Source organism: Spirillospora sp. NPDC048823 (assembly GCF_043198445.1).
In the GTDB taxonomy this organism is placed as follows: Bacteria; Actinomycetota; Actinomycetes; order Streptosporangiales; family Streptosporangiaceae; genus Spirillospora.
Genome location: NZ_JBICUT010000002.1, coordinates 1 through 57,288, shown reverse-complemented (window position 1 = coordinate 57,288; position 57,288 = coordinate 1). Strand labels below are relative to the sequence as shown.

Below are 57,288 nucleotides of genomic sequence, written 5' to 3'. Positions count from 1 at the left end.
GGGAGGTTCCCGGGTGGATCGCCGCGGGCCGGAGCCCGGTGGACGTGCCGCCGCGGAGCGGTGACCGGGAGGGCCCGTGACGGCCGGGCGAGCGTCGCTCGCGCCGTACCGGATCCCCCCGGACCACCGCGTCCGCGGATCGGCCGGTAAGCCTTTTCAGATCATTACATGGTTCGGGTTGTGACGTGGTGCGAGTGCCGCATCACTCTTCGACGAGCCGGATGACTCCGTAGTCCCAGCCTCTCCTCCGGTATACGACCGAGGGGTGCCCGCTGGCCTTGTCTCGATACAGGAAGAAGTCGTGGCCGACGAGTTCCATCTCGAAGAGAGCCTGCTCGATGCCCATCGGCTCGGCCTTGTGGAACTTCTCGCGGACGACGAGGGGGCCGTCGCCGTCCATGGGGATCGGGACGAGGTTCTCGTCCGGCGAGACCTTCACCGGCTCTTCCTCGTCTACGGCGGGCTCCGGGACGGCCGCCGCGGGTTCGGGGACCGGTTCCGGGAGGGTGTCGGGGAGCGGTTCCATCGTCGCGAGTTTGGCGCGGCCCTTGCCGCTGTGGCCCTTGCGCCGTTCCGAGTCGCGGCGCAGGCGCGACTCGAGCTTGTCCAGCGCCAGGTCCAGGGCTCCGTAGCGGTCGTCGGCGGCGGCCTCGGCCCGGATCACCGGGCCTCGGGAGCGGATCGTGAGCTCGACCCTTTCGCGCTGATCGGCGAGCCGCGGGTTATGTTCCTCGGACACCTCCACGTCCACGCGGATGACCTTCTGGTCGAGCCGCTCGATCTTGGCCAGTTTGTTGTCGACGTGCCGACGGAACCTGTCGTTGACCTCGGTGTGCCGGCCCCTCACGGTGATGTTCACGCGGGACCCCCCTTCTCCCGGTTGCGGGTAGGCCCTGTCCGGGATCCCTGACTGCCCCGGACGGGCACCACAGGACGGTGGGTCGCACCCGCCCGGCCGACCTGGTCTTCGTCCCCACATCCGCCTGCTGAGGGGCTCGCGGCGCTCTCGCCACTACTGCCCTTCTCCCTGTTCGGGGGATGTCGGATCCCCCGGCGGGGCAGGACTTACCTCTAAGGCGCACCGTGATCGGTCGACGAGAAGTCGCCTTACGTGGGCCGTTTCGCCTGCGCCTGGCATCGGCTAGCCGGATCACTTGTCGTGCTCCTGACGAGCACTGCGATCCAACGCAACCACGGACCCGGGCGGGTGCCATGTCAGGAACGCTAACCCCTTACGCCACGAATGTCAGGAGGGTGGACGGAGGAAAAACTCACTGACCGTCATCGGAGCCTGCCGCAGCGGGTACCCCCGCCGCCTCACGGACGTCCCATCACATGCCGTGAACCCCCGTGTGCGCGGCAGTTGCGCCCCCGATACCCGCGCAGGTCAGATGGAACTGGCCATCCGGTGAGTTTGATGAATCTCTACTCCCCAGATGGCCCGGTGTGACCGGAATAACCCATCAAGCCGTGACAAAGCAGACCACCTTCCAACTACTCCATGTAACTACCTTGCACCTCCTCCCCCGAACGTGAAGAAAGTCACCCATCCCCGGCCGCGGATCAGCGTCCGCGAGGGTCCGCGGCCGTGGGGGTCAGCGGCGGCGAGGGGTCGCCGCGATGGTGGCGGCGGCCAGCGGTTCGGCTCCGGCCGCGCGCAGCGCCCTGGCCGCCTCGGTGAGCGAGGCGCCGGTCGTGACCACGTCGTCCACCAGCACGGCCCTGCGGCCCGCGACCTCGGTGCGGGGTCCGGCTTCGAGGGCGCCTCGCAGGTTGGCGGTGCGCTGTGCCGCCGTCAGCGCGGCCTGATCGGCGACCCGGCCGCGCTGCCTCAAGGCGTCCACGCCGATCACGGGCACGCCCGCGGTGTGCAGCCGCCGCACCGCGACCTCCACCACCCCTCGCAGGGCGTCGTGGCCGCGCCGCCGGACGGCACCGCGCCTCGACGGCACCCAGACCACCATCGGCGGGTCGTGACCCACGCGGAACTCGCGGTCGCCGCGCACGGCCGCTCGCCGGGACGGCCTCACACCCTGGTCTCCGTCGCGGGGACCAGGGGCGAAATGCGGTGCCAGGGCCGCATGGACGGCTGCGGCCAGGGCCTCGCCGAGTGGGACGCTGAGGGCCGTGCGGCCGTGTTCCTTGTAGGCCGCCAGGATTGGCCGCACAGGGCCCTCGTAGGCGGCGACCGTCCACGGGGGCGGCAGCCCGTCCAGCGTCGTCCTCACGGGCCTTGCAGGCGCTCGCAGCGGCATCGCGCAGGCGTCGCACAGCAGGACGGGAGCCCCGCCGCAGCCGGCGCAGCTTTCGGGGAGGACCAAGTCGATCAGGTCGGTGAGGAAGTTCATGACCCCGACGATGCGGCCGCGGGACGGCGGGCGTCCCGCTTTCGCGCACCTGTGGACAACCGCTTCACGACGCCGGCTCGCCTGCCCCCGGACGGGCCGGGACGACCCGCCGGGCCGGCCATCGGTGTCAGCGTGGGTAGCCGGGGTCCTTCGCGGGGGTCGGGCAGATCCAGGGGCTGTAGGAGTTGCTGGGGGAACGCTGGCGGCAGACCTGGTCCTTGCCGGACGAGCGGGTGCCGATGAGGATCGGGGCGCCGGGGGCGGCGGCGATCGTGCGGGGTTCGCCCAGGGAGCCGACGCCCAGGGACGTGATGGCACTGCCGCTGATCGGCATCAGGAACGGGAGGGTCTGCGAGTCGCGTTTGGCGCGGCCGAGGACGGCGAGGGTGTTGTAGTCGCGCCAGGCGAGGTCGATGGCGTCCTGCAGTTCCGAGCTCACGGGCAGGAACGAGCCGACGTCGAGGGAGCCGTCGGCGGTCTGGACGATGCGGCCGATCTGCACCTGGGGACGGCCGTCCACGCGGGCGATGACGGCGGCGCGGACGCCGTCGCGGGAGACGCGGAACTCCAGGACCTCGCGGCCGCCGAGGCCCCAGTGGGCGGCGCGGACGGGCTGGTGCCCGCGCCGGCGCACCCAGAGCCAGGAGGCATCCTCCTTGCTCTCCACGACCCACAGGGTGCCGTCGCGGCTCCAGGACGGAGCGGTGAAGCGGGCCCCCTCCCGCGCGGTCAGCAGAACACGGGGGGCGGGCGTGCCGGTGACGGGGGCGGCGGCGAGTACCTGGTCGGCCTCGGCGTTCAGCCCGGCGACCTCCTGGTAGTCGGGGGCGACGGCGGGGCGGGACATGCGGCCGGCGGCGCCGGTCACGACGGGCTGGGCGCGGTCGCCCTCCAGGACGCCGAGGAAACCGGACGGGCCGACCACATAGGCGTTCTGGTGGGTTTCGTCATGCGAGATCTGCCCGTCGGGGGAGTTGACCTCCCATGCGTGGACGGGCTGGGTGGAGTCCATGCCGTCGGGTGTGACGGTCTCGCCATCGATCTGCAGCCGCCACCGCTTGATCTCCGAGAGCTGCCGCATCGTCCAGCTGAGCTGTGCCGACATCCGCTCGATGTTGCCGCCGCGGGCCTCCTTGGTGAGGTCGACGGTGGCGACCTCCTTGTCGACCCGGACGCTCCGCTTCAGCCGGGTGTCCTTCGGGAAGGCGGTCTGGACGGCGCCGTTCAGCCAGGACGTCGGCCCGGTCAGGAGGGCCTGGACGAGCTGGGTCGGAAGTTTCTGCCTGTTCACCACCGGCAGGAAGATTCCGTTCGGGACGAGGGTGTGCCGGTCTGGGGCGAAGTAGAACAGGTTGACGGTGCGCATGGCGCGTTCGACGTCGTCCTTGGTGAGCAGAAGGCCGGACTTCTCGTCGCCGGGCAGGCTGGTGATGCGCCAGACGCCCTGCTGGGTCTTGGCGAGCTGGAACGTGGCGTCGAGTTCCTTCGGGGACGCGGTGTACTGGCCGTCGGAGGAGATGGTGCCGAGTTCCTCACCGGTGATCCTGACCGTCGCCTGGGTCTCGGACGCCTTGATCACCTGCGGGTCGGTGCGGCTCGCCAGGACGGTCACCGAGGGACGCAGCCCGGGGTTCCAGGTGTTCTGCCTGTTGAGGTAGAGCTTGGCGACCTTGTGGTCGTCGTCGAAGCTCGCGGACGCGGCGAGGAAACCCGAGACGATCTGCGCGGGGCCCCATTCGGGGTGCGGCTCCACCGGGATCAGCCGGACGTAGGGGTCGTCGACACGCTCGGCGCGTTCGGCTGGTTCGCCTGTCACGACCTGCCCGCCGCTCGGCACGGCCGCGCATCCGGCGCCGCCGAGGAGGAGGGCGGCGGCCGTCAGGAGGCAGTTGATCCGCCCGGTCACTCCTGGACCTCCAGCTCCGCGAACAGCGGGCGGGCGTCACCGGCCCCTGGAGGGACGAGCGGGAGCGGCGAGCCCCGGAGTTCGGCCCCGGCCGTGCGGGGCAGCGAGAGGCGGAACTGGGAGCCCACACCGGGCTCCCCCCACGCCTGCAGCCATCCGCCGTGCAGTTGCGCGTCCTCCCGGGAGATCGACAGGCCGAGGCCGGTGCCGCCGGTGGTGCGGGCGCGGGCGGGGTCGGCGCGCCAGAAGCGGTCGAAGACCATCTGCCCCTCCCCCGGTTTGAGGCCGACCCCGTGGTCGCGGACGGCGACGGCCACGGCGTCGCGGTCGGCGGCGACGGACACCACGATGTCCTCGCCGTCGCCGTGCTCGACGGCGTTGACGAGCAGGTTCCGCAGGATGCGTTCGACGCGGCGGCGGTCGACCTCGGCCATGCACGGCTCACCGGGCAGTTGCAGGACGACCTTGCTGCCCTTGCGTTCGGACAGCCCCTGGATGTCGCCCACGACACGCAGGACGAGGTCGCGCATGTCGAGGGATTCGGCGTCCAGTGTCGCCGCGCCGGCGTCGTGCCTGCTGATCTCCAGCAGGTCCGCCAGAAGGGACTCGAACCGCTCCAGCTGACTCTGCAGCAGTTCCGCGGACCGTCCCACTGAGGGGTCGCTGAAGCTGTCGCGGTTCTCGTAGAGCATGTCCGCGGCGATCCTGATGGTGGTCAGGGGCGTACGCAGCTCGTGGGAGACGTCCGAGACGAACTGGCGCTGCACCTGGGAGAGGTCTTCCAGTTCGCCGATCTTCTCTTGCAGGTTGGCGGCCATTTCGTTGAACGAGCGGGCGAGGCGCGCGAGATCGTCCTCTCCGCGGACCCTCATGCGCTCTTCCAGCCGCCCGGCGGCGAGCCTCTGCGCGCCCTGGGCGGCCAGCCGCACCGGTATGACGACCTGGCGCGTCACCAGCGAGGCGATCGCGGCCAAGAGCAGTACCAGCACGATGCCGACGCCGGCCAGGGACCGCCCCACGTTGGTCAGGGTCCGCTGTTCCTCCTCTAGCGGGAACAGGTAGTAGAGCTCGAACTGGCCCGTCTTGCCGCCCACGATGAGGCCGCTCTCCGACGGACGGTCACCGACGTAGGAGAGCTCGCCGTAGGTGTAGGCGCGCGTTCCCGCGGGCGCGTTCTTCAGTTCCTCGCGAAGCCGCGGCGGGACGCTCTCCTGACGCAGTTCATTGGTCGTGTACCCGTCGAAGTACTGCTCTGTGGTGTCGCGTATGTAGACCTCGTACAGCCCGGACGGGCCGCTACGGGACTTCAGCCGGTCGATCGTCGTGTTGAGCCTGCTGTCGTCCCCGGGTGAGTTGCCCAGGTCGCGCTGCACCTGCGCAAGGCCGTCGTCCAGCTGAAGGCGTGCCGCCTTGACCTTCCCGTCCATGAGCGCCGACGACACCTGCTGCATCAGGAACGCGCCGAGGATCACCACCACGATCGCCGAAATGAACAGTGTGGACGTGACGACACGTACCTGGATCGACCGCCGCCAGCGCGTGTAGCCGCTGCGGGCGGCGCTCCGCAGAGCGCGCTGAACGGCGCCCAGCCCACGCCGGACGAACCGCTTCGCCCTCTTCATGTCGGTGTTCATGAGAAACGCGGAGGTCACGTGGGACCGGCCGCGGTCAGGCCGGCCCCGCCTTGTAGCCGACACCGCGCACGGTGACGACTATCTCAGGACGTTCGGGGTCCTTCTCGATCTTGGCGCGGAGTCGCTGCACGTGCACGTTGACCAGGCGGGTGTCGGCGGCGTGCCGGTACCCCCAGACCTGTTCCAGCAGGACCTCGCGCGTGAACACCTGGCGGGGCTTGCGGGCCAGCGCCACGAGCAGGTCGAACTCCAGCGGAGTCAGCGGGATGTGCCGGTCGCCGCGTTTGACCGAGTGGCCGGCGACGTCGATGGTGATGTCCCCGATCTGCAGGGTCTCCGGCGCCGGTTCGTCGGTGCGCCGCAGACGCGCGCGTACGCGCGCCACCAGTTCCTTGGGCTTGAACGGCTTGACGATGTAGTCGTCGGCGCCCGACTCCAGTCCGAGGACGACGTCCACGGTGTCGCTCTTGGCGGTCAGCATGACGATCGGCACGCCGGTCTCGGCGCGGATCTGGCGGCAGACGTCGATGCCGTCCGCCCCCGGCAGCATCAGGTCGAGCAGCACGAGGTCCGGCCGGGTCTCCCGGAACGCCTCGAGCGCCTTGTCGCCGTCGTGGACGAACGATGGTTCGAAGCCCTCGCCCCTCAGCACGATGCCGAGCATCTCGGCGAGCGCCAGATCGTCGTCGACGACCAGTACACGTCCTCTCATGGCCCTCATCGTCACAAAGTCGGGGTTCGGTGGAGTAGTGAGTGCTTTTCGTCCTGGCCAGGGCTGACGGGTGCCGGCTCTCGCGATAGTTCGGATGAAAAGTACTCGGCGGCGCGATGCTCCGTCCCCACCTCGCCAGGGAGAGATATGCCTTGGCGTGCCAGGTTACCCGCGTTTGCGTCTTCCATGGCTCTCCCGGGATACGAGGGGGCGGCACGGAATTGTAGGGGCGGCACACGAAACCCGCGCAAGGCCGCCCGTGACCGGCGCGATTCGGCGTCCGCACCCTCCGTAGTACCCCAGACCGGCACGCTCCCGGCCGGTGACGGCAATCGCGGCACCGCGCCCGTGACAGGATGACCTGACCGGCGCTCGTTGAGGAGGCCCGGACGGGCCCCGGGACGCGCCGGGCCGACCCTCGCCAGAGATCGCAGGAGCCGAGATGCCGGGACCGGACGGCTGGGACGACGACGTGGACGCACTCGACGTGCAGGGCGTCCCGTTCCGCCCCATGTCCATCTCGGAGATGCTGGACGGCGCTATCGCCGGGATCCGGCGGCGTCCGCGCACGTCGCTCGGGCTGGCGGTGGCGATCAGCACGGTGATCCAGGTGGCGAGTTCGGTCGCCGCGTACTTCTTCATCGGCGACGACGCCCGGGACGAGGTCACCCCGGAAGTGCTGATGGAGTCGCTCGGCGCGCAGCTCACGCTGACGGTTCTGGGGCTCGTGCTGTCGGCGTATGGGATTTTGCTGCTGTCGGGAATGCTGGCACCGATTCTGGGCCGTGAGCTGGTGGGCATGCCGATCGCGCCCGGGCAGGCATGGCGGGACGCCCGTCCGAGGCTCGGCCGGCTGGCCGCCACCGCCGCGGCCGTCATGGGGATCTCGCTGGCCGCGCTGCTCTTGCCGGTCGTACCGTTCTTCCTGCTGATCGCCGCCGACGTGAATCCCGCGTTCATCGTGTCCGCCGGGATTCTGGGCTTCCCCCTCGGCATCGGGCTGATGATGTGGCTTTATCTTCTGTTCGTCCTGGCCGTCCCGGCGGTCGTCATGGAGCGGCAGACCGTCGGCGGCGCACTCCGCCGCGCGGTGACGCTGTCCAAGGGCCGCTGGTTCCGGACGTGCGGGACGCTTCTGCTGGCTTTGCTCATCACCGTCTTCATGGGGTTCTTCGCGCTGCGGATCCCGTTCCTGTTCGTGCAGCTGGTCTTCTTCGGCGACTCTTCCGGCGCGGATTCGACGATGGCCGCGCTGGCCGTCGACACGCTCGGGCGGATCGTGAGCTGGTCGGTGGTGCTGCCGTTCGACGCCGGCGTGATCGCCCTGCTCTACATGGACCGGCGGATGCGCCGCGAAGGCTTCGATCTGGAGCTGCGCACCCGGGGACGTTCCGCGGCGGCCATTTCGGCGGGCCCGGAAGGCCGGGTCGCCGACGGCCGCGACGGCACCGGCCGGGACGGCACCGATGGGGACGGCACCGACCGCGATGAAGGCTTCATCGACCTGTGGCGGACCGGCCCGCCACCGGCACGTCCGCAGGCGGGGGCGCATCCATGACCGTGCTCACATCCATGACCGTGCTCACACCCATGTCGCTCGATCCGGTCGGCCGCGACGAGGCCCGCGAGATGGCCCGCCGCGAACTGGAGAAGCAGATCTACCAGCGCGACAAGCCGTCCTGGCTGGAACGCGCCTGGGACGACTTCTCCGAGTGGCTGCAGGATCTGCTCACCCAGGCGGCCCGCCCGGAGGCGCAGGGCAGCGGCGGCGGCTGGGTGTCGATCGTCGTCATCGTGCTCATCGTCCTCGCCGCGATCGCGCTGGTCGCGTGGCTGATGCGGGGCCGCTGGAACCCGCGCTCCCGGACCGACCCGCTGCTGGACGACGAGCCGTCGACGGCGCTCGACCACCGGGACGCGGCGGAACGGCACGCGGCGGCCGGCCAGTGGCCCGAGGCGATCCGCGAGCGGCTCCGGGCCATCGCCCGCGACCTCGAGGAGCGCGCGGTGCTGTCGGCGCGTCCGGGGCGTACCGCCGACGAACTGGCCGCCGAAGCGGGCGAGGCCGTACCCGAGCTGGCCGACGACCTGCGCACCGGCGTGCGGATCTTCGACGACGTCTGGTACGGCGACCGTCCCGGCACCTCCGAGGGGTACGCGCGGGTCAAGGACCTGGACGACAGGCTGCGGGCGGCACGGCCGAAACCGCTGGAGGACGACGACCTCACACTCGCCGGGGCCGGCGAGGACGGAGGCCCGCGATGGTGACGCAGACCCCGCCCCAGAGCGGACCGGCCGGACAGGGCGGACAGAGCGGGCAAGGCGGGCAGGGCGCGGAGCCGTCCGCGCGGCAGGTCGCGGGGCGCCGCTGGCGGTCGGCCCGCGGCGTGGTCGCGGTGATCCTCGCGATGGTCGTGATCGCCGTGATCCTGGCCGCGCTGCGGCCCTCGACGTCGCCGCAGGCGCTCGACCCGACCTCGCCGAAGCAGGACGGCAGCAGGGCCCTCGCGGAGATCCTGCGGCAGAACGGGACGTCGGTGTCGGTGGCCAGGGACGTGGACGACGCCGTCCGCCAGGCCGGTCCGGGGACGGTCATGGTGGTGACCCGCACCGAGCGGCTCACCAGCGAGGACCTGACCCACCTGTCGGGCGCGCAGGCCGATCTGCTGCTCGTCCGGCCCACGTCGTTCGCGCTCGCCGAGCTGGCCCCGCGGGTGCGCAAGGGCGGCTCGACCTTCGAGGACGCCGACGAGCCGGGCTGTTCGCTGCAGGCCGCCGCGCTTTCGGGCCCGGTCGCCCTCCACGAGTCCGAGACGTACGACGTGACCGGACCCGTCACGGAGTGCTACAAGACCGAGTACGGCAGTCCCAGGGTCGTCCAGGTCCGGAACGTCGCCGGCACCGTCACCGTGCTGGGCTCCGCCTCACCGCTGACGAACGAGCGCCTCACCGAGGAGGGCAACGCGGCGCTGGCGATGAACCTGCTCTCCACGACCGGCACCGGTGCCGCTTCCTCGGTCGTCTGGCTCGTCCCCGACATGCCGGAGAACGGCGCGGGCGCCGGGCAGCAGTCGCTCGGTGATCTGCTGCCGTTCGGCGTCAAGCTGTTCATGCTCCAGCTGCTGGTCGCGGTGCTGCTGGTCGCCCTGTGGCGGGGCCGCCGCCTCGGCCCGGTCGTGGCGGAGGCGCTGCCGGTCGTCGTACGCTCCGCCGAAACGGTCGAGGGGCGTGCCCGCCTCTACCGCGCCGGGCACGCCCGCGACCGGGCCTCGGACGCGTTGCGATCCGGGGCGCGCGAACGTCTCGTCCCGCTGCTCGGACTCCCCCGCAGCAGCGCGCAGGACCCCGCCGCCGCGCAGGAGATCGTCTCGGCGGTCGCCCACCGCTCGCCCTACGACGAGACGTACGTCGGCGCGGCCCTGTACGGTCCTGAACCCTTGGACGACGCAGGGCTCATCGCCCTCAGCGACGTCCTCGACGACCTGGAAAGGCAGGTACGCCAGTCTTGAACCACCCAGTAGAGCTCGGGAAGGACGACGTGCCCGGTGGCATGGGCGCCGGAAGCGGCGCGAGCGCCGTGAGCGGCCCTCCGCCGGGCGGGATGCCGGAGGAGGCGCGGCGGCAGGCCGAGACGGCCCGCGCGGCGCTCACGGCGCTGCGCGGTGAGATCGCCAAGACGGTCGTCGGCCAGGACTCCGTCGTGACCGGTCTGGTCATCGCGTTGCTCTGCCGCGGCCACGTGCTGCTGGAGGGCGTCCCAGGTACGGCGAAGACGCTGCTCATCAAGACGCTCTCGCGTGCCCTCGACCTGGATTTCAAGCGCGTCCAGTTCACCCCTGACCTGATGCCCGGTGACGTGACCGGATCGCTGGTGTACGACAACAGGACCGCGGAGTTCGAGTTCCGCGAGGGTCCCGTCTTCACCAACCTCCTCCTCGCCGACGAGATCAACCGGACGCCGCCGAAGACGCAGGCCTCCCTTCTGGAGGCCATGGAGGAACGGCAGGTCTCGGTTGAGGGCTCCGCGCGCGCTTTGCCCGACCCGTTCGTGGTGTGCGCGACACAGAACCCGATCGAGTACGAGGGCACCTACCCCCTGCCCGAGGCCCAGCTCGACCGGTTCCTGGTCAAGCTGAGCGTGCCCGTCCCCACCCGGGACGAAGAGATCTCCATGCTTCAGCGGCACGCGGCCGGTTTCGACCCGCGTGACCTGTCGGAGGTCCAGGCCGTCGCGGGCGCGGACGAACTCGCCGCCGGGCGGGCCGCCGTCAGGGCCATCCACCTCGACCCCAAGGTCGCCGCGTACGTCGTGGACCTGTGCCGCGCCACCCGGCAGTCGCCGTCGCTCCAGCTCGGCGTCTCCCCCCGTGGTGCGACGGCGCTGCTGGCCACGTCCCGTGCCTGGGCGTGGCTGTCGGGCCGCGACTACGTCACGCCGGACGATGTGAAGGCGCTGGCCCGGCCGACGCTGCGGCACCGCGTCCAGCTCCGTCCCGAGGCGGAACTGGAGGGCGCGACGGCCGACGGCGTGCTGGAGGGCATCCTCGCCCACGTCCCCGCCCCGCGCTGATGGCGCTGACCGGACGCCTGGGGCTGCTGGCACTGCTCGGCGCGCTCGTCCCGCTGGTGGCGCCGAGCTGGTGGACGCTGTTCGCGGTGTGGGGCGTCCTGCTGCTCGGCGTCGTCGCCGACCTCGCGCTGGCCGGAAACGTGCGGGCGCTGCGCTTCCACCGCGCGGGCGACACCAACGTCCGTCTCGGTGAGACGGCCAAGGTGTCGCTGATCGTGGAGAACCTGGGACGGCGGCGCTTGAAAGCGCGCCTGCGTGACGTGTGGCCGCCCAGCGCCGGTGCCACCCCGCGCATGGTCAAGGTGCACGTCCCGGCCGGGGAGCGACGCCGCGTCGAGATGACGTTGACTCCGACCCGCCGCGGCGACCGGAAGGCCGTCACCGTCGTGGTCCGCTCTGTCGGGCCGCTCGGGCTGGCCGCGCGGCAGCTTTCGCGTCCCGCGCCCTGGACGGTCCGTGCCCTGCCGGCGTTTCCGTCGCGCCGCCACCTTCCCTCCAAGCTCGCACGCCTGCGTGAACTGACCGGCGCGCACGTCGCCCTGATCCGCGGGCAGGGAACCGAGTTCGACTCGCTGCGGGAGTACGTGGACGGCGACGACGTCCGGTCCATCGACTGGCGGGCCACGGCACGCCGCGGCGACGTCGTCGTCCGGACGTGGCGTCCCGAACGCGACCGGCGGATCTACCTGGTGCTCGACACCGGCCGCACCTCCGCGGGCCGCGTCGGCGACATCCCCCGGCTCGACTGCTCGATGGACGCGGCGATGCTGCTCGGCGCCCTCGCGTCCCGCGCCGGCGACCGCGTCGACCTGCTCGCCTACGACCGGCGCGTCCGCACCCGCGTCGAGGGCGCCTCCCGCACCGACCTGCTGCCCGCGATGGTGCACGCGCTCGCGCCGCTGGAGCCGGAGCTGATCGAGTGCGACGCCGCCGGGATGGTGTCGACGCTGATGGCGCGCGTCCGGCAGCGGTGCCTGGTCGTCCTGCTCACCGAGCTGAACAGCGCCGCGATGGAGGAGGGGCTGCTGCCGCTGCTGCCGCAGCTCACCGCCCGGCACCTCGTCATGATCGCCGCGGTGTCGGATCCGCGGGTCGGGGAGATGGCGGCCGGACGCGGCGACCTCGCGTCGGTGTACGACGCGGCCGCCGCCGAACGCGCCCGCGCCGAACGCCGCCGCCTCACCGCCGAGCTCCGCGGGCACGGTGTCGAGGTCGTGGACGCCCCACCCGGCGAGATCGCCCCCGCCCTCGCCGACGCCTACCTGGCGCTGAAGGCCGCGGGCCGCCTCTGAGCCCGGACGCCCGGTGCGCCCGTCAGCCCGCCACCGGGGCCAGGTCGGGGCGCAGTTCGGCGTCGCCGGTCTCGCCCTGGCGGGTGGCGCGGCGGCCGAGGACGATCACGTAGCCGAGGAACGCGGCCTCGGCGACGACGCCGATGCCGATGCGCAGCCAGGTGATGTGCACCCAGCCGGTGACGAATCCCTCGATGAGGCCGGACACCAGCAGGACGGCGACGAGGCCGATCGCGATGCTGACGGCGGCGCGTCCCTCCTCGGCGAGTGCCTGCCCTCGCCGCCGCGGCCCCGGGTCGATGATCGTCCAGCCGAGTTTCAGGCCCCCCGCGCAGGCCAGGTAGACGGCGGTGAGTTCCAGCAGGCCGTGCGGGAGGATCAGCCCGAAGAACACGTCGCCCTTGCCGTAGGCGAACATCAGGCCGCCGGTGAGGCCGAGGTTGACCTGGTTCAGCAGCAGCACGTACACCGTCGGGATACCGAGCAGGATGCCGAATATCAGCGCGATCGCCGACACCCAGGCGTTGTTGACCCAGACCTGGAACGCGAACGACGCCGCCGAATGCTCGGTGTAGTAGTTCGCGAAGTCGTTCTCGACCAGTTCGCGGATCTCGTCCGGTGTGCCGATGCTCGCCTGCACTTCGGGGCTGTGCACGACCCAGATCGCCAGGGCAAGCGACACCAGGTTGCCGAGGACGGCGCTGCCGAGCCACCACCACCGCATCCGGTACGCGGCCGCCGGGAACGACACCGTCGCGAACCGGGTGACGTCCCGCCACAGCGGCGCCTGCGCGCCGGCCACCGCCGCCCTGCCCCGCGCCACGAGCGACGACAGCCGTCCTACGAGCTGAGGGTCGGGTGAACTGGACCGGACGACCGACAGGTGGGTCGCCGTCCGCTGATAAAGCTCGACCAGTTCGTCGGCTTCCGCGCCGGTCAGCCTGCGGCCGCGGTTGATGAGCCACTCAAGGCGCTGCCATTCGGCGTTGTGCGCGGCCACGTAGGCGTCGACGTCCACCCAGGGAGACTAACGTCTTCACCCAGGGAACCGGCAAAATGGACCCACCCCAGGCAATCGGAGGATCAGGACATGGCTGAACTCGTCACCGGCGAGGCCGTCGCGCTCGACATCCGGGTCGCGCGCCTGGCCAGCCGTGGCTGCGCCATGCTGCTCGACCTGATTCTCCAGCTGGTCCTGCTCAACGTCGCGGTCTACGTGACGGCGATGACGGCGCTCGTCGCCGACGAAGCATGGGCGGTCGGGCTGACGCTGCTCGCCGTCATCGCCGTCCTGGTCGGCTATCCGTGCGTGTTCGAGACACTGTCGCGGGGCCGGACGCTGGGGAAGATGGCCGTCGGGCTCCGGGTCGTCGCCGACGACGGCGGTCCGATCCGGTTCCGGCAGGCCCTCGTGCGGGCGCTGGCCGGGGTCATCGAGTTCTGGACGTTCTACGGCTCGCCCGCGCTGATCACCTCGTTCTGCAACCGGCGCGGCAAGCGCCTCGGCGACCTGTTCGCCGGGACGATCGTCATCCAGGACCGGGCCCAGTCGGCCTACTTCACCCCGTTGGCGGTGATGCCGCCGCAGCTCGCCTGGTGGGCCCGCTCGCTGGAGCTGTCGATGCTGTCGGACGAGCTGGCGATGACGGCGCGGCAGTACCTGTCGCGTTTCTGGGAGCTGCTGCCGGAGGTCCGCGACTCGCTGGGGCACCGGATCGCGTCGCAGGTCGTCGAGGTGGTGAGCCCGCCCCCGCCGCCGGGCGTGCGCCCGGAGATCCTGCTGTCGGCCATCCTCGCCGAGCGCCGCCACCGTGATGAGTGGCGGCTGGCGCAGCGCCGCGCCCGGCGCATGCAGCGCTTCGGCTGGACGGCCTGGGCCCCCGCCTCCGGCCCGGCGCCCGTCCCGGCCATGGCGGCGGCCGGGCCTCCGCCGGGCGGCCCGGTGCGGCAGGGCCCGCCGGCTCCGCCGCCGTTCAGCACTCCCACCGCGGGGCAGCCGCAGTTCCTGCCCCCGTCCGACTACGGCGCCGGCCCGTACCAGAACGTCCTGAACGCCCCTCGTCCGCCCGCCGCCGGCCCCTACCCGACAGGTTCCCACCCGGCAGGCGGCCCACCGCCGAACACCCCGTACCCGCCCGCTGGGGGCCCTCCCCCGCACCATCCGTATCCGCCCGGCCGCTGAGCACGAGCCGATGCCCCGGTGATCGACCGCGCGGTCGTCAGCGGCCTTGGAAATCGGGGGGGCGGTTCTCCAGGAACGCCGTGATGCCTTCCTTGGCGTCCTCGGTGGCGGCCAGTCCGACCAGTTCGCCCAGCAGGTGGGCCACCTGGTCCTCCAGCGGGCGGCCTTCGACGGCGAAGAAGGCGTCGCGTCCCCGGCGCAGGCCGAGCGGGCTCTTGGACGCGATGACACCGGCGAGTTCGCCGACGCGGGCGTCCAGCGACGCGCGGGGGACGACCTCGGTGACCAGGCCGATGTCGCGGCCCTCGGCGGCGGTGATGCGGGAGCCCGTGTAGTAGAGCTTGAAGGCGTGCTTCGGGGCGACGTTCCGGTTGATGATCGCCATGATCATCATGGGCCAGAGCCCGACGTCGACCTCGGGGGTGGCGAGCTTGACGTCGTCGGCGGCGATCACGAGGTCGCATGCGGCGGCCAGGCCCAGGCCGCCCGCCACGGCGTGCCCGGCGAGGCGGGCGATGATCGGCTTGCCGAGCTTCGGGAACGCGGTGAACAGCCGGAACGGGGCGCTCTCGCGGATCGCGTCGGGGGCGGCGAGACCGTTCTCGCCCAGGCCGCCGAGGTCGGCGCCCGCGCAGAAGGCGCGATCCCCCGAACCGGTGAGGACGATGACCCGGACGTCCGGGTCGGCCTTGGCCCGCTCGAACGCGTCGAGCAGGTCGTCGATCATCTGGACGCTGAGGGCGTTGCGCGCCTCGGGCCGGTTCAGGGTGATCCGGGCGACGCGATCCGCGACCTCGTACAGGATCGTTTCGTACATGCCTCAGCCCTTCCCGGCCACGCGACCACACCGGCCACCGGGAGCGCGTCGACCGCCCCTTGGAGCGAGCCGGAGGCGATGCTCCAAGGGGCGGATCGCGAAGCGATGCAGCGCTCGCCGCTTACGCGGTTCGGGTCCGGGCCGGCAGGCGGGGCCCCGAGGCCGCGGAATCAATACTAAACGCGCTCGATGATCGTGGCGTTGGCCTGGCCGCCGCCCTCGCACATGGTCTGGAGGCCGTAGCGGGTGCCGGTGCGCTCCAGCTCGTGCAGCAGCTTGGTCATCAGGATGCCGCCGGTGGCGCCGAGCGGGTGGCCGAGGGCGATCGCGCCGCCGTTCGGGTTGGTCTTCTCCAGGGAGGCGCCGGTGTCCTTGGCCCAGGCGAGCGGAACCGGGGCGAACGCCTCGTTCACCTCGAAGACGTCGATGTCGTCGATCTTCAGGCCGCCGCGCGACAGGGCCTTCTCGGTGGCGGGGATCGGGCCGGTCAGCATGTAGACCGGGTCCGAGCCGCACACGGCGAGGGTGTGGATGCGGGCGCGGGGCGTCAGGTTGTGCTGCTTGACGGCCTCTTCGGAGGCGATGAGCAGCGCGGACGCGCCGACGGAGATCTGCGAGGCGACGGCGGCGGTGATGTCCCAGCCCTCGCGGAGGGGCTTCAGGCCCGCCATCTTCTCCAGCGTGGTGTCGGGGCGGGCGCCCTCGTCCTTGGACAGGCCGGCGATCGGGGCGATCTCCCGGTCGTAGTAGCCGGCGTCGATGGCCTTGCTGGCGCGCTGGTGGCTTTCGAGAGCGAACTCTTCGAGGTCCTGGCGCTTGAAGCCCCACTTCTCGCACATCATCTGCGCGCCGCGGAACTGGGAGACCTCCTGCTGGCCGTACCGCTCTGCCCAGCCCTCGCCGTACGGGAAGGGCATGCCCTTCTCCAGGGCCATCGCGACGGAGGAGCCCATCGGGACGACGGCCATCTGCTCGACGCCGGACGCGACGACGAGGTCCTGGGTGCCCGACAGGACGCCCTGCGCGGCGAAGTGGATCGCCTGCTGGGACGATCCGCACTGCCGGTCGATGGTCACGCCGGGGACGTTGTCCGGCAGGCCCGCCGACAGCCACGCGGTGCGCGCGATGTCGAGGGACTGCGGGCCGACCTGCATGACGCAGCCCATGATGTTGTCTTCGACCGCTGAGGGGTCGACGCCGGTGCGGTTGACGAGCTCCTTGAGCACGTGGGCCCCGAGGTCGGCGGGGTGGACGTCCTTCAGGGCGCCCTTCTTGGTACCGACGGGGGTACGGACCGCGCCGACGATGTACGCCTCGGCCACTACGCCTCCAAATTGTGGGGTTCCGTCCCGAAACCGAGTGAGATTCGGTTAGTCAGTATGAGATTACATCGCTCGCGACGCAACGCCATGTGAGCTGAGTCTCGGGCGATGTCACTCACCCCGGACCGCCCGCTGCCGGGTCAGCCCGTGATGTCGCGGGCGACCTTCGCCGCCCCGAGCGCCGCCGCGCCCCCGGCGACGCCCACGGCCCCGGCCGTCGCCCACAGCGGCAGTCCCGGACGGGTCTTCACGCCGCTCACGAGGTCGAGGGAGTCGACGGCGAGGCCGAGCCGCGCCCACAGGCGGCGTCCGGAGTCGTCCCCGCTGAGCAGGTAGCCGGCGCCGAGCGCGATCTCCCGCGCGGCGAACATCCGGACCATGTAGTCGCGGCCCGGGTCGGCGCCGCCGCCCATCCCCATGGCCTTCACGGTCAGCTTGGGTGCGGCGAACGCCGCGAGGCCGAGGGCGATCCGCCCGCGCGCCAGATTGGTCATCATGCCGTCGAGCCGGTCCCGGCCGTCTGTTTCCTTCGCATCTGCCACAAGGGGGAGGTTATCGGTGCCCCGTCCGGACCGAACCCGCGGGTAACCCCTTCCTTACACGTCTATCGTTCAGGGAGGCGGCATTCCCCCGGAAGGACGAAGGTGACCATGGAAGGCATCCTCAGCCTGGTCGTCGTGTCACTGCTCGCCGCGTTCTGCGTGCGCTGGGCCGCGGTGCGCCTCCGACTGCCCATGCCCACCCGGATCGCGGTGATCACCGTGTTCGTGCTGGTCGTGCTGGCGCTGTACGGGCAGTACCTGAACGCCTGAATTTGTGTGCGGCGGGTACCGAACTTACCGCCTCGACGGAGAGTCATAACTGGCGAAACCGGCTTCACGCCCGTTCGACGCCCCCGCCGAGGCAGACGTGAGTCACCCGGATCGTCCGGGTGTATCTGGCCCTCCGGCCCTGGCCCCGCGCGGCGGACGCGAGCGACACCCCGTCCGGTGAAGCCGGCCCGAGCCGAGGGAGAACCCAGTGCCGCACCCGGCGCCCGCGATCCAGGAGACCGGCGGCACGATCGCCCCGCATCTGCGGCGGCTGCTGGAGTTCGTCGAACCCGCCCGCGACGACGTGTGCCTGGACGTCGCGCGCGGCCGCGGCCCGATGCCCGCCGCGCTCGGCCCGCAGGTGCGCCATGTGACCGCCGTGGACGCGATGCCCGCGCCCGCGCAAGGCGCGCACGGCGCACGCGACACGCGCGGGGCGCATGGGCGGACGTCCACGGTGGAGTTCGGGACGGGCCCTGTCCGGCTCACCGGGGACGACCCGCCGCCGGCGTCCGCGACGCGCGAGGACCGACGGCCGCATCCGGTCGGGCCGGACCAGGCCACGATCAAGGCGGACGCCACCGCGCTGCCGTACAGGGACAACGCCTTCTCCCTGGTGACGGCCCGGTTCTCGCTCTACAACCTGGGCGACCCCGACCCCGTGCTGCGCGAGCTGCTGCGGGTGTGCCGGCCCGGCGGACGCGTGATCATCGCCGACCTCGTCCGCGGCAACCTCACCGGTCCCGACCGGGACCGCATCCAGCGGCTCCGCGATCCCGACCATCCCGGGACGCCGTCCATCGCCCGCCTCACCGAGATGATCACCTCGGCGGGCGGGAGCATCCGCCGCCTCGACGTGTTCACCGTGGAACGTCCCGTGGAGCCGTGGCTCGCCGGGTCCTGCGACGACGCGACGGCCGACCGCATCCGCGACGCCCTCACCGACGAGGTCGACGGCGGCCCGCGCACCGGCGCGAAACCGCGCATCATCAGCGGCGAACTCTGGTTCACCCAGTCGTGGGCTCACGTGGCCGCCGAACCCATCCCCTGAATGGTCAGGGGACGAGGACGGCGGCGCCGGTGAAGCGGTCCGCGGCCAGATCCGCCAGCGCGCGGTCCGCGTCGTCCAGCCCATAGGGGTGGGTCGTGACGGCCACGTTGAGGCGGGCGGCCATGGTGAGGAACTCCTCGCCGTCCGCGCGCGTGTTCGCCGTCACCGACCGGATCTGGCGCTCCTGGAACAGGTGCCGCTGGTAGTCGAGGGACGGGACGTCGCTCAGATGGATGCCCGCGACGGCGCACGTCCCGCCGCGGTCGAGGCGTTCCAGGGCGGCCGGGACGAGTTCGCCCGCCGGGGCGAAGACGATCGCGGAATCGAGCGGGGCCGGGGCGGGGTCGAAGGAGTCACCCGCCCAGGAGGCGCCCAGCTCGCGTGCCAGCTCGCGGGCGGCGGGGCTGCGGGTGAAGACGTGCACGTCGGTGCCCTCCGCGATCGCGATCTGCGCGGCCAGGTGGGCGGAGCCGCCGAATCCCCAGATGCCGAGGCGCCCGCCGGGCGGGACGGCGGCGCGGCGCAGGGCGCGGTAGCCGATGATGCCCGCGCACAGCAGCGGCGCGGCCCGGACGTCGTCCAGCTCGGGCGGCAGCGCGTAGGCGTAGGCGTCCACGGCCAGCGCGTGCTCGGCGTAGCCGCCGTGGGCGTCCCAGCCCGTGTAGACCGAGGACGGGCAGAGGTTCTCGGCACCGCGGCGGCAGAAGCGGCACGCGCCGCACGTCCCGCGCAGCCAGGCGACACCGACCCGGTCGCCGGCGCCGTGCAGCGCGCCGGTACCGGCGGCGACGACCTCCCCGACGATCTCGTGGCCCGGCGTCACGCCGGGCAGGTGGACGGGCAGGTCGCCCTCCGCGACGTGCAGGTCCGTCCGGCAGACTCCGCAGGCCAGGACGCGCACGAGCAGCTCGCCCCGCCCGGGCGACGGAATGTCGCGGGCGGCGCGTTCGAGCGGCCCCGACGAGATCGGGGACGGGGTCCGCACCACCCAAGCACGCATGGCGGTCAGGGCGTCAGCGGTAGTTCGAACCAGACGGCCTTGCCGTCCGCGGTCGGCCTGGCGCCCCACCGGGTGGCCAGCTGGTCGACCAGGTACAGGCCGCGGCCGCCCTCGTCGGTCTCGCCGGCGCTGCGGATGCGCGGCAGCCGCATGTCGGAGTCGAACACCTCGACCCAGATGGCGTCGGCACCGCGCCGCAGGCGGAGCCGGAACTCCTTGGTCGGCGGCTCGCGGCGGCCGAGGTCGGCGCCGAGGTTCCAGTCGTCTTCAGAGAACGCGCCGTCGAACGAGTCGGCGTCGTATCCGCCCGCATCGTAGGAAGCCCTGTTGTACGGACCCGTGTCGTACGTGCCGGTGTCCTGCGGGCCGGAACCGAACTCGGTGTTGAACTGGACGGGCGGCGGGGCGCTGAGCGGCTCACCGCCGCGCCCGGGAGGCCCGGCCGTCACCGGAACACCCACCTCGCGGCGCGGGGCGGGCGTGGCGGTGGCGTGCAGCACGACGTTCGTGACGACCTCGGAGACCAGCAGGCACGCCAGCTCGGACTGCTCGTCCAGCATCCCCCAGGACGCGAACGTGTCGGCGGCCATCCGGCGGGCCTCCGACACCATGATCGGCTCGGCGGTGAAGTCGCGCTCCTCGACGGCCAGTTCGTCGCCGGCGGTGCGGATCACGACGATCGCCACGTCGTCGTCGATGTCGCCGGGCACCGCCTCGTAGGCGGCGTTGGCGACCGCCTCGACACCGCCGCGGGAGGCCTCGGCGACGGCGGCGCGGACCATCTCCCGCGACTCCTCGCGGGTGTAGTACTCGCCGTCGTCCTTGGGGCGCCGGTCGATGAGGCCGTCGGTGTACAGGACGAGGGTGGAGCCCGGTTTCAGCTCGCTCGTCTCCTCGTTGAAGAGGATCTCGCCGCCCATGCCGGGGGCGCGCAGGCCGAGCATGCCGCCCTCGCTCTCGAACGGCAGCTCGCCGACCTGGCCGTCCACGATCAGCATCGGCGGGTCGTGGCCGGCGTTGGCGAACTCCAGCACCCGCGACCACGCGTCGTACACGAAGTAGGTGCACGAGACGAGCGGCGGGCGGACGAGGTCGTCGCTGTTCCAGCCGGACCGCATCCGCTCCGGACGGGTCATCGTGCGGACCCACTCGTCCAGCTTGCGCAGTATGTCGGCAGGCGGCTTGTCGTCCTGGGCGAAGGCGCGCAGCGCGGCGCGGAGCTGCCCCATCACCGCTGCGGCGCGGGCGCCGCGGCCCTCGACGTCGCCGATGACGAGGCCGACGCGGCCCGCCGACAGCGGGATCACGTCGTACCAGTCACCGCCGACCTGCGTCTGGATGCCGTGCCCGTGCGACTCCAGCGGGCGGGCCGGCTCGTACCGCCAGGCGATCTGCAGGCCGTCCAGCGGAGGCGGCCGGTCGCCGGGCAGCAGGTGCTTCTGGAACGCCAGCGCGGTGTCGCGCTCCTCCTCGAACAGCAGCGCGTTGTCGACGGCGAGCGCGACGCGGCTGGCGATCGCGCCCATCAGGTCGCGGTCGAAGCCGTCGTAGTGCGGGTCGGGACGCTTGGTCAGGTTCGACAGCGCCAGGCTCATCACACCGAGCAGCTCGCCGCGCACCAGCAGCGGCGCCGAGATCACCGACGTGATGCCCATCTCGTCGCCGAGCCGCTTGGACGACTCGGTCGGCGCGGCGAACCGGTGCTGGATCATGTCCTCGACGAGGACGGCGTCGCGGCGGCTCATCGCCTTCTCGCTGAAGTGGCCGCGGGGGTAGGAGACGGGCTCGCCGACCTCCGCCCAGGTCCCGGGCGGCGGCTCCCAGCCGCCCGCGTGCCGCGACACCCGCCGGTACAGCCGGTCGCCGGTGTACAGGTCGATGAAGCAGTGGTCGGCGAACTGCGGGACGAGCGTGTCGGCGACGCGCCGGAGCGTGCTCTCCAGCTCCAGGGATCCGGCGAGCCGCTCGCCGATGCGTTCCATCAGGCCGTAGCGGTCCTGCTCGCGCTGGTTGGAGCGCAGCGCCTCCCGCGCGAAGATCACGACGCCGTCGACCGCGCCGGACGGGTGCCGCAGCGGCACCGCGTGCGCGCGGGTGTAGACGGTGGTGCCGTCGGCGCGCAGGTTGCAGAACGTGCCCTCCCACACACCGCCCTTGAGGACGTGCTTGGCCAGTTCGGTGGCCTGCTCGTGGTCCTCCTCGGCGATCCCCAGGGACAGGACGGAGTGACCGATGATCTCGTCGCCGCCGAACCCGAACAGCTGGCGGGCGAAGGCGTTGCCGTAGATGACGTTGCTGAAGCGGTCGCAGACGATGACCGCCATCTCCATCTGGTTCAGGACGGTCTCGGGCGGCAGATACGCCTCGTCAGGCGCTTCCCCCCAGTGGCTCATCTCCCCATCCCGGTACCAGTCGCGATCCCCGCCCGGGCCGCCGCCCGGCTGATCACCGGGCGTCGCGGCGCGGACATCGCACGTGTTCGTCTCGTCGTATTGAACGACGAAGCCGCCGCCGGGATACGCCCGAAAGGCGCGAAGCCACGGAGATCTTCGGTATAGACCTTCGAGACGGAGCCGCCCACGCCGCCGGCACGCATTCCCCGCGGGTCAGCGCCTGCTGACGAACACGTGCTCGGCGATGTCGCGTGGCAGTTCCGTCGCGGGACCGTCGGCCTCGTCCTCACTGATCACCCGCACCCCGTCATCGGTCGCCCGAAGAGTCACCTCTCGTCCCGGTTGTATCCCTATCTGCTTGAGTCTAAGCATCAGGTCGCTGTCGCTTTGCACCTGCTCGCTGATCCGGCGGATCACGGCGTCCGCGCCACCGGGGCTGGCCACCGCGGTCATCACCGACAGCGGCGAGGTGTCGGCGGCGACGCCGCCGGTGGCGCCGAGTTCGGCGAGGCCGGGGATCGGGTTGCCGTGCGGGCAGGTGGTCGGGTTGTCCAGCAGTGCGACGAGCCGGCGTTCGACGTCCTCCGACATCACGTGCTCCCACCGGCATGCCTCGATGTGGACGTCCTCCCAGGGCAGTCCGATCACGTTGACCAGCAGGCATTCGGCGAGGCGGTGCTTGCGCATGACGCGCGTTGCGAGACCGCGACCGTTCTCGGTCAGCTCGAGGTGCCGATCTCCCTCGACCCGCAGCAGCCCGTCGCGCTCCATCCGCGCGACCGTCTGGCTCACCGTCGGGCCGCTCTGGGAGAGCCGCTCGGCGATGCGCGCACGGAGGGGGATGATCCCCTCCTCTTCGAGCTCGAAAACCGTCCGGAGGTACATCTCCGTGGTATCGATCAGGCCGTGTGAGGTCACAGCTCCCTCCAGTCTTATGGGGCCGAGTCTACTTGCTCGGACCCGGCACCGCCGGGCCCCGCGAATATCCTCGTCAAGCCGGGTACGGGGGAACGCAAGATGAACGCTGAACCTTCCCCGGACGCGGAACCGTTCCTGCCCCGGACGCCCGAAGAGCGGGCCGATCTGGACGCGCTGCGCCGCGCCGGCGCTCGGCTGACGCGGCGCCGGGTGAGATGGAGCCGGGTGAGCCGGCGTCAGGGTTTGACGGGGACCGTCTCGGCGGTGCGGGTGTCGTAGCGCAGCAGCGCCGGGACGGCGAACGCCGCGATGACCACCAGGACCGCGCAGGCGAGGCCGCCGCCCACCCACGACGCGGTGGCGCCGGTGACGCTCGCGGTCGCGCCCGCGCGCACGTCCCCGAGCCGCGGCCCGCCCGCGACGACGACGGTGAACACGCCCTGGAGCCGTCCGCGCATCTCGTCCGGCGCGTAGGTCTGGAGCATCGACTGGCGGAAGACGGCCGACACCAGGTCCGCCGCGCCGCCGACGGCCAGCAGCACCACCACGAGCCACAACCGCCCGGACAGCCCGGCGGCCGCGACCGCGAGGCCCCAGATCACGATGGACGCGACGAGGGCGATTCCCTGGCGGTGCACCCGTCCGATCCAGCCGGACGACAGCCCGCCGAGGAACGCGCCGATCGCGATCGCGGCGAACAGGTACCCGACCGCCCCGTCGCCGCCGAATCGGGTCTCGGCGACCTCGGGGAACAGGGCGCGCGGCATCGCGATCGCCATCGCGATGATGTCCACGACGAACGACATCATCAGGACCGGCTGCGTGGACAGGAACCGGAGCCCGTCGAAGACCGACCGCAGGCCCGGCGCCCGGCCGGTGTCCGCGAGGGGCGGGATGGCGGGGAGCCGCAGCGCCGCGTACAGCGCGACCGTGAACAGCACGGCGTCCAGCGCATAGGCCGCGCCGTAGTTCCAGCGCGCGAGGATGACGCCCGCGAACAGCGGTCCGGCCAGCCCGCCGCCCTGCAGGATGGTGAAGTTCAGGGTGTTGGCGGCGGGGACGAGCGGCGCGTCGAACAGCCGGGGGATGATCGCGCTGCGGGTCGGCGAGGACACCGCGAACCCGACCGCCTGGACCGCCACCACCGCCATGATCAGGGCGAGGCTCTCGATGCCCAGCAAGGCCTGGGCCAGCAGAAGCAGGGTCGCGACCCACATGACGCAGGACGAGAGGAACAGCAGCCTGCGCCGGTCCATGTGGTCGGCCACCGCGCCGCCCCACAGCCCGAACACGATCAGCGGGACGAGGTTGACGAAGCCGAGCACGCCCACCCACAGCGACGACCTCGTCATGTCGTACACCTGGACGGGGACGGCCACGGCGGTGACCTGGAACCCGACGAACGACACGCCCTGCCCCAGCCACAGCCGCCGGAAAGCGGGCAGGCCGAGCGGCCGGGTGTCGATCGCCAGCCGGCGCAGCCTGCTCCCCCGCGCATTCGTGCGGGCCTTGCCGTCCTTCAGGGGTTCCTCCGGGGGCTTCAGGGAGACAGTCTCTCCATCACCCAGTCCCCTGAATCGTCCGGGGCGGAGCGACGATAGCGGATCCGATCATGGAGCCGGTCACGGCGGCCCTGCCAGAACTCGATCGACTCCGGGACGAGCCGGTAGCCGCCCCAGAAGTCCGGCAGCGGAACGGCATCCGCGTCGTCGGCGTCCGGCGACCCCGGGGGACGCCCCGAGGCGGGGTCCGGCCAGCGTTCGGCCAGCTCGGCGTAGCGGCGCTCCAGCATGTCCCGTCCGGGAATGACGCCCGACTGCCGCTCGCTCGCCCACGCACCGAGCCGCGACCCGTACGGGCGCGTCCGGAAATAGGCGGCGGACTCGTCCCGCGACAGTTCCTCCACGGGACCGGCGACGCGCACCTGCCGGTGCATCTCATGCCAGGGGAAGACGAGCGCCGCGCGGGGATTCTCCGCGAGGTCGCGCCCCTTGTGCGAGGTCAGGTTCGTGAAGAAGCGGAATCCCTGCGGCCCGTACCCCTTCAGCAGGACGGTCCGGGCGCTCGGCACCCCGTCCCCGGACGCCGTGGCCAGCACCATCGCGTTCGGTTCCGCGAGCCCGAAGGTGTGCACGTCGGCGAACCATGCGGCGAACAGCGCGAGCGGGTCGGCGGGGAGTGAAGTTTCCACCAATTCGCCCCCTTCGTAGGATCTTCGGAGCCGTGCGGGATCGGGCGTCGTGGAATCCACAGCGTCAGAGCCTCTCACCTGGGTCTTGTGCAACTCACATGGCCCCTGGGTACTGGCAAGTAAGGCGGACAGGGTTCAATGGCACGGCACCGCCTTATCACTCATGGGGACGAAAGGCAGGACGACATGTCCGACTTCAAACCTGGTCTCGAGGGGGTCGTGGCCTTCGAGACCGAGATCGCCGAACCGGACAAGGAGGGCGGCGCCCTCCGCTACCGGGGCGTCGACATCGAGGATCTCGTCGGCCGCGTCTCCTTCGGCGACGCCTGGGGCCTGCTCGTGGACGACAGCTTCGACCCCGGCCTGGCCCCGGCCGACCCCCACGTCCTGCCGGTCACCTCCGGCGACGTACGGGTGGACGTGCAGAGCGCGCTCCCCACCCTCGCCCCCGCGTACGGGATGCGCCCGCTTCTCGACATCACCGACGAGGAGGCCCGCGCCGACCTCGCCCGGGTGTCGGTGACGGCGCTGTCGTTCGTCGCCCAGTCCGCGCGCGGCATCGGCGTCCCGATGGTCCCGCAGGACAAGATCGACGCCGCCGGGACGATCACCGAGCGGTTCATGGTGCGCTGGCGCGGTGAGCCCGACCCGAAGCACATCCAGGCCATCGACGCGTACTGGGTCTCCGCCGCCGAGCACGGCATGAACGCCTCCACCTTCACCGCCCGGGTGATCGCCTCCACCGGCGCGGACGTGGCGGCCAGCGTGTCCGGCGCGATCGGCGCCATGTCCGGCCCGCTGCACGGCGGAGCCCCCGCCCGGGTGCTGCCGATGATCGAGAAGGTGGAGCAGCTCGGCGACGCCCGGAAGGTCGTCGCCGACATCCTCGACTCCGGCGACCGGCTGATGGGCTTCGGCCACCGCGTCTACCGCGCCGAGGACCCGCGCGCCCGGGTGCTGCGCCGCACCGCCAGGGAACTGGACGCGCCGCGCTTCGAGGCCGCGAAGGCGCTGGAGGACGCCGCCCTCGCCGAGCTGCGCGAGCGCCGCCCGGACCGCCCGATCGAGACGAACGTGGAGTTCTGGGCCGCGGTCATCCTGGACTTCGCCGAGGTCCCGACCGCGATGATGCCCGCGATGTTCACCTGCGGCCGCACCGCCGGGTGGGCGGCCCACATCCTGGAGCAGAAGCGCACCGGCCGCCTCGTCCGGCCGAGCGCCAAGTACACCGGCCCCGGAACGCGCGACATCAACGACGTCACCGGAGCGGCGAAGGTCCTCAAGGCCGGCTGAACGGCCGATCCCCCCGCCCCCGAACGTGCCTTGAGGCCCCCGGCCGATCCGGCCGGGGGCCTTGTGCAGTGCTCACCGCGACGCGCCGGTGCTCACCGCGACGCGCCGGTGCTCACCGCGACGCGCCGGTGCTCACCGCGACGGTGCTCACCGCGACGCGCCGTGCCCGTTCCCGTCGCCGGGCGGGCAGGCGGCTTGGCCCTGCTCGCCCGCGATGAGGCGGCCGCACACCTGCTTGACCTCCGTCGTCCCGTCCGGGTTGATCGTCGCGAGGATCACCGGCTTGTCGAGCACCCGGTGGCCGGTGCCGCGGGAGCTGAACCGGATGACGCCGCTCGCCCCGTTCCGCAGGACGTCGTGGTCGGGGTCGTTCAGCGCCGCGAACACCGACCCCGCCGACGGCAGCGCCTTCTCCTGCCAGTACACCTTGCTCGCCACGGTCGCGACGAGGGTGGCCGCGTCGTAGGCGACGGCGGCGCGGGTGATGGACGGCCGCTGGCCCTCGTTGTTCTCGTCCGTCATCTCGCGTACGGCCGGGTCGTAGTCGGAGTAGAACGTCTGCGGCGCCTGGTCGCCGATCCACCGCCACGTCCACGCCTCCCGCGCGGCCAGCGGCGTGAAGTACAGGTCGAAGGTGTCCTTGCGGCCGATCTCGGCGGCGTTGTCGCTGACGTACTTGGCGATCTCGTCGTCGGCCATGACCAGGGGCCGCTTCGGGCAGGACAGCTCCAGCACGTTGATGAACGAGCGGAACTCGTCCGACCTGCCGGCGAAGTAGAACATGTCGGGCTGTTCCCGGCACGCCTCACGTACCGACTTGTCCAGCTCGCCGGGGTTCCCGTACGGCCGCATGCGCACCTCGCCCGGCCGGAACGCCTCCTGGAAGTCGGCGGCCAGGTTCCCGCTGTAAAGGTCGTCGGGGTCACCGTTGTAGACGACGACCGCGTCGTCCACCTTCGTGCCGCCGATGTGGCCGTTACGCGCCCAGTAGGCGGCATGCCGGGCGGTCCGCAGGTTCGGTGACGCCAGCCGGAAGTAGTACGGCGAGTAGCCCGCGTCGCCGTCGAGCAGGGCCGTCCCGTCGTAGCTGTTGGCCGTGCCGACCAGCGGCAGCGCCGACTTGGCCAGCAGCTTGATCGCCTCCTGCGTCTGCCCGCGGCTCTGCTCGAAGCCGATCACCGCGACGACGGAGCGGTCCTCCAGCGCCCGCTCGCGGATCTGCTCGGCGACGTGCCCGGCGTAGCGGAACCTGGCACCCGCGTTGCCGATCAGCACCCGCAGCCGCAGGTCGTCGCCCTCGGCGGCGTCGTTGAACCGCTGCTGCGCGATCGCCAGCCCGATCAGCTCGCCCTGGACCCCGGCGAGCAGGTCGATCCGGTGGTTCTTGATCGACGGGTCGGCGGTCACCGGGCCGAGGTAGACGACCGTCGCATACGGCTTGCCGGACTCCTTGACGTGGTCGTTCAGGTCCTCGATCCGGTCGAGCACGCGGTTCAGCCGGTTGTCGTTGTTCCGGCCGCCGGAGTCCTCGCCGAAACGGAAGGATCCGTCGGTGATGCCGACGCATTCGCCGTTCGCCATCCGCCTGATGCCGAACGGCGAGCAGTACTTCACCACCTGGACGGAGATCACCGTGATGGACGCCGCCGCGACCGCGACCATCGCGATCCACGGCAGCGCGGGATGGGCGATCCGGGGGCGTCGCCGCACCGGCCGGACGGGCAGGAGGTCGCCGCCCGGGTCGCGGGTGATGTCGACGCGCAGTTCCCGGCGCGAGCCGAGGGCGCCGACGCGCCGCTGCTCGCGCGTGTAGCGGTCCCACAGGCCGCGCGCGCCGATGACGCTCTGCGGCTCGCCCGCCGACACGTCCACGCGCACCGCCTGCGCGATCCGGTCGACCAGCCTCGGCCCGGACGGGGCGTTCGGGCCGTCGTCGGCGGGCGCGGCCGGGTCGACGCCGGCCGTGACGATGAGCGGGTCGAAGCCGGGGAACCGGTCGTCGGCCTGGCCGTCGGCGCGGACCCGCTCGGCCAGCTCGACGAACGCCACGCCGGGATGCCCGGCCGACAACCCCTCGAAGATCAGCACCGGGTAGCGGACCCGCGCCCACGCGGCCCGCCGGTAGTCGCGCCGGTAGTTGCGCCGCAGGTCCTCCAGGAACGCGGCGACGAGCAGCAGGTCGATCTGCTCGCCGTGGTCGTCCGGCTCGACGGGGCGCGGATCGAACACCCCGAGCGCGAACCCGAGGAACCCGGTGGAGTCGCGGTCCACGTAGGGCTGGCGGAGGAACCATCCGAAGCTGCGCACCCCGTACCAGCCGCGCGTCCTGGCGAGGATCTGCACGGCCACGAACGCCAGCCCGATCACGGCGGCGAGCACGGCGGCCGCGAGGTCGAGGGCCGCGGCCGTCCCGGCACTGACCAGCGCCACGACCGCGATCCCGATCGGGGCGATCTGCTCCAGGAAGGCCAGGAACGTCGCGGGACGGCCGCGCGGCGACTCGAGGTCGCGGAGGACGTCCCGTCCGCGCCTGCGGATCACCCGGTTCAGCTCGCGGCGGCGGGCGTTCTCGTTGTCCCCGACCGGTGGACGCGTCAGCCGCCGGACGAGCTGGTGGTTCTCCCGTTCGGCGGGCGAGGCGCCACGCGGCGGCGGGCGGTCCCCGGCCGCCCGGATCTCCCGCAGGTCGCGCAGCCACAGCGCCATCTCCAGCAGCGGGAACCGCAGCGGCGGCTCGCCTCTGGCGCGGCTGCTGGGCTGCGACAGCTCCCGCTTGGCCTCCCGCAGGACGCCCGCGACGTCGGTGGCGGGCGTGTCGGCGGCGATGTGCGACACCGGGGCCCGCTCGTCCTCGCACCGCGTCTTGAGCATCTCGGCGGCATGGGAGGTGGCGCGGCCGGGGCCGAGGAGCAGCAGCAGCGGCCGCAGGCGCTCCCGCCACCGCCACGGCGGCCGCTCCCGCAGCCGTTCGTACAGGTCGAGCACTCCTCGCAGCCGATCCTCGCTGAGGATCCGGTCGCCGTCGCCCGCCATGCGCCCCGCCTCGCTTCCCTGCTCGCCTCTCTTCTCCGGCCGTCCCCCCGGCCCGCCCGCCGCGCCCTTCGAGTTGGACGCGCCTTCGAGTTGGACGCGGCGGACCGTGAAAAGGATCGAAACTTTTCCATGAACACGCAACCGACAATGAAACTTGGCCACTTTGTCATCATTGGTGCCATGAGCGACAAACGTGCCGGTGCGGACGACGAGCCGCTCGACGGCGACATCGGCCCGGCGTCCGGCGCCGCGGCGGCCGGCACCGCGGCCTCCGACACTGCGGCGTCCGGCGCGCCGGAGGCCGATGCGGGCGAGGAGTTGCGGCGGTATGAGGCGGAACGCGAGGAGCGCCGCCGCCGCACCAACGCCGTATCCGGACGGGTAGCCGTCGTGGTGGCCGCCCTGTTCCTGGCGTTCCTGACCTACGACTCCGTCCGCACGGCCGTGGCGGCGCGTTCGAAGGGCGACGACTGGATCTACCCGCCCGCGGTCATCGCCGGGATCTGCGCGATCGCGCTGGCGACCCTGGTTACCTGGGCCGCACGGCGGGTGAAGTAGCCTTCTTCGAGTGACCGACAGCGCGAATCCAGCCATTGACATTCCCGCCGACCTGAAGCCCGCCGACGGCCGTTTCGGGTGCGGCCCGTCGAAGGTCCGTCCCGAGCAGCTCACCGCGCTCGCCGGGTCCGGCTCGACGTACATGGGGACCTCGCACCGGCAGAAGCCCGTCAAATCCCTGGTCGGGCGGGTCCGTGCGGGCCTGGCCGAGCTGTTCTCGCTCCCCGAGGGGCATGAGGTCCTGCTCGGCAACGGCGGCACCACCGCCTTCTGGGACGCCGCCGCGTTCGGCCTCGTCCGGCAGCGGTCGCAGCACCTGACGTTCGGTGAGTTCTCCAGCAAGTTCGCCAAGGTCACCACGGGCGCGCCGTGGCTGGGCGACCCGACCGTCGTCAGCGGCCCGCCCGGAACGCACCCGGAGGCGTCCGCCGAGGAGGGCGTCGACGTCTACGCCCTCACGCACAACGAGACCTCGACCGGCGTCGCGATGCCGATCAGGCGCCCGGCGGGCACGACCGCGCGCGAGGGCCTCGTGCTGGTGGACGCCACCTCGGGCGCGGGCGGCCTGCCCGTCGACGTGACCGAGACCGACGTCTACTACTTCGCGCCGCAGAAGTGCTTCGCGGCGGACGGCGGGCTGTGGCTGGCGCTCGCGTCCCCGGCGGCGCTGGAGCGGATCGACGAGATCGCCATGTCCGACCGGTACGTCCCGGAGTCCCTGAACCTGAAGACGGCCGCGGACAACTCCGCCAAGGACCAGACCTACAACACCCCGGCCGTGGCGACGCTGCTGCTGCTCGCCGAGCAGATCGAGTGGATGAACGGCCAGGGCGGCCTGGAGTGGACGACGTCCCGCACGGCCGACTCGTCCCGGCGGCTCTACACGTGGGCGGAGAAGACGGCGTACACGACGCCGTTCGTCGTCGACCCGGCGCAGCGTTCGCAGGTGGTCGGCACGGTCGACTTCAACGACGACGTGGACGCGGCGGCCGTGGCCAAGGTGCTGCGCGCCAACGGGATCGTGGACACCGAGCCGTACCGCAAGCTCGGCCGCAACCAGTTGCGCATCGGCATGTTCCCGGCGATCGACCCCGATGACGTGGAGGCCCTGACCGCCTGCATCGACTACGTGGTCGAGCGTCTCTAGGTCGAGCGTCTCAAGAAGGTCAGGCGGCGGCCGGCAGACCGCCGGTTCCGCCCGGCCGCGCCACCACGCGATGGCGGAGGCCGGCGCGGTCGCATTCCTCGTCGGCGCGGGTGAAGCCCGTCCAGACGCGGTCGTCCATGTCGGAGTCCCGGGCCGTCGGCAGGAAGCCGGCCCTCGCGAGCACGTCGGGCAGGTCGCGGCGTCCGGGGCGCCGCTCCATGCCGACCTTCAGGTAGGTGCCCTCGTGGAGCATGACGATGGTCGCGAACTCCACCCGCGTGTGCTTCTCCGCCTCGCGGAACCAGCGCGGGTTGGACGCCCAGTAGATGTTCTGCTCGGAGTCGACGGCCACGGTCAGCGGGCTCAGCGCGGCACGGGCCAGATGCACCTCGGTCGGGCGGTCCCGGTGGACCCAGGCCAGCGCGGCCCGGCCGACCACCGATTCGAGGACCCCGGTCACGTCGGACGTGTCCGCGCAGCCGGCGAGGAGCTGGAAGACGGGCTCGCTGTCGGTCGTCCCGGACGCGGGCGGCAGCGCGTAACGCGACCGCAGGTCACCGGCGTCGATGTCGCCGTTGTGCGTGGCCACCACCCCGGCGGCGACGGGGCCGCCGCCGATGGACGCGGCGCCGGGGACGACCATCGGGCTGGCGTTGCCCGGCTCGGCGGGCGAGCCCTGCGTCGCCCAGCGGGTGTGCCCGAGCGCGACCGGCGCGCGGTCGAGTTCGGAGATCAGCTCCGGCCGCCAGATCGCGGAGAAGCGCCCGCGGCCCTTCAGCACGCGGCAGCCGACGCCGCCGCCACCCGGCCCGCCGCCGAGCCCCGGCCAGGCGCCGAGGAGCGCCAGCCCCGCCGAGTCCGTGCCGCGTTCCTCTGCGAGCATCCCCAGCGTGACGAACACGTCCGACGCCGGTCCCGCGTCGGTGGCGAAGGGTGAACGCACCATCCCGAACAATCCGCACATGCTGGATGAGATGCAGATCATGGGCGGACGGTTCGACTCCACTGTGGGGACGAATAGGCTCGGAGGGTGAACCGCGCGCCCCGATGGCTGCTTCCCGCCGTGCTGACCGCGCTCGTACTGGCCGTGGTCGTCGGTGCGATGCTGAACTGACGGCGGTGCAGGACGGCGGTGCCGCGACGACGGCGCGGGTCATATGATCGACGGGGCGCGGAACGGGGATGATCAGGCCATGGCAGTGCGTCCGTCCCCGTGCCGCCGCGCGGCTCGCGGCGGTGCCGCACTCGGCCTCGCCGCCGCGTTCGTCTGCCTGCCGTCCGCCGCCGCGTCCGCCGCGGTGTCCGCCGCACCGGCCGGCCGCGCGCAGGCGACGGCCGCGGGCACGGACGACCGGGTGCTCTTCAAGATCAAAGATGAGCGGATCACCGAGTCCAGCGGCCTCGCGGCCAGCAGGCGGCATCAGGGCGTGATCTACACCCACAACGACTCGGGCGGCGTCCCGACGATCTACGCGCTCGGCATGGACGGACGGGTCGAGGCCACGCTGACGGTCGGCGGCGCGAACGCCCGCGACTGGGAGGGCATCGCGGTCGGCGAGGACGGGCGCGGACGTCCGGCGATCTTCGTCGCGGACATCGGCGACAATCTCGGCGGCGCATGGCCGTATGTGACCGTGTACCGGATCCCGGAGCCGTCCCGGCTGCGCACCCGGACGCTGCGCGCCACCAGCTTCAAGATCAAGTACGAGGACGGGCCGCGCAACGCCGAGACCTTCATGATCAATCCGCGGACCAACCGGATCTACATCGCCAGCAAGCTGTTCGGCGGCAAGGTGTACGAGGGCCCGGCGAAGCTGCGGACGAGCGGGTTCAACACGATGCGGAAGGTCGCCGACGCGCCCTCCATGGCGACCGACGGCGCGTTCGCCCCGGACGGCCGCACCTGCGTCATCCGCACCTACTTCGGCGCTCGCCTCTACTCGGTGAAGCCGGACGGCGGCCCCGGCGAGTCGCTGACGTCGATCGACGTGCCCATGCAGGGCCAGGGCGAGTCGGTGACCTACGCTCCCGACGGCAGGTCCATCCTGGTGGGGTCCGAAGGGACGAACCAGCCCGTCTACCAGGTCCCGCTGCCGGAGGACGCGCTGCCGTCGCCGTCCCCCGCGCCGAAGGACGCGGAGACGACCGGCAACGCCGAGGACGGGCGCAGGGACGCCTCCGGCCCGAGGATGGGACTGTTCCTCGCGCTCGCCATCGCCGGAGCCGTCGGCTATGGGCTGATACGCAGACGCGGGGGTCCGTGGGGAGGCAAGTGACGGAAGCGATGGGCCGACCTGACCCGCACGATGGAAGTCGGTTTCGCTGAGCGACCGGATGCTGGAAGGAGGCGACGGTCCCACGGGGACCCGTGTGAGGATGCGGACTGTGGAGCATGAGCTGGTGGGCCTCGCGGGTCCTGATGGCCGGTGGCGCCCCGTCGCCGCCGGCCCGTTCGCTCTCCTGGCGGTGGTGCTGGCACTGCTGCCGATCCGGCCGGTGTGGCTGTGGGCGGCGCTGATCGGCGCCGTCGCCGCCGTCCCCTGGATGCTCGGTGCGGCCCCGGAGGCGCGGCGGAGGCGTCCCCGGCCGTTCTGGCGGCTGTCGGCGGCCGGCCTCGAACGGGTCGGGCCGGGCGGGCTGAGCATGGTCTCCTACGAGCGGTCCCGGATCGACGCACTGGCCATCACGACCGGCGACGGCGTGCTGACGGTGTTCCACCGGTTCGGACGTACCGCGGTGGGCGGGATGACCGCGATGGGCCTGGAACCGCTCGCCGTGTTCGTGACGGCCCGCCGGCTGGGGATCCCCATGCACGTCCTGGACGGCGAGTCCACCGATCTGCTCGATCCGGCGCTCGACGAGGCCCTGCACATCCCGGGGCTGGACGACGACGCCCCGGGCGGAAGCGCCCTGCCACGCGACCACGCGGCGGAGAAGCGCCTCCTGGACCAGGAGGCGGCGCTCCTGGCCGCCGCCCACGAGCCGTCCCTTCAGGCGTCCCTGCAGGCGTCCCTGCAGGCGTCTCTTCAGGCGTCCGCTGAGCCGTCCGGCGAGCCCGCCACCGGAAGCGGGTCCACGCGCGGCAGGAACAGGGCGGGCAAGGGCAGGGCCGACGGTCAGCGGCTCGACACGCCGGAGCCGCTGCCGAGCCGCCGCCGGATCGTGCTCCTCGGCGCGCTGACCGCCCTGCTCGGCGCCGTCATGATCATCCGAATCGCGGTGGACGGGACCGGCGAGTTCGGTGCCCGGCTCGCCGCCGGCTGCTGGACGCTCGCCGCGATCGCGGGCGTCCTCGCGGCGCGCCGCCGGCTGCTGCGGGCCGCCCGGGTCCGGTGGACGATCACCGCAGAGCGGCTGCTGGTGCGGGCCCTGCCCGGCCGCCGCCGCGAGGCCCAGGACCTGCCGGCCGGGGACGTCGCCGCGGTCGTCGTCGGGCCGGGCCTGCGCCTCGACCCGGTCAGCGGCGAGCCGCGCCGCGCCGACCTCGCCGCGCTCGCGTTCGGGCACCGGATGGAGCTCGTCGCCCGGCTGCCCGCGCACGGCCTGGACGACTTCCAGCTCGCGCACGCCCTCGACGACCACGGCTACCGCGTGATCACGCCGGGGACGCGGCCGCCGCGGCGTCCCGAGTACGGGCTGGAGGGGCTGCCGGAGATCTTCGCGCAGGTGCCGGGCGGCCGGCTCGTCGTCGCCGACGGCGGGCTCGGCTGGGCGGACGCCGCCGGCGACGTCGTGCTGAAGATGCCCGAGGACCGCATCGGCGGCATCGAGCTGCTGACCATCGCGGGACACGCGTGGGTCCGGCTGTACGACACCGACGGCGACGAGTTCTTCGCCGCCCCCCTGTCGGCGCTGCGGATCTCCCGCACCGACCTGCGCGACTCGGCCCGCCGCGCCGGGCTGCCGGTGAACGACGCCGAGTACGACGCGTACCTGAGCGCGGCGTTCCACTCGGCCGTGTCCACGTTCGCCACCCCCGAACCCGGGACGGAGCCTGAACCGGCGACCGCGGCTCTGCCCGCGCAGAGCGCCGGGCAGGAGGGCGCGGCTCTCCGGCCGGACCGTGCCGACGAGCCCGACTTCACGTTCTCCGTCCCCGCACCGCCCGGCCCCGCCACCGCACCGGGCGCGCTGCTGGACGCGACCCGGCGTTCCCGTCTCGGCACGTACGGGATGAGCGTGCTGCTATGCCAGGCGGTGGCACTGCTGGGTGCGGTCTGGCTCGGCCCGGAGCTGGGCGGGTTCAACACCACGGCGAGCTGGTCGGTGCCCGCGGGCCTCGTCATCGGGCTCGCCGGCTACTGGCTCTACGACCGCAACCGCTCGCAGCTTCGCGTGTCGTCGGCCGGGCTCGCGGTCGTCACCAGGCGCGGCAGGGTCGAATGGGACCTGGCCCGCGACCGGATCGGCGGCATCGGCATCGACGAGGCGCGCGAGCGGATGCCGCGCCTGGTCGTGTGGGGGCCGTCCGGGCGGGTGCTGCGCCAGGTCGCGTTCCCGCCGGACCTGGACGAGCTGCGCCGCGCCTGCGAACGCTACGGCGTCCCCTGGGGGCCGCCCGACGCCGACCGTCCCGCGCCTCCGCCGCCCGAGCTCTGACGCAGCGACCACGTCTTCAGCGACTCGTACCTCACCTGGCTGTAGTCCTTGCCGGGCAGGTGGCTGCGCATCAGATGGACGGAGTCGGCCGTCCACGGGGCGCCCGCGAACGCCGACAGCGCCTCCAGGAGGGGCCGCACGTCCACCGGCTTTCTGGACCGCGCCAACGTCAGGTGGGGACGGAACGTGCGGTGCTTGTCGGGCATCGTCCCGACGCGGCGGCCCGCGGCCGTGGTCGACGCCGCCAGCCGCACGGCCCGGCGGCGGTCGCCGAACAGGCCCGTCCACAGGACGCGGGCGTGCGTCCCGCCGCCGGGGAACGCGCCCGCTCCCGCCAGCGACAGCGACATCCGCTCATGCCGTCCGACGGCGCGCTCCAGCCTCGGGAGCAGCCGGTCCAGGGTGCGGTCGTCCACCTCGCCGAGGAAGGTCAGCGTGACGTGCAGCAGTTCGCGCCGGACCCATTTCAGCTCGGGCACCGCGCCGGCGTGCGGCGCGACGGCCTCCTCCAGCTCGTCCAGGATGTCCGGTGGCGGAACGAGCGCCACAAAAAGCCTCATGGGAGCGTCCGAGGGGCCACCCGTCCAGCATTTCAGCAGATGGCACCCGTTGTCACGCCGACCGGCCGCCCCGCCGCCGGCACCGCGGCGCCCGGCGGGGTCCGGTGGGCCCGGTCACCTTCCGGCGGCCCGGCGGGGCCGGATCCGGGCGAGCGCCGGGCGGATCGACCCGCGCGCGGCGAGCACGCCGACGCCGAGCGCGGCGAGGGCGGAGACCAGACCGCCCAGGACGAGGGCCGTCCGGGCGCCGAAGTGCTCGGCCAGCCAGCCGATCGTGGGAGCCCCCACCGGGTTCGTCCCGAGGAACACGAACATGTAGAGGCCCATCACCCTGCCGCGCATCTCGGGCGCGACGCTGAGCTGGAGGGTCGTGTTGGCCGCCGTCATGATCGTCATCATCACGATGCCTGTCGGGACCAGCAGCACCAGGAACGACCAGTACGTCGGCATCAGGCCGGTGACGATCTCCAGCGCACCGAACAGCACGCCCATTCCCACCAGCAGCCGCAGCCGCGGCCTGGCCACCCGCCGCGCGGCCAGCAGCGCCCCGCTGAGCGCGCCGAGCGCGAGCATGCTGGACGCGAGGCCGAACGCCGACGCACCGGTGTGGAAGACCTCCTTGGCGATCAGCGCCACCGTGGTGGAGAAGTTCATCCCGAACATGGCGATGAACCCGATGAAGATCAGGACGAGCATCAGGTCGCGGCGTCCGCGCACGTAGCGCAGGCCCTCGCGGAGCTGCCCCTTGGCGCGCTTCACCGGGGCCGCCGGGTACAGCTCGCCGGGCCGCATCGCGTAGAGGCCGAGCAGGACGGCGCCGAACGACGCCGCGTTCACCAGGAACACCGGCCCGGTGCCGATCGCCGCGATCAGCACGCCCGCGACGGCGGGGCCGAGCAGGCGGGCGCCGTTGAAGGTGGCGCTGTTCAGCGCGATCGCGTTCGGCAGGTCGCGCCGGCCGACCATCTCGACCACGAACGACTGGCGGGTCGGGTTGTCGACGACGGTCGCGAGCCCGAGCCCGAACGCGAGCACGTACACGTGCCACACCTGCGCCGCGCCGGTCACCGCCAGCAGGCCGAGGACGAGCGCGAGCACGCCCATCGACACCTGCGTGAGCACCAGGACGCGGCGCTTGGGGTAGCGGTCGGCGATGACGCCGCCCCACAGCCCGAACAGCAGCATCGGCAGGAACTGCAGGCCGGTGGTGATGCCGAGCGCGATGCCGCTGCCGTGCGCGAGTTCGAGGACGAGCCAGTCCTGCGCGACCCGCTGCATCCACGTCCCGGTGTTGGAGACGACCTGGCCCGCCGCGAACAACCGGTAGTTGCGGTTGCGCAGGGAACGGAACATGCCCCCGGACCGCGGTTCTGCGGCCTCGTCCTGCTCGGTGTCGTCCTGCTCGGTTTCGTCCTGCTCGGCTTCGCCTGGTTCGCCGGGTTCTTCCGGATCGTCGTCCGCGCCGGGGGCGGTGCCGGCGGTTTCGACCGTTCCGTTCTTCTTCGGGGTCTTCTTCACGACCGTGGCGGCGGCCGGTTCGCCCGCGTCCGGGAACGGTCCGGCGACGTCGACGCGCCCGGCCGGGCGGCCGGGTTCACCGGGTCCATCGTCAGCGAGAGTCATTAACACTGCTAACGATAATTGTCCCGCCGCCATTCCGGCAAACCCCGTCCCCGCAACCCCGTCGGCGCGCGGGCCACCGGCGCCCGTCCAGCGCCGGCGAGGTCAGGAGCGGCTGAGCTTGTCGATGATCGGGGCCGCCAGCCGGAGGGCCTCCCGCTCGTCGTCGGTCAGCTCGCCGAGCCTCCTGGCCAGCCACGCCTCCTTGCGGCGCCGCTCGTCGGCCAGCAGCGCGGAGCCCTCCTCGGTCGCGTTCAGCTGAACCTGCCGCCCGTCCGTCGGGTGGGGCCGGCGAGCGACGAGCCCTCGCTCCTCCAGGTAGGCGATCACCCGGGTCATCGACGGCGGCTGCACCTTCTCGTGGTCGGCCAGTTCACGCGGCGTCATCGACCCGTGCCGCTCGATCGCGGCGAGCGCGGCGAACTGGGTGAGCGACAGCGGGCTCCGGGCGCCGTCGCCGGCCGGAGCGGGGCGCAGCGTGCGCAGCCTGCGCGAGAGCCGCGCGATCGAGATGCGCAGCTCCTCGGCGAGCGCCGGCGCGGACGACGCGCGTCCGCGGCTCGGTGGCGTTGTCATCGTCAATGGTCTCCCGTGCTGCCCATGCTGCCACGCCGCGCCCCGGTACGGCCGGGGCCACCGCCCTCGCGGTCGCCGCCCCCCGGGGAAGGACCCGGTGCCCGCACGCTGATGGACGAACTTACCGAACGACCCGAAAACGACCGGTGTCAGGAGCTGGTGAGGATGACGAGGCGCCGGGTCGCCCTGGTCATCGCGACATAGCGGTCGACGGCCCCCTGGATGCCGTCCCCGAACGCCTCCGGGTCGACGAGGACGACCAGGTCGAACTCGAGCCCCTTCGCCAGCTCCGGTGTCAGCGACCGGACGCGGGACGTCCCCCGGAACGCGGGATCGCCGATGACGCAGGCGATCCCGTCGGCATTCTCAGCCAGCCAGGTGTCGAGGACCGACCCCAGGTCCGAAGCGGATCCGCGGACGACGGGGACGCCGCCGCCGCGGATGGAGGTCGGCACGTTGGCGTCCGGGAGCGCGGCCCGGATGACCGGCTCGGCTTCCGCCATGACCTCCTCCGGCGTCCGGTAGTTGATGCTCAGGGAGGCCAGCTCGATGCGGTCGAACCCGATGCGCTCGAGCCGTTCAGGCCACGACTCGGTGAACCCGTGCCTGGCCTGGGCGCGGTCCCCGACGATGGTGAAGCTCCGGGACGGGCAGCGCAGCAGCAGCATCTGCCACTCCGCGTCGGTCAGTTCCTGGGCCTCGTCCACGACGATGTGCGCGAACGGGCCGGCGAGCAGATCCGGGTCGGTGCTCGGCAGTGCGGTCTCGTCGACCAGGCTGACCTGCGCGTCCTGTCCGCGCAGCATCACCACCAGGCCTTCGCCGTCGTCGCCGTCGGCGCCGGAGACGGCCGCGGCCTCGATCAGGTTGTCGACGACCTGGGCCATGTGCTCGCGCTGAGCGGCGACGGAGGCCTCGTGGCGGCGCCTGCGGCGGCTCGCCTCCGGGTCGCCGAGCCGCTGCCGCGCCGCGTCCAGGAGCGGCAGGTCGGACACCGTCCACGCCTGGGCGTCCTCGCGCTGCAGCGTGCGGATCTCGCCGGGGCTGAGCCACGGGGCACACAGCCGCAGGTAGGCGGGTACCGTCCACAGGTCTCCGACGAGATCGGACGCCTCGATCAGCGGCCACGCGCGGTTGAAGGCCGTGAGCAGCTCCCTGTCCTGCCGCAGCGACCGGCGGAGCAGGGCCTCCGGTGCGTCGCCGTCGTGCTTGTCCATCAGGATCGTGAGCAGTTCCTCCCAGATCTGGTCGCGCGCCTCGTTGTGCGGCGTACCGGGTTCTCGTGCCTGGAACGCCTCGGCCCAGTCGCCGGGGCTCAGCCAGATGTCGGACCAGTCGGTCGTGACCGTCATCCCCTCGGCGGGCGGCCTCTCGTAGAACCCGACGGCCGGCTCGATCGCCTTCACCAGGTTCGCGGACGACTTCAGGCGGGCCACGTCCGGGTCGGTCTCGGGCGCCGCCGCGGCTCCCTCGGCGACGAGGTCGCGCAGGGTGCAGGTCTGCACGCCCTCCTCACCGAGGCTGGGGAGGACGTCGGCGACGTAGGCCAGGTAGGGCTGGTGCGGACCGACGAACAGCACGCCGCCCCGGCGGTGACCGAGACGGGGGTCGGAGTAGAGGAGGTAGGCGGAGCGGTGCAGGGCCACGACGGTCTTCCCGGTGCCCGGACCGCCGTCGACGACGAGGGCGCCGCGGGATCCCGCGCGGATGATGGCGTCCTGGTCGGCCTGGATGGTGCCGAGCACGTCGCGCATCCGCGGCGACCGGCTGCCGCCCAGGCTGGCGATGAACGCGGACTGGTCGTCGAGCGCGGCATGCCCTTCGAACCCCTCCGAGGTGAACACCTCGTCCCAGTAGTCGCCGACCCGGCCTCGGGTCCAGCGGTACCTGCGGCGGCTCACCAGGCCCATCGGGTCGGCGTGGGTCGCTCCGAAGAACGGCTCGGCCGCCGGGGAGCGCCAGTCGACCAGCAGCCGGCGGCCCGCAGCGTCCTTGAGGCCGAGGCGTCCGATGTACACGGGCTCGGGGTCGTGCTCGGCGACGATGTGCCCGAGGCACAGGTCCAGGCCGAAGCGGCGCAGGGTGCGCAGCCGGGTGGTCAGCCGGTGGATCTCCATGTCCCGTTCCAAGGCCTTCTGGCCCATGCCGGCGGGCGCCATGCGCTCGGCGTCGAGACGGCCGGACAGGTCGGCGATCGAATGCTCGAGGCTCTCCGCGATGGCCGCGAAGTGCCGCTCGTCACGGGCGATCAGCGCCGGGTCGGCCTTGGGAGCGAGGTGGTCGGGAAGGTCGAACGCACTGGTGGTCACGGGATTCACGTCGACGATTGTGCGGCACGGCCGGGGTCTTGCCGCAAGCCCCCCGGTGCGCTATAAGTTGAGAGTGGAGAGGAGTGCGTCCTCCTCCTCTCACCCTCCTTCACATCCCGGCCGTGCAGCCCGGCCGCGTAGCCTGGCCAACATGACCCGACCACGCCGCCCGGATCCGCCGCCGATGCCTACCAACGACGTACGGATCGCGGCCATGGGCACGGCTGCCTGGGCGGTGGCGCTCGTGGTGCTGCTCATCGTCGGGCTGCCGTCGGAGGACCGCTGGTGGCTGTGGGTGTGCGTCGCGGGCATCGCGATCGGCCTGTTCGCCGTCTGGTACGTCCCCAGGCTCCAGCGCGGCCGCGCCCGCCAGGAGGCCGCGCGCGCCGCAGAACGCGAGCGTGAAACCCCGCCTGAGCGTGAAGTTTCGCCTGAGCGTGAAGTTTCGCCTGAGCGTGAGGGCCTCGCCTGAGCGTGTGACGGCCGGCTAGGGTCCCAGGTCGGCTTCGGCGAGGAGGACCGGCAGGGCCTCCGGGTCGCGCAGGACCGCCTCGGCCAGGAGCCGGGCGGCCCAGTTCCCCGTCGCCCACGCGAGTGCCCGGGCGAGCCCGCCGGCTCCGCTCGCATGGATTTCGCCGTCTCTTGTCCACCACGGCACGTCCTGGCCGTCCACGATCAGCCGTTCGTGGGCGAGGTAGTGGGCGGGCGCGCCAGGCAGGACGGCGCCGACCACGTCCGGCACGGAGCGTTTCTCCCCCTCCGACTGGACGACGCCGGGGACCTCGTCGCCGGCCAGCGGCAGATCGAGAAGTTCGGCGAGGCGCGTGTCCCGCCCCTGCGCGGCGATGACGAGCGGCTGTCCCTGGAGGAGCGGCAGGACGTCCGGGCCGTCCAGGACGAGGGCGTCCGCGGCGTCCACGACCTCGGTCCGGCCGTCCACGACCGCACGCACATGGTCGGGTGGTTCGACGGCGACCTCGGGCGCATCAGCCAGTGCCGTCCAGAGGCCGCCCAATTGGACACGGGTGACGGACCGTCCCGGGTCACCGAGGCGATCGAGCAACTCTTGGGCGCCCCTGGGCTCATCGAGCAGATCCATTAGCGATGTACGAACGCCCAGGGCGAGCAGGAGCCGCTCGTCCAGCCCCTCTGGCGCGGCGTCGTAGAGCCCGATGAGGGACTCGTCCCCGCCTAGCCGGAACTCGCCCGGTCTACGGCCTTCCAGGACGCGGTGACGGCTCAGCCACCACGCCGTGTAGGACGGGACGGCAACGCGACGCCCGTTGTGCAAGGTCACGTGCGCCGGATCGACGATCGCGGCCCGCCACGGCGACCCGGCAAGGACGCGCAGCGCCGCGGACCAGTCGTCGACCAGTTCGAGGTCGCGGACGGCGAGGAACTCCGGCACGAGCGGCGGAAGGTCCTGCGGGCCGATCCGCCGCAGGACGTCGTCCGCCCACAGGTCCTCGTCGTCGAGTTCGAGGGTCTCCGCTTCATCGGCGAGCCCTGTGAGGTTCACGTCCTCCTCCGCGGCGAGGGCGAATCCGTCCAGGACGCCGGTGGCCGCGAGGGTCTCCGCACCCCACCGCTCCATGAGCCCGCCATCGACCACGCCGAACGGCGCGTCCTCGGCCATGAGGTCGCGCAGCGGGCTCTCGGGCAGAAGCAGCTCGCCTGCCGGGTAAAGCTCCCCGTCATCGCCGGGCAGGGCCAGCTCGGCCAGCCAGGGCTCCTCACCGGGATCGAGGCGCGCGGCCGTGACCAGTTCCAGGACGGCCTCCGCGACCGCATCGGGGTCGTCGGACTCGAACGACTCCCCGACGGCCGCCCTCACGGCGGCGTCGGCGAGAACGGTGCGAGGCCCTGCTTCGACCGCACCGAGCCGCGTCAGCAGCGGATGCACCGCGTCAGGGTGGACGAACCGCAGCCCGAGCGCGTCGAGGCCCCCGGGATCGACCCCGTCCGCGATCAGCAGGCCCCGCGGCCCCCGCACGGTCCGCCCCGCGTCCCCCGCCAGCGGCACCGGGAGGGCGCCCAGAGCGTCTGTGGCGGCCTCAACGAGCGTTCCGTACACCCGGTGCCACCACGCCGGCTCCCGGTCCACAGCGGCCAGCTCATCGATCACGTCGGCCAGCTCGACCCGCCGGACACCGAGCGCGGCCAGCGCCGCACTCCGCGCGGGCCATTCCGGAGGAAGCAACCCGACGACGACCGCGTCCCCGCCGCCGGTCCCCTCACCGGCGGCGTCCTCGCGGCCGGCGTCCTGGTCTTCGGGCGGCTCGGTGCCGCGGAGCACCTCGACGAACGGGGCCGGTGCGTCCACCGCGACCGCGTCCCGTCCGCGCATGCGGTGGGGCAGCAGCGGCGCCTCGGGGAGTCGCTCCCGGATCCCCCGCCGAACCTTGGCGTCCAGTTCCCCGGCACCCACCGGCCCAGGCACGAACCCCAGCACCCGTGGTGTGGCCGGAAGGCCGCTCAGCAACCGGACGTAGGTTTCGGCGACCCGATCCACGAGGAAGTCGGTCAGTGCCCCGGGCGCGACGTGCCGCCTATCGGGCGCGAGCGGAAACGACGCGATGAGCAGCGCCGGCAGATCCAGCCGTTCGTCACTGGGCGTAGGCGCGTGCACGACACTCGGCATGCCCTCCGGCAGGCCGTCCTCTGGCAGGGCCCACCGGACCTGCCAGAACGGCCGTGCCCGTTCCTCCACGGGACGGTCCTCCAGGAGCGCCACCGGGATCTCCCCATGCGCCTCGGCCGTCCGCCACACTCCCCCGTTGATGACCACTTCGCCTGACGCGCGGTGCTCGGCGGTCAGCTCGCGGGCGTCCCCGTCGACATCGATCTCAACGAGTTCCAGTGCCGGCAGGGCCAGCATCAGCGCCGCGCCGACCTGCCCTAGCTGCCGCCGGACGGACTCGACCGCGTCCCCACGCAGCGGCAACCGCACGACCGTGTCGAATCCCGCCGGGATCTCCGGCAGGTCCGCCTCGTCCAGCGCGAACGGCAACCGCAGCAGCGGAACGTGCCCGCCGCGCCGCGCCAGCTCGTCCACGAGCACGGGGATGCCTTCGACCAGTTCCCGGGCCCGCTCGCGCGACCACGCCACACCCGCCGCGCGGGACGCGATCTCGGGACGGTCGCTCACGGCCACGACGGCGGCGAACCCGACGCCGAACCGTCCCGCCGCACCGGCGTCGTCCCGTTTGGACGACGCCCGCAGCGTGGACAGCGCCTCCACGCCCGCGGCGTCCAGCGCCGCGCCCGCGTTCGCCGCGCTCAGTACCGCCCCGTCGTGCCCGATGCCGTGGCCGCCGACGCCATGGTCGCCGACGCCGTACTCCGGGTCGCCGTCCGTGCGAAGCGTCAGGCGGAGACGACCGGGGACACCGGCGCGCAGCGCGGCGTCGGCGGCGTTCTGCGCCAGCTCCACCACGACGCGGTCGCGGTAGCCGCCGAGCGCGAAGTCCTCCTCGGTGTTGGCGTCCTCGCGGAAACGGGCGGGTGATTCGCTCCACGCGCGCAGCACCCGCGTGCGGAGCGCCCGCGTGCCGAACGACTCCCCGTCTTCCGCGGAGCCGCCGACCGCCGGACCGTCGACCGCCGGACCTTCAACCACCGAGCCGTCCCCCAAAGGGCCGTCCGTCATCTGGTCAGCTGTGACCGAGGGCCTCGTCCTCCAGGGCGGCGGCGTCCTCGTCACCGCCGGAGGGGACGACCTCGTAGCCGAGCTCGTCGATCACCGGCGGGTTGTGCTCGGACACGGCCGGGAGCGAAACCGCCTCGGAGTGCGCGCCGCAGCCGTGGTCGGCGGACACGACACGCCCGTCGTCGGGGGCGTACTCGTTCGCGCACACCCCGAAGACCTGCCGCAGCTCCCCGGCCAGCGTGACGAAGAACCCGCAGGTGGAGCACTGCGCGGGGGCGGACGCGGCGATCGGGGCCCGGGGGCCTCCCACCCCGTCGTACCAGCGCGTCGCGGCCTCGTCACGGCCCTCCTGGGACAGCACCCGGGCACGGCCGAGCCCCGGCTCCCACTGCGCCTGCCAGTCGGCGGAGTCGTCGACCTGCGTGAAGCCCGGGGCGAGCCGGACGTCGTCGGGCGCGGTCGGCAGCAGGTCGCCGGGCCCGAGGTCACCGGGACGCAGCCGCTCCAGCCACGGCACCCACGGCGGCGCGAGCATGGCGTCGTCCCCCGGCAGCAGGACGCATTCGCTGACGGTCACGACCTTGGCCCGGGCCGCCCGCGTCACCGTGACCGACCAGCGCCAGCCCGTGTAGGCGGGGTCGAGACACGCGAAATAGTGCGTGACCAGGCGGTCGCCCTCGGAGCGCAGGCCGAGATGCTCACCGACCGGCTGGGGCCGGGCGGTGTCCTCCGCGGACTGGCGGGCGAGGTCGACGGCTTCGGCGCAGGCGGTGTCGACTGGGGGCGTGCGGGTCCGGCGGGCGGATCCGGAGGGGGCGCTCGCGGCGGCGGGTCGCGCGGGGCTGGACTGGCGCATTGGGCTCACATGTCAATTCTCGCCCATGGAACGACGTGGCCGGGCACGCACCCGGCGACGGCCGCTATGTGAGCCCGCATCCAGGCGGGGAACGTACCCTCAATTGGAGTCGCTGCGAGGGCCGTGCCTCGGCCGACGGCCTGGACGACCGCAGGGGGAGAACAGCGCGTATGGGGGACCGGACACGGTTCGGACGGGCCGTACACGCCGGCGCCGGCGGGACTGCGCGGGCGTTCCGCGGCGCGCGGTCGGCGGTGCTGGGAACGGGCCGGCTGACCCGGCGTGTCACCCACGCCCAGGGCGCGGGCCGCAGCGGTCTCGGCAGCCTGATCGAGTCGTCCGCGTTCAACTCCGCCGGCGACGCGATGCTCACGGTCGCCCTCGCCGGGACGCTGTTCTTCGGCCTGGACATCAATCAGGCACGCGGCCAGGTCGCCCTCTACCTCCTCGTCACCATGGCGCCGTTCGCGCTGGTCGCGCCGCTGGTCGGCCCGGCACTCGACCGGGCGCGGCACGTCCGCCGGTACGCGATGGCGAGCACGTTCGTCATGCGCGCGCTGCTGTGCTGGGGGTTGGCGAGCGCGCTCCCGCACGGTGACGAGATCACGTTCCTGCCCGCCGCGTTCGGGGTGCTCGTGCTGTCCAAGGCGTTCGGGGTGCTGCGGGCGGCGGTGACGCCCCAGGTCATGCCCGGCGAGATCACGCTGGTGACGGCGAACGCGCGATGCTCGTTCGCCGGGCTGATCGCCGCGTCGGTCACCGCCCCGATCGCCGCGGGTCTCGCCGTGCTCATCGGCGCCGGGTGGGTGCTGCGCATCGGCACGGTCGTCTTCCTGCTGGGCGCCGTGTTCACCATGCGGCTGCCGCGGCTCGTGGACGTCCCCGACACCGGGCCCGCACCGGAGAACGGAACGGAGCCGGAATCGGCGGGTGCGGAGGCTCCGGCGGATGCGGCGGAGCCGGGGGCGCCGAAGCCGGCCGCGGCGCGTGCGAGGCACTGGCGGACGCTGCCCCGGGTCGGCCCCGTCGTCGCGGAGGCGATGCAGGCGAACGCGGTGCTGCGGGCGCTGTCCGGCTTCCTGATCATCTATCTGGCGTTCCTGCTCCGCCAGCAGCGGTTCGACCCGGTGTCCCACCATGTCGCGCTCGGCCTGCTGGCGGCGTCCGCCGGGGCCGGCGGCCTGATCGGCACCGCGCTCGGCGTGTGGATGAAGGCGCGGGCGCCGCGCATGATCGTCCTGGCGACACTGGCGGCCGTCACCGTCGTCACCGCCGCCGCCGCGGCGTTCTTCGGACTGTGGGCGGCGCTGGCGGTGGCGGCCGCGGCGGGGCTCGGGCAGGTGTTCGGGAAGCTGTCCATGGACGCGGTGGTGCAGCAGGAGATCGGTGAGGAGGTGCGCTCGTCCACGTTCGCGGTCACCGAGACCCTGCACCAGCTCGTCTGGGTGCTCGGCGGGCTGCTCGGCCTCGGCATGTCGATCATCGCGGACGGGCAGGTCGCGCTCGCGGTCGTCGCGGGGGCGCTCGCCGTGGCGCTGGGGCTGCTGCTGTCGCGCCGGCAACGCGGAACCCGCCGCCGGGCCCGCAACCCCCGCCACACGAAAACGATCAAGGACGCGCACCCGGAGATGCGCGCCTGAGCCCCGCGCGCGGCCGACCCGGCTCGCGGCGGGTCAGGACGCCAGGTCGTCGGCGACCGCCCGCAGCACGGTCGCGATCTTCTTGGCCTCCGCGGGGGCCGGGTGCTTGCCGCGCCGGTAGGTGTTGGAGATGTCGTCCAGCAGCTTGATGAGGTCCTCGGTGATGACGACCATCTCGTCCGGCTTCTTGCGCCGCTGCTTGGCGATGGTCTTCTCGACCGACGGCAGCGTGTCCAGGACCCGGACCTGGAGCGCCTGCTGGCCTCTGCGGCCCTCCACCACGCCGAACTCGATGCGCTGGCCGGGTTTGAGCGTCGTGACCCCGCCCGGCAGCGCCGAGGAGTGCACGAAGACCTCACCGCCGTCGTCGCGCGTGAGGAAGCCGAAACCCTTGTCGGCGTCGTACCACTTGACCTTGCCAGTCGGCACCGGAGACCTCGTTCGGTAATCGTCCTGAATCGACCCCAAGATTAGTGCCTCGCCATGCGCCGGTGTACACACCGGGGTGCCTTACGCGACGCGTGGGGGGCCGTTCGAAGAAGCTATCCCGAAAGGACGGCAGGGGCATCCCGATATCGGCTCGGCCAGGGTCAGGCGGTCGCCCCGAAGGCGGTCATCCAGCCGGGGAAGGCCAGCAGGTCCGGCAGGACGACGTCGGCGCCGTAGGCGGTGAGGGCCGCCGAATCGAACGGCCCGGTCGCGACGGCCACGGCCACCGCCGACGCGGCCCGTGCGGCGTCCACGTCGCCCGTGTGGTCGCCGATGTAGGCGCCGGCGCCGTGCGCGCGCAGAGCGGCGCCCTTGCCCGCGCCGAAAAGGCCGCCCACCACGGCGTCCACCTCAAGCCCGAGGAAGCGGACGGTGCGCTCGGTGTCGGCCTGGTTCTTGCCCGAGACGACGATCACACGTCCGCTTCTGGCCCGCACCGCGTCCAGCGCGGCGAGGGCGCCCGGCATGGGGACCGTCGCCGGGACCGCGATGTCGGCGTAGACGGCCCGGTAGCGCGCCGCCATCGCGGGCACCTCGTCCGCCGGGAACCAGTACGCGAGCTCCTCCTCCAGCGGAGGGCCGATGCGCCGCACGACCAGGTCGGTGTCGATCGGGACGCCGGACTCCTCGGCGAGGGCGGCGTACACGGCGGCGATCCCGGCCCGGGTGTCGGCCAGGGTCAGATCGAGGTCGAAACCGACGGCGAGGGGGGTCGGGAGATCGAGGTCAGGCACGCCCCACAGGGTAAGGGGCTGGACACACGCGAGTACCCGCGCTCTCCTGGTAGTGGCGATGCGACGGGATCCGAGTAGGAGAGCGCGGGAACTTACGCGCGGGAACCGTTCTGTTGTGATCGGGTCTGGTGTGCCCGATCCTCTGGGAACGGCCGCCCGTGTTTGCGATATACCCGCGCCCTCGGCCACAAACCGTCTGACCAGGGAAAACGCGGGACTCGAACAAACCACCCGAAGGAAAAGGACGATCAGCACCACGGAGCCGGACCGTCCGCCCCGGCGAAGTCCCTCCCGGCGAAGGAGGCCGCACATGGCAGGGAACCCCGACCGGCCGCTCGACCAGGACCTGGCGGGACCGGCGAGCACACCATGACCCGCATCGAACCCGGCGGCGACCACCGCGCGCCGCGGGCCCGGCGATCGTTCACCGCCGGCGCAGCCGCCGCCCGCCGCCGCGCCGTCACGATCGCCGCGACCGTGGTCTCCGTCATCACCACGGTCATCGTGCTGATCCTGGCCGTGCACATCGTGTTCGTCGCGTTCGAGGCCAACACGGCGAACGACCTCGTCCGCTGGTTCGGCGACCGGGCGACCGACCTGTCCTGGCAGTTCAAGGACATCTTCCAGCCCGAGGACCACAAGGTCGAAGTCGCCGTCAACTACGGCCTCGCCGCCCTCGTCTACCTGGTGATGGGCCGAATCCTGGCGGGCCTCATCCACCGCCTGGCCTGATCCCCACCCCCGGCCACCCGAACCTCAGCCACCATCCACGGATTACCGCAGCGACACGAAGAGACCAGCACGGTCGCGACAACCGAAACACCGTGTCGTGAGGATCGACCGGCTCGCAACGGGGTTCCAGGGGTCGCCCCCTGGGCTAATCGCGCCCGGGGAAGCGGACGTCGTCGAACGGCCAGGCGGTTTTCACCCACTCGCGGACGAACTCCTCCAGTTCCTTCTCCAGGGCGGAGTTCTCCTCGTCGGCGCGGACCCAGAACACCACGACCGCGTCCGCGCCGGGCTCGTCGGACGGCGCGACGTGGATGCGGCCGATCTGGCGCTCCCCGTCGGGCGTGATGACGACGTAGCTGAACGAGCGCCGCAACTGTCCCTGCTTCTGCAGCCAGGCGACGTCGATCAGGGCCTGCTCGAAGGTGAACTCGTGGTCCGGCCATCCCCACTCCGGCCCGAACCGCCCGGCGAGCCGGTCGAGGCTGCCGATCACGGCGCCGTAGTCCTTGACCACGTCGTGGACGGTGATCGGGCGGATCTGGAACCGGGAACCGGCCACCAGTGTGGGCACAACGAAGTCCTCGGGCAGGAAGGCCCCGTCGGCCGCCTTCCGCGGAGACATGAACATCGCGACCTCTCCGACGACGGCCCCTTCCGGCGATGGGGCGCGGAGAACTGAAACTCTAGTCGCCGCCGGCCCGGTGCGAGCGGGATCACGAATTCGGGCGTGCCGCGACAGGACATGGGTCGCGCAGGTCGAAGATGCCTTAGTGTTCTTGCGGAGGAACTCACCAACATGACGACACCTACACGCGATCGGATCGTTGCCGAGTCGCTTCGGCTGTTCGCCGACCGCGGCTACGCGGCGACCTCGGTCGCGGAGATCGAGGCCGCGGCCGGCCTGTCACCGGGCGCGGGCGGTCTCTACCGGCATTTCCGGTCCAAGGAAGAGGTGCTCGCCTCCGCCATCCGCGAGCACATCGACCGCACCCGGCAGCAGATCAACGAGGTCCTGGACCAGGCGACCGTCTTCGAGGACCGTCCGCTGGAGATACGGCTGCGGATGACGTGCCAGGCCGGGCTGGCGAAGATGCGCGAGGAGCAGGACCTCATCCGCGTGCTGTTCCGCGACCTCGACCAGTTCCCGCACCTGGTCGCGGAGATGCGCGAGGGCATCGTCAACCCGCTGTACGACGGGATCTCCACCTGGCTTTCGGCGCAGCCCGAGTTCGACGGTTCCGGGGAGGACTGGCCGGCCATCGCCTCCGTCCTCGGCGGTGCCGTCGTGAACTACTGGCTGGCGAACGAGTCGATGTACGAACCACCGACCCGCATCGACGAGAAGCGGTTCGTGGACAGCTGGGCGCGGCTCGGTCTCGGGCTGATGCACCTGGACCGCACCCCCACCCCCTGACCCGCGGAACGCCCGGTCCCGCGGTGATCCACGGATGATTCCCGAGGGTGATCCGCGGCTCCGATCCTCCTGAAAATCCCCGATCCGGGCAGGCCGTGCGGGCTCCTACCCTTGAGGGGCCCGGTACAGGCGGCGTGCACGCCGCCTAAAGTTGGGGATCGGCAAGTTGGGATCGGCATGGAAACGTATGCGGACTGGTTGCGCGCACGAAGCGACGACGAGCTTCGTGCGCTGCTGTCCGCGCGTCCGGAACTGCTCGCCCCCGTCCCCGCCGACCTGACGGCCCTCGCCGCCCGCGCCGCGACGCCGGCCGCGATCTCCCGCGCCCTCGACCGGCTCGACCGCTTCACGCTCGCCGTGCTGGAGGCCCTGCTCGTCCTGCCGGCGCCGACCGGACCGGACGCGCTCGCCGCCGCCGTCGGCGCCACTCCCGGCCAGGTCGCCGACGCGCTGGGAACGCTTCGGCGGTACGGGCTGGCGTGGGGGAACGGGGACGGGACGCTGAACGCGGCGCCCGGCGTCCGGCAGGGCCTGCAGCACCCGGCGGGCCTCGGACCACCCGCCCAGGAGGTCTTCGCCGGGTATTCGACCGAGCGGCTCACCGACCTGGTCACCGACCTGGAGGGGGAGGCGCCGCGCGGGTTCGCGGACTCCGCACGGCTCCTGCGGCGGCTCGCCGAACTGCTGGACGACCCTGGCCCGCTCATCGACGACGCCGGGCCGGAGGCACACGCCGCCCTCGACGCCCTCGCCTGGGGCCCGCCGTTCGGACGCGTCACGGACGCGCGCCGCCCGGTCCGGATCGACACCGCCGCCACCCCCATCGAGCGGCTCCTCGCCCGCGGGCTCCTCGCCGCCGAGGACGACCGCACCGTCACCCTGCCCCGCGAGGTCGCACTGCACCTGCGCGGCGGGCACCTCTTCCGGGACGTCCCGGCGGAACCGCCTCCGCTCACGTCCGCGGCGCGCGGACCACGCGGCGAGGACGTGGTGGTGCGGGCCGCGGCGGGTGAGGCGGCGGCGGCCGTCCGGCTCATCGAGGAACTGCTGGAGCGGTGGGGACTGGACCCGCCGCCCGTGCTGCGCAGCGGCGGCCTCGCCGTCCGCGACCTGCGCGCCGCCGCCGTGCTCCTGGACGTCGGCGAATGGCAGGCGGCGCTGCTCATCGAGGTCGCGTACGCGGCGGGGCTGCTGACCCGCAGCGGCGACCTGGACGGCGAATGGCTGCCCACCCCCGCCTACGACCTGTGGCTGCTGCGCGACACCGCAGGCCGCTGGACGGAACTCGCCCGCGGCTGGCTGAAGTCCGACCGGGCGGCCGGGCTCGCCGGGGAACGCGATGACCGCGACCGGCTCATCAACGCGCTGAGCGAGGCGATGGTGCGCAGCAGCGCGCCGGCCGTCCGCCGGGCGACCCTGGAGATCCTCGCGGACGCGGAGAACGGCTTCGCCGACGAGGACACCGTCCGCGCCCGGCTCGCGTGGCTGCGGCCGCGCCGCGGCGGACCGTCCCGCGACCGCCTCCTCGGCTGGACGCTGCGCGAGGCCGCCGTCCTCGGCATCACCGGGTTCGGTGAACTGGCCCCGTTCGCCCGCGACCTTCTCGCCGGCGACGACCCCGAACCCCGCCTGGAGAAGCACCTTCCCGCGCCGGTCGACGAGATCGTCATCCAGGCCGACCTGACCGCGATCGCGCCCGGCCCGCTCGTCACCGACCTCGCCCGCGAACTCTCCCTCGCCGCCGACGTCGAGTCCACCGGCGGCGCCACCGTCTACCGTTTCACCCCCGAGTCGGTCCGCCGGGCGCTGGACGCCGGCCGGACCGCCGCCGACGTCACCGAACTGCTGGCCAGGCACTCGGCGACCCCGCTCCCGCAGCCTCTCACCTACCTGATCGACGATGTCGCCCGCCGGCACGGTCACCTGCGCGTCGGCGCCCTGTCGTCCTACGTCCGGACCGATTCACCGGCCGCACTCGACGAGATCCTCGCCGACCGGCGCTCGGACCCGCTGCGGCTGCACCGCCTCGCCCCGACCGTCCTCGCGTCCGGGCTGCAGCGCGCCGATCTGCTCGACGGGCTGCGCACGATGGGCCTCGCGCCCGTCGCCGAGGCCCCCGGCGGCGGGGTGATCGTGACCCGCCCGGACGCGCAGCGCGCGGAGCCCCCGCCGACCGCCGAGATCGTCCGGTTCCGGCCGGAGCAGCGCACCGACGCCTCGATGGTCTCCGCCGCCGTCCGCGCGCTGCGGGCCGGCGACGAGGCGTCCAAGCACGGCGCCGAGCAGGCCCGGCTGCGGGCGGACACCCCGTCCGCTGAACCGCCGCGGTCCCCGGCGATGGCCACCATCGACCGTCTCCGCGCCGCCGTCGAACGCGGCGGACGCGTCTGGATCGGCTACCTCGACCAGCAGGGCCAGGCGTCCAGCCGCATCGTGGAACCCGTCCGCGTCGAGGGCGGCTTCCTCACCGGCTACGACGCCACCCGCGCCGCCGTGCACCGCTTCGCCCTCCACCGCATCACCGGCGTCTCCGAACTCACCGACGACCCCGCCCCCTGACACTCTCCGGGGCCCGCACGTCCGTCCCTCGGACCTCTCCGGCGGCCCCGCGTCTCCCCCGTTCCGCCAGGGCGGCAAGGGCATGCGGCCGGTTGCGGACGAAGGGGAACCCTGGTTCTGTCGGAGTCGTCGTAGCGGGTATCAGCCGGGGGGCGAGAGGAGACTGTCCGTGAGCGGATACGGAGGTAGCCCGCCGCCTGGCTGGCAGGACCCGTACGGGGGTTCGCAGGGCTGGAGCGGCGACCCCTACGGCGGCGGCGCGTACGGCCCGGGGCCGGGGCAACCCGGGTACGGCTACGGACCTCCGGGTTATCCGGCGAAGCCCAGGAACAACGCGAACACCACCGCCGCCCTCGTCTGCAACATCGTCGGGGTGCTGCTGTGCTGCGGCATCCTGTCCATTCCCGGCGTCATCACCGCCGCGATCGCGATGGGCCGCGTGGAGTCCGACCCGGAGTCCGCGCGGAAACTGACCATCTGGAGCTGGGTGCTGTTCGGCGTGTCGATCGTCCTCGGGATCATCCTCGCGGTCGTCTACGTCATCGTGATCATCTTGAGCGAGGACTATCAGTCGACCAGCACGTACTGACCTTCCCTCACCGTCCGGAACGGTTCCGCCCGCTGCTCCCGTCCGCCGCCGCAGCCTCCCGCCGGCTCCCTGCACGGCGTCCGGCCTTCGTGGTGCCGGGCGGGTCGCAATAAATCCGGCGGCATCCGGTGTTGGATCTCCTGGCCCCGTTCGTACGGACGACGTGCCGCCGTCCCTCCGGTAACGTGCACGGGCGGTGCCAGGCCGGACAGCGGTGCCAGGCCGGACAGGCATCCGATCACCGATTCCCGACGGGGGCTCTCGCTTTGACCGACGGTCCGCTCATCGTCCAGTCCGACAAGACGCTCCTGCTGGAGGTCGACCACGAACTGGCCGACGCCTGCCGTAAGGAGATCGCCCCGTTCGCCGAACTGGAACGGGCACCCGAGCACGTCCACACCTACCGGGTGACGCCGCTCGCCCTCTGGAACGCCCGCGCGGCCGGCCACGACGCCGAGCAGGTCGTCGACGCGCTGATCAGGTTCTCCCGGTATCCCGTCCCGCACGCCCTGCTGGTCGACGTCGCCGACACGATGGCCCGGTACGGGCGGCTGCGGCTGGAGAAGGACCACGCGAACGGGCTCGTCCTGTCGTCCTCCGACCATTCGGTGCTGGAGGAGGTGCTGCGGGCGAAGAAGATCAAGGGCATGATCGGCGACCGGGTCGGGGAGGACGCCGTCGCCGTCCACCCCAGCGAACGCGGCGCACTCAAGCAGGCCCTGCTCAAGCTCGGCTGGCCCGCCGAAGACCTCGCCGGATACGTCGACGGCGAGGCCCATGCGATCTCCCTCGTCGAGGACGGCTGGGAACTGCGCTCCTACCAGCGGGAGGCCACCGACACGTTCTGGCACGGCGGCTCCGGCGTCGTCGTGCTCCCCTGCGGCGCGGGAAAGACCATCGTCGGCGCCGCCGCCATGGCCCGCGCCGAGGCGACCACGCTGATCCTCGTCACCAACACCGTCTCGGCGCACCAGTGGAAGCAGGAACTCGTCCGGCGCACCTCCCTCACCGAGGACGAGATCGGCGAGTACACCGGCACGAAGAAGGAGATCCGCCCCGTCACGATCGCGACCTACCAGATCATGACGACACGCCGTAAGGGCGCCTACACGCACCTCGAACTCTTCGACGCCCGCGACTGGGGCCTGGTCGTCTACGACGAGGTGCACCTGCTGCCCGCACCGATCTTCCGGATGACCGCCGACCTGCAGGCACGCCGCCGCCTCGGCCTCACCGCCACCCTCGTCCGCGAGGACGGCCGCGAAGGGGACGTGTTCTCCCTCATCGGCCCCAAGCGTTACGACGCGCCGTGGAAGGACATGGAGGCGCAGGGCTGGATCGCCCCCGCCGACTGCGTCGAGGTCCGCGTCACCCTCACCGACTCCGAACGCCTCGCCTACGCGACCGCCGAACCCGAAGAGCGCTACCGCTTCTGCGCCACCACCGACACCAAGACCAAGCTCATCCAGGCGCTCGTGGACCGGCACCGGGGTGAGCCGACTCTCGTCATCGGCCAGTACATCGACCAGCTCGACGAACTCGGCGCTCTCCTGGACGCACCCGTCATCAAGGGCGAGACCCGCGTCCGCGAACGGGAACGTCTCTTCGACGCGTTCCGCTCTGGCGAGATCGACGTCCTGGTCGTCTCCAAGGTCGCGAACTTCTCCATCGACCTTCCCGAGGCGTCCGTCGCCGTCCAGGTATCGGGTGCTTTCGGGTCTCGCCAGGAAGAGGCCCAGCGCCTGGGCCGGCTCCTGCGCCCCAAGGCGTCCGGAAACGGTGCCCGGTTCTACGCCGTCGTCGCCCGCGACACCCTGGACCAGGACTACGCCGCCCACCGCCAGCGCTTCCTGGCCGAGCAGGGCTACGCGTACCGCATCGTCGACGCCGACACCGTGCTCGCCGGCGACGAGATCTAAGGTCCGGTTGCGAAGTCCTGGTGGGGCCGGCCAGCGGACTTCGAGCCGATCGCCGCGGGTGCAGGCAGCTCAGCGCCCAGGGTTCGAGTCAGGAACAGCGCGGATGGTCAGCGCCCAAGCCGGCCTCTGCGATGCGTCCGAGCAGATCGCGGAGCGTCAGCAGGTCCTTCCGAGGAAGGGCGAACAGGGCGACCGCATCCGCGTGGCCGCCCTCGCGCAGGAGCGCACGCCTCCGCTCGCCCTCCTCGGTGAGGACGAGATGCTTGACTCGCCGGTCCTCCGGGTTGGGCTGCCTCCTGACGAGGCCGCGGCGCTCCAGACCGTCCACGATGCCGGTCACGTTGGAGGCGTCGCATCTCAGCCAGTCGGCCAGTTCCCGCATGGGGGCCGGCGCACTCAAGTTCGCCAGGGCCATCGCCTGAGCAGGCGGCAGGCCCAGCTCGGCCGCGGTCGCGTCGAACTTCGCACGTAGCCGCCCTGCCAGCTGAAAGACCGAGTTGGCCAGGTCGGCCACAACCGGATCGGGGTCCTCGCTCATACCTCCGATCGTACGCGCTCCTTCATGGCCTCGATTATTGAGCATCTCAACTAAATATGCCTATACTGCCCAAGAAGTTGAGCGCCTCAAGCATCGAGCCGTCCAAGGAGTACTGATGAACGTTCTCAGCCGAGCGCTCGGTGTGGCCGGCGCGGTCGCGGCGCCCCTCACGGTTTGGGTGGTGGGCGACCCCCTGCTCGGGCACGAACTGGTCGTCGAACAGTCCGGCCGGGAAGCCACGAACCTCGGCGCGGTTCAGATCATCGTGTTCGCGCTCGCCGCCTCGCTTCTCGGATGGGCCTTGCTCGCAATCCTGGAACGCGTGACGACCCACGCACTCCGCATCTGGACGGTGGTCGCGGTGGTCGTCCTCGCCCTGTCGTTTCTCCCACTGACCGGCGTGGAGGCGACCGGCGGATCCAAAACGGTCCTGGCCCTCGCCCACATAGCCGTCGCCGCCGTCCTCATCCCGCTCTTCTGGCGAACCTCGGCCCGGAGCCGGAAGGCCGAACAGCCCGCCCAAGGCGCGGGGGCCGTCGGCAGTCGGTGAAATGAGAGAGGCCGCGCCGGCTTTCGGACCACCACATCCGCTGAGCGGTGGCCCCGGCGTCCTGCGGTGCGGCGGGGTCGGGACGCCGGAGCCGTCGCAGTCAACTGAGGTCGTGTTCGCCGGCATTGACGCCGTTCACGAACGTCACCCATTCGGCGGCGGTGACGGTCAGCACCGGACCGGTCAGCGACTTGCTGTCCCGGATTCCGATGCCGGTCCCCAGGCCGGCGACCTCTACGCAGTTGCTCAAGCCATTACTACGGGAACTCTTGCGCCAGGAGGCGCGACTGAGACCAGGACGCTCCATCCATCTCCTCCCTGAGATCGGAAGGGTCCTACCCCGCTCACACCTTCTACTCAAAAGAGTGCGTTTCGGATGTGCGAAAACCGGCCGTCCGCGCGTCTCTTCGTTCCAAAAATGCTGCAGACGAATGGGCCTGCCATCCGAGGTGGCCTGCGGCCTCCGCCGTGACCGGCCTGACCTGGCATGTTGTCCGAACCGGCGTGGAGGAACATCTACCAAGACCGCTGCCGCAGGCCGTCGCGTCGGGGACGGGAGAACTCCACGGCCATCCCGTCCGCCGAGAACGCACAGCATGGCGAATACCAGCGCGCCCCACCGGCCCGCCAGTCACCAAAAGAGAAAGGCCCCGCCGGTGTCGGCGGGGCCTTTCTGCAATTTGAGTCCGGCGGTGTCCTACTCTCCCACACAGTCTCCCATGCAGTACCATCGGCGCTGAAGGGCTTAACTTCCGGGTTCGGGATGGGACCGGGTG

At 72.2% G+C, this 57,288-nt stretch carries 48 protein-coding genes and 1 rRNA gene; 21 read left to right on the top strand and 28 right to left on the bottom strand.

The genetic code is table 11. The features are described 5' to 3' along the window. Positions 1 to 202: 202 nt before the first annotated feature. From hpf to mtrA, 5 genes are all read right to left on the bottom strand, one after another. The gene (gene hpf, locus ACGFK0_RS03975) at positions 203 to 859 is read right to left on the bottom strand and encodes a ribosome hibernation-promoting factor, HPF/YfiA family (protein WP_392899754.1); all 657 of its coding nucleotides are present in this window, start codon (positions 857 to 859) and stop codon (positions 203 to 205) included. 736 nt (positions 860 to 1,595) lie between these two features. Beyond that, the gene (locus ACGFK0_RS03970) at positions 1,596 to 2,348 is read right to left on the bottom strand and encodes a ComF family protein (RefSeq protein WP_392899751.1); all 753 of its coding nucleotides are present in this window, start codon (positions 2,346 to 2,348) and stop codon (positions 1,596 to 1,598) included. 127 nt (positions 2,349 to 2,475) lie between these two features. Then, positions 2,476 to 4,254: an LpqB family beta-propeller domain-containing protein gene (locus ACGFK0_RS03965; protein ID WP_392899748.1), complete on the bottom strand. Its 1,779-nt coding sequence runs from the start codon at positions 4,252 to 4,254 to the stop codon at positions 2,476 to 2,478. Then, positions 4,251 to 5,876, bottom strand: coding sequence for an MtrAB system histidine kinase MtrB (mtrB, locus tag ACGFK0_RS03960; RefSeq protein ID WP_392899745.1), 1,626 nt, complete (start codon positions 5,874 to 5,876; stop codon positions 4,251 to 4,253). Before mtrB ends, ACGFK0_RS03965 begins: the two co-directional genes overlap by 4 nt. 46 nt (positions 5,877 to 5,922) lie before the next feature. Then, a complete protein-coding gene (gene mtrA, locus ACGFK0_RS03955; protein WP_392899741.1) occupies positions 5,923 to 6,600 on the bottom strand; it encodes an MtrAB system response regulator MtrA in 678 nt (225 codons plus the stop codon). A 442-nt stretch (positions 6,601 to 7,042) separates the two neighbouring features. Between mtrA and ACGFK0_RS03950 the strand changes: the two genes are divergently transcribed. From ACGFK0_RS03950 to ACGFK0_RS03930, 5 genes are all read left to right on the top strand, one after another. Then, positions 7,043 to 8,158, top strand: coding sequence for a hypothetical protein (locus ACGFK0_RS03950; protein WP_392899737.1), 1,116 nt, complete (start codon positions 7,043 to 7,045; stop codon positions 8,156 to 8,158). Continuing rightward, positions 8,155 to 8,868: a DUF4129 domain-containing protein gene (locus ACGFK0_RS03945; RefSeq protein WP_392899735.1), complete on the top strand. Its 714-nt coding sequence runs from the start codon at positions 8,155 to 8,157 to the stop codon at positions 8,866 to 8,868. The genes ACGFK0_RS03950 and ACGFK0_RS03945 overlap by 4 nt, the downstream gene beginning before the upstream one ends. Then, complete coding sequence (locus ACGFK0_RS03940; protein ID WP_392899732.1) at positions 8,862 to 10,109, top strand: DUF4350 domain-containing protein; 1,248 nt, start codon at positions 8,862 to 8,864, stop codon at positions 10,107 to 10,109. The genes ACGFK0_RS03945 and ACGFK0_RS03940 overlap by 7 nt, the downstream gene beginning before the upstream one ends. A 92-nt stretch (positions 10,110 to 10,201) precedes the next feature. Next, positions 10,202 to 11,170: an AAA family ATPase gene (locus ACGFK0_RS03935; RefSeq protein ID WP_392901418.1), complete on the top strand. Its 969-nt coding sequence runs from the start codon at positions 10,202 to 10,204 to the stop codon at positions 11,168 to 11,170. Further along, positions 11,170 to 12,462, top strand: coding sequence for a DUF58 domain-containing protein (locus ACGFK0_RS03930; RefSeq protein WP_392899729.1), 1,293 nt, complete (start codon positions 11,170 to 11,172; stop codon positions 12,460 to 12,462). The genes ACGFK0_RS03935 and ACGFK0_RS03930 overlap by 1 nt, the downstream gene beginning before the upstream one ends. 22 nt (positions 12,463 to 12,484) lie before the next feature. Here the strand turns inward: ACGFK0_RS03930 and ACGFK0_RS03925 are convergent, their stop codons facing one another. Next, entirely contained in the window at positions 12,485 to 13,480 is a 996-nt protein-coding gene (locus tag ACGFK0_RS03925; RefSeq protein WP_392899726.1) for a stage II sporulation protein M, read from the bottom strand. 72 nt (positions 13,481 to 13,552) lie between these two features. Between ACGFK0_RS03925 and ACGFK0_RS03920 the strand changes: the two genes are divergently transcribed. Then, complete coding sequence (locus tag ACGFK0_RS03920) at positions 13,553 to 14,644, top strand: RDD family protein (RefSeq protein ID WP_392899723.1); 1,092 nt, start codon at positions 13,553 to 13,555, stop codon at positions 14,642 to 14,644. 37 nt (positions 14,645 to 14,681) lie between these two features. Here ACGFK0_RS03920 and ACGFK0_RS03915 read toward each other — a convergent pair whose 3' ends face one another. From ACGFK0_RS03915 to ACGFK0_RS03905, 3 genes are all read right to left on the bottom strand, one after another. After that, positions 14,682 to 15,461: an enoyl-CoA hydratase/isomerase family protein gene (locus ACGFK0_RS03915; RefSeq protein WP_392899720.1), complete on the bottom strand. Its 780-nt coding sequence runs from the start codon at positions 15,459 to 15,461 to the stop codon at positions 14,682 to 14,684. Positions 15,462 to 15,637: 176 nt separating this feature from the next. Further along, positions 15,638 to 16,783 (bottom strand): acetyl-CoA C-acetyltransferase, encoded by a 1,146-nt coding sequence (locus ACGFK0_RS03910; RefSeq protein ID WP_392899717.1) that lies wholly within the window; start codon positions 16,781 to 16,783, stop codon positions 15,638 to 15,640. A gap of 140 nt (positions 16,784 to 16,923) precedes the next feature. Continuing rightward, a complete protein-coding gene (locus ACGFK0_RS03905) occupies positions 16,924 to 17,325 on the bottom strand; it encodes a hypothetical protein (protein WP_392899714.1) in 402 nt (133 codons plus the stop codon). 102 nt (positions 17,326 to 17,427) lie between these two features. Here ACGFK0_RS03905 and ACGFK0_RS03900 point away from each other — a divergent pair, with 102 nt between their 5' ends. Together ACGFK0_RS03900 and ACGFK0_RS03895 are read left to right on the top strand one after the other, a co-directional pair. Continuing rightward, the gene (locus ACGFK0_RS03900) at positions 17,428 to 17,595 is read left to right on the top strand and encodes a hypothetical protein (RefSeq protein WP_392901462.1); all 168 of its coding nucleotides are present in this window, start codon (positions 17,428 to 17,430) and stop codon (positions 17,593 to 17,595) included. A gap of 208 nt (positions 17,596 to 17,803) precedes the next feature. Next, the gene (locus tag ACGFK0_RS03895) at positions 17,804 to 18,646 is read left to right on the top strand and encodes a class I SAM-dependent methyltransferase (RefSeq protein WP_392899710.1); all 843 of its coding nucleotides are present in this window, start codon (positions 17,804 to 17,806) and stop codon (positions 18,644 to 18,646) included. Positions 18,647 to 18,650: 4 nt separating this feature from the next. Here ACGFK0_RS03895 and ACGFK0_RS03890 read toward each other — a convergent pair whose 3' ends face one another. The 5 genes from ACGFK0_RS03890 to pdxH form a co-directional block, all read right to left on the bottom strand. Further along, entirely contained in the window at positions 18,651 to 19,646 is a 996-nt protein-coding gene (locus tag ACGFK0_RS03890) for a zinc-dependent alcohol dehydrogenase family protein (protein WP_392899707.1), read from the bottom strand. Positions 19,647 to 19,651: 5 nt separating this feature from the next. Continuing rightward, positions 19,652 to 22,039 (bottom strand): SpoIIE family protein phosphatase, encoded by a 2,388-nt coding sequence (locus ACGFK0_RS03885; RefSeq protein ID WP_392899704.1) that lies wholly within the window; start codon positions 22,037 to 22,039, stop codon positions 19,652 to 19,654. Positions 22,040 to 22,252: 213 nt separating this feature from the next. After that, on the bottom strand, positions 22,253 to 22,957 hold the full coding sequence (locus tag ACGFK0_RS03880) for a metal-dependent transcriptional regulator (RefSeq protein WP_392899701.1): 705 nt from the start codon (positions 22,955 to 22,957) through the stop codon (positions 22,253 to 22,255). Between the two features lie 236 nt (positions 22,958 to 23,193). Beyond that, on the bottom strand, positions 23,194 to 24,366 hold the full coding sequence (locus ACGFK0_RS03875) for an MFS transporter (RefSeq protein ID WP_392899700.1): 1,173 nt from the start codon (positions 24,364 to 24,366) through the stop codon (positions 23,194 to 23,196). A gap of 131 nt (positions 24,367 to 24,497) precedes the next feature. Beyond that, positions 24,498 to 25,208, bottom strand: coding sequence for a pyridoxamine 5'-phosphate oxidase (pdxH, locus tag ACGFK0_RS03870; protein WP_392899697.1), 711 nt, complete (start codon positions 25,206 to 25,208; stop codon positions 24,498 to 24,500). A 126-nt stretch (positions 25,209 to 25,334) separates the two neighbouring features. Between pdxH and ACGFK0_RS03865 the strand changes: the two genes are divergently transcribed. Beyond that, complete coding sequence (locus tag ACGFK0_RS03865; protein ID WP_392899694.1) at positions 25,335 to 26,441, top strand: citrate synthase 2; 1,107 nt, start codon at positions 25,335 to 25,337, stop codon at positions 26,439 to 26,441. 147 nt (positions 26,442 to 26,588) lie between these two features. Here ACGFK0_RS03865 and ACGFK0_RS03860 read toward each other — a convergent pair whose 3' ends face one another. Then, on the bottom strand, positions 26,589 to 29,615 hold the full coding sequence (locus ACGFK0_RS03860) for an ABC transporter substrate-binding protein (RefSeq protein ID WP_392899692.1): 3,027 nt from the start codon (positions 29,613 to 29,615) through the stop codon (positions 26,589 to 26,591). 39 nt (positions 29,616 to 29,654) lie between these two features. Here ACGFK0_RS03860 and ACGFK0_RS03855 point away from each other — a divergent pair, with 39 nt between their 5' ends. Both ACGFK0_RS03855 and serC read left to right on the top strand, forming a co-directional pair. Beyond that, positions 29,655 to 30,032, top strand: coding sequence for a hypothetical protein (locus ACGFK0_RS03855; RefSeq protein WP_392899690.1), 378 nt, complete (start codon positions 29,655 to 29,657; stop codon positions 30,030 to 30,032). Between the two features lie 10 nt (positions 30,033 to 30,042). Next, positions 30,043 to 31,179 (top strand): phosphoserine transaminase, encoded by a 1,137-nt coding sequence (gene serC, locus ACGFK0_RS03850; RefSeq protein ID WP_392899689.1) that lies wholly within the window; start codon positions 30,043 to 30,045, stop codon positions 31,177 to 31,179. A 19-nt stretch (positions 31,180 to 31,198) separates the two neighbouring features. On the opposite strand, the gene ACGFK0_RS03845 is transcribed toward serC, so the two are convergent. Beyond that, positions 31,199 to 32,125, bottom strand: a complete 927-nt coding sequence (locus tag ACGFK0_RS03845; protein WP_392899687.1) for a hypothetical protein — start codon at positions 32,123 to 32,125, stop codon at positions 31,199 to 31,201. 247 nt (positions 32,126 to 32,372) lie between these two features. Between ACGFK0_RS03845 and ACGFK0_RS03840 the strand changes: the two genes are divergently transcribed. Further along, the gene (locus ACGFK0_RS03840) at positions 32,373 to 33,455 is read left to right on the top strand and encodes a hypothetical protein (RefSeq protein WP_392899685.1); all 1,083 of its coding nucleotides are present in this window, start codon (positions 32,373 to 32,375) and stop codon (positions 33,453 to 33,455) included. 109 nt (positions 33,456 to 33,564) lie between these two features. Continuing rightward, the gene (locus ACGFK0_RS03835; RefSeq protein WP_392899683.1) at positions 33,565 to 35,778 is read left to right on the top strand and encodes a hypothetical protein; all 2,214 of its coding nucleotides are present in this window, start codon (positions 33,565 to 33,567) and stop codon (positions 35,776 to 35,778) included. On the opposite strand, the gene thpR is transcribed toward ACGFK0_RS03835, so the two are convergent. The 4 genes from thpR to helR all read right to left on the bottom strand — a co-directional run bounded on the left by thpR (position 35,715) and on the right by helR (position 40,852). Further along, the gene (thpR, locus tag ACGFK0_RS03830) at positions 35,715 to 36,338 is read right to left on the bottom strand and encodes an RNA 2',3'-cyclic phosphodiesterase (RefSeq protein ID WP_392899681.1); all 624 of its coding nucleotides are present in this window, start codon (positions 36,336 to 36,338) and stop codon (positions 35,715 to 35,717) included. The two genes, ACGFK0_RS03835 and thpR, sit on opposite strands and share 64 nt — an antisense overlap. A gap of 114 nt (positions 36,339 to 36,452) precedes the next feature. Then, positions 36,453 to 37,691: an MFS transporter gene (locus tag ACGFK0_RS03825; RefSeq protein ID WP_392901416.1), complete on the bottom strand. Its 1,239-nt coding sequence runs from the start codon at positions 37,689 to 37,691 to the stop codon at positions 36,453 to 36,455. A gap of 372 nt (positions 37,692 to 38,063) precedes the next feature. After that, positions 38,064 to 38,534 (bottom strand): MarR family transcriptional regulator, encoded by a 471-nt coding sequence (locus tag ACGFK0_RS03820; protein ID WP_392899679.1) that lies wholly within the window; start codon positions 38,532 to 38,534, stop codon positions 38,064 to 38,066. A gap of 149 nt (positions 38,535 to 38,683) precedes the next feature. After that, complete coding sequence (helR, locus tag ACGFK0_RS03815) at positions 38,684 to 40,852, bottom strand: RNA polymerase recycling motor ATPase HelR (RefSeq protein ID WP_392899676.1); 2,169 nt, start codon at positions 40,850 to 40,852, stop codon at positions 38,684 to 38,686. A gap of 142 nt (positions 40,853 to 40,994) precedes the next feature. Between helR and ACGFK0_RS03810 the strand changes: the two genes are divergently transcribed. Then, a complete protein-coding gene (locus tag ACGFK0_RS03810) occupies positions 40,995 to 41,315 on the top strand; it encodes a DUF2530 domain-containing protein (protein WP_392899674.1) in 321 nt (106 codons plus the stop codon). 15 nt (positions 41,316 to 41,330) lie between these two features. On the opposite strand, the gene ACGFK0_RS03805 is transcribed toward ACGFK0_RS03810, so the two are convergent. Beyond that, a complete protein-coding gene (locus tag ACGFK0_RS03805; protein WP_392899672.1) occupies positions 41,331 to 44,462 on the bottom strand; it encodes a sacsin N-terminal ATP-binding-like domain-containing protein in 3,132 nt (1,043 codons plus the stop codon). 34 nt (positions 44,463 to 44,496) lie between these two features. Next, positions 44,497 to 45,348, bottom strand: coding sequence for a DUF3027 domain-containing protein (locus ACGFK0_RS03800; protein WP_392901413.1), 852 nt, complete (start codon positions 45,346 to 45,348; stop codon positions 44,497 to 44,499). 170 nt (positions 45,349 to 45,518) lie between these two features. Between ACGFK0_RS03800 and ACGFK0_RS03795 the strand changes: the two genes are divergently transcribed. Beyond that, a complete protein-coding gene (locus tag ACGFK0_RS03795; RefSeq protein ID WP_392899669.1) occupies positions 45,519 to 46,988 on the top strand; it encodes an MFS transporter in 1,470 nt (489 codons plus the stop codon). A gap of 33 nt (positions 46,989 to 47,021) precedes the next feature. Here ACGFK0_RS03795 and ACGFK0_RS03790 read toward each other — a convergent pair whose 3' ends face one another. Together ACGFK0_RS03790 and ACGFK0_RS03785 are read right to left on the bottom strand one after the other, a co-directional pair. Beyond that, on the bottom strand, positions 47,022 to 47,417 hold the full coding sequence (locus tag ACGFK0_RS03790; RefSeq protein ID WP_392899666.1) for a cold-shock protein: 396 nt from the start codon (positions 47,415 to 47,417) through the stop codon (positions 47,022 to 47,024). 161 nt (positions 47,418 to 47,578) lie between these two features. Further along, on the bottom strand, positions 47,579 to 48,211 hold the full coding sequence (locus ACGFK0_RS03785; RefSeq protein WP_392899663.1) for an HAD family hydrolase: 633 nt from the start codon (positions 48,209 to 48,211) through the stop codon (positions 47,579 to 47,581). Positions 48,212 to 48,580: 369 nt separating this feature from the next. Between ACGFK0_RS03785 and ACGFK0_RS03780 the strand changes: the two genes are divergently transcribed. Continuing rightward, positions 48,581 to 48,943: a hypothetical protein gene (locus ACGFK0_RS03780; RefSeq protein ID WP_392899661.1), complete on the top strand. Its 363-nt coding sequence runs from the start codon at positions 48,581 to 48,583 to the stop codon at positions 48,941 to 48,943. Between the two features lie 145 nt (positions 48,944 to 49,088). Here the strand turns inward: ACGFK0_RS03780 and ACGFK0_RS03775 are convergent, their stop codons facing one another. After that, positions 49,089 to 49,571 carry a GNAT family N-acetyltransferase gene (locus ACGFK0_RS03775; protein WP_392899658.1) on the bottom strand — a complete coding sequence of 161 codons (483 nt, stop codon included), beginning with the start codon at positions 49,569 to 49,571 and terminating at the stop codon, positions 49,089 to 49,091. A gap of 168 nt (positions 49,572 to 49,739) precedes the next feature. Between ACGFK0_RS03775 and ACGFK0_RS03770 the strand changes: the two genes are divergently transcribed. The 4 genes from ACGFK0_RS03770 to ACGFK0_RS03755 all read left to right on the top strand — a co-directional run bounded on the left by ACGFK0_RS03770 (position 49,740) and on the right by ACGFK0_RS03755 (position 55,424). After that, the gene (locus ACGFK0_RS03770; RefSeq protein WP_392899655.1) at positions 49,740 to 50,357 is read left to right on the top strand and encodes a TetR/AcrR family transcriptional regulator; all 618 of its coding nucleotides are present in this window, start codon (positions 49,740 to 49,742) and stop codon (positions 50,355 to 50,357) included. Positions 50,358 to 50,555: 198 nt separating this feature from the next. Then, positions 50,556 to 52,916: a helicase-associated domain-containing protein gene (locus ACGFK0_RS03765; RefSeq protein ID WP_392899652.1), complete on the top strand. Its 2,361-nt coding sequence runs from the start codon at positions 50,556 to 50,558 to the stop codon at positions 52,914 to 52,916. Between the two features lie 169 nt (positions 52,917 to 53,085). Next, positions 53,086 to 53,505: a DUF4190 domain-containing protein gene (locus tag ACGFK0_RS03760; protein WP_392899649.1), complete on the top strand. Its 420-nt coding sequence runs from the start codon at positions 53,086 to 53,088 to the stop codon at positions 53,503 to 53,505. Between the two features lie 266 nt (positions 53,506 to 53,771). Beyond that, positions 53,772 to 55,424: a DNA repair helicase XPB gene (locus ACGFK0_RS03755; RefSeq protein WP_392899647.1), complete on the top strand. Its 1,653-nt coding sequence runs from the start codon at positions 53,772 to 53,774 to the stop codon at positions 55,422 to 55,424. 88 nt (positions 55,425 to 55,512) lie between these two features. Here ACGFK0_RS03755 and ACGFK0_RS03750 read toward each other — a convergent pair whose 3' ends face one another. Then, a complete protein-coding gene (locus tag ACGFK0_RS03750; RefSeq protein WP_392899644.1) occupies positions 55,513 to 55,962 on the bottom strand; it encodes a MarR family winged helix-turn-helix transcriptional regulator in 450 nt (149 codons plus the stop codon). A gap of 115 nt (positions 55,963 to 56,077) precedes the next feature. Here ACGFK0_RS03750 and ACGFK0_RS03745 point away from each other — a divergent pair, with 115 nt between their 5' ends. Next, the gene (locus ACGFK0_RS03745; RefSeq protein WP_392899641.1) at positions 56,078 to 56,512 is read left to right on the top strand and encodes a DUF6069 family protein; all 435 of its coding nucleotides are present in this window, start codon (positions 56,078 to 56,080) and stop codon (positions 56,510 to 56,512) included. 100 nt (positions 56,513 to 56,612) lie between these two features. Here ACGFK0_RS03745 and ACGFK0_RS03740 read toward each other — a convergent pair whose 3' ends face one another. After that, positions 56,613 to 56,819 (bottom strand): DUF397 domain-containing protein, encoded by a 207-nt coding sequence (locus tag ACGFK0_RS03740; protein WP_392899638.1) that lies wholly within the window; start codon positions 56,817 to 56,819, stop codon positions 56,613 to 56,615. 377 nt (positions 56,820 to 57,196) lie between these two features. Continuing rightward, positions 57,197 to 57,288: ribosomal RNA gene (gene rrf / locus ACGFK0_RS03735) — 5S ribosomal RNA — on the bottom strand; the annotation flags it as partial.

What these genes read in the sequence shown, in the direction of transcription:
- ACGFK0_RS03890 (WP_392899707.1), bottom strand. Translation starts at nt 19,646, where the DNA reads ATGCGTGCTTGGGTGGTGCGGACCCCGTCCCCGATCTCGTCGGGGCCG.
- ACGFK0_RS03745 (WP_392899641.1), top strand. Translation starts at nt 56,078, where the DNA reads ATGAACGTTCTCAGCCGAGCGCTCGGTGTGGCCGGCGCGGTCGCGGCG.
- ACGFK0_RS03740 (WP_392899638.1), bottom strand. Translation starts at nt 56,819, where the DNA reads ATGGAGCGTCCTGGTCTCAGTCGCGCCTCCTGGCGCAAGAGTTCCCGT.
- mtrB (WP_392899745.1), bottom strand. Translation starts at nt 5,876, where the DNA reads ATGAAGAGGGCGAAGCGGTTCGTCCGGCGTGGGCTGGGCGCCGTTCAG.
- ACGFK0_RS03915 (WP_392899720.1), bottom strand. Translation starts at nt 15,461, where the DNA reads ATGTACGAAACGATCCTGTACGAGGTCGCGGATCGCGTCGCCCGGATC.
- ACGFK0_RS03840 (WP_392899685.1), top strand. Translation starts at nt 32,373, where the DNA reads ATGGCAGTGCGTCCGTCCCCGTGCCGCCGCGCGGCTCGCGGCGGTGCC.
- ACGFK0_RS03920 (WP_392899723.1), top strand. Translation starts at nt 13,553, where the DNA reads ATGGCTGAACTCGTCACCGGCGAGGCCGTCGCGCTCGACATCCGGGTC.
- ACGFK0_RS03820 (WP_392899679.1), bottom strand. Translation starts at nt 38,534, where the DNA reads ATGACAACGCCACCGAGCCGCGGACGCGCGTCGTCCGCGCCGGCGCTC.
- mtrA (WP_392899741.1), bottom strand. Translation starts at nt 6,600, where the DNA reads ATGAGAGGACGTGTACTGGTCGTCGACGACGATCTGGCGCTCGCCGAG.
- ACGFK0_RS03970 (WP_392899751.1), bottom strand. Translation starts at nt 2,348, where the DNA reads ATGAACTTCCTCACCGACCTGATCGACTTGGTCCTCCCCGAAAGCTGC.
- ACGFK0_RS03750 (WP_392899644.1), bottom strand. Translation starts at nt 55,962, where the DNA reads ATGAGCGAGGACCCCGATCCGGTTGTGGCCGACCTGGCCAACTCGGTC.
- ACGFK0_RS03780 (WP_392899661.1), top strand. Translation starts at nt 48,581, where the DNA reads ATGACCCGCATCGAACCCGGCGGCGACCACCGCGCGCCGCGGGCCCGG.
- ACGFK0_RS03825 (WP_392901416.1), bottom strand. Translation starts at nt 37,691, where the DNA reads ATGTTCCGTTCCCTGCGCAACCGCAACTACCGGTTGTTCGCGGCGGGC.
- ACGFK0_RS03810 (WP_392899674.1), top strand. Translation starts at nt 40,995, where the DNA reads ATGACCCGACCACGCCGCCCGGATCCGCCGCCGATGCCTACCAACGAC.
- ACGFK0_RS03855 (WP_392899690.1), top strand. Translation starts at nt 29,655, where the DNA reads ATGAGCGACAAACGTGCCGGTGCGGACGACGAGCCGCTCGACGGCGAC.
- ACGFK0_RS03845 (WP_392899687.1), bottom strand. Translation starts at nt 32,125, where the DNA reads ATGGTGCGTTCACCCTTCGCCACCGACGCGGGACCGGCGTCGGACGTG.
- ACGFK0_RS03930 (WP_392899729.1), top strand. Translation starts at nt 11,170, where the DNA reads ATGGCGCTGACCGGACGCCTGGGGCTGCTGGCACTGCTCGGCGCGCTC.
- ACGFK0_RS03775 (WP_392899658.1), bottom strand. Translation starts at nt 49,571, where the DNA reads ATGTTCATGTCTCCGCGGAAGGCGGCCGACGGGGCCTTCCTGCCCGAG.
- ACGFK0_RS03940 (WP_392899732.1), top strand. Translation starts at nt 8,862, where the DNA reads ATGGTGACGCAGACCCCGCCCCAGAGCGGACCGGCCGGACAGGGCGGA.
- ACGFK0_RS03945 (WP_392899735.1), top strand. Translation starts at nt 8,155, where the DNA reads ATGACCGTGCTCACATCCATGACCGTGCTCACACCCATGTCGCTCGAT.
- ACGFK0_RS03770 (WP_392899655.1), top strand. Translation starts at nt 49,740, where the DNA reads ATGACGACACCTACACGCGATCGGATCGTTGCCGAGTCGCTTCGGCTG.
- ACGFK0_RS03935 (WP_392901418.1), top strand. Translation starts at nt 10,202, where the DNA reads ATGCCGGAGGAGGCGCGGCGGCAGGCCGAGACGGCCCGCGCGGCGCTC.
- ACGFK0_RS03885 (WP_392899704.1), bottom strand. Translation starts at nt 22,039, where the DNA reads ATGAGCCACTGGGGGGAAGCGCCTGACGAGGCGTATCTGCCGCCCGAG.
- ACGFK0_RS03950 (WP_392899737.1), top strand. Translation starts at nt 7,043, where the DNA reads ATGCCGGGACCGGACGGCTGGGACGACGACGTGGACGCACTCGACGTG.
- ACGFK0_RS03795 (WP_392899669.1), top strand. Translation starts at nt 45,519, where the DNA reads ATGGGGGACCGGACACGGTTCGGACGGGCCGTACACGCCGGCGCCGGC.
- ACGFK0_RS03865 (WP_392899694.1), top strand. Translation starts at nt 25,335, where the DNA reads ATGTCCGACTTCAAACCTGGTCTCGAGGGGGTCGTGGCCTTCGAGACC.
- thpR (WP_392899681.1), bottom strand. Translation starts at nt 36,338, where the DNA reads ATGAGGCTTTTTGTGGCGCTCGTTCCGCCACCGGACATCCTGGACGAG.
- ACGFK0_RS03800 (WP_392901413.1), bottom strand. Translation starts at nt 45,348, where the DNA reads ATGCGCCAGTCCAGCCCCGCGCGACCCGCCGCCGCGAGCGCCCCCTCC.